At 69.9% G+C, this 57,671-nt stretch carries 46 protein-coding genes and 1 pseudogene (1 of these 47 running past the window's edge); 26 read left to right on the top strand and 21 right to left on the bottom strand.

Going from position 1 to position 57,671, the window contains the following annotated elements:
- A protein-coding gene (locus V6U77_RS17080; protein ID WP_334607321.1) for an ATP-binding protein crosses the window boundary here: on the top strand, positions 1 to 1,843 show its final stretch. Its footprint begins 3,617 nt before the window's first position; only the last 1,843 of its 5,460 coding nucleotides appear in the window; the start codon falls outside the window, past its left edge; the stop codon is at positions 1,841 to 1,843.
- Between the two features lie 95 nt (positions 1,844 to 1,938).
- On the opposite strand, the gene V6U77_RS17075 is transcribed toward V6U77_RS17080, so the two are convergent.
- From V6U77_RS17075 to V6U77_RS17060, 4 genes are all read right to left on the bottom strand, one after another.
- Positions 1,939 to 3,300: an outer membrane protein assembly factor BamB family protein gene (locus V6U77_RS17075; RefSeq protein ID WP_334607320.1), complete on the bottom strand. Its 1,362-nt coding sequence runs from the start codon at positions 3,298 to 3,300 to the stop codon at positions 1,939 to 1,941.
- A gap of 125 nt (positions 3,301 to 3,425) precedes the next feature.
- Positions 3,426 to 4,835 (bottom strand): ABC transporter substrate-binding protein, encoded by a 1,410-nt coding sequence (locus V6U77_RS17070; RefSeq protein ID WP_334607319.1) that lies wholly within the window; start codon positions 4,833 to 4,835, stop codon positions 3,426 to 3,428.
- Between the two features lie 20 nt (positions 4,836 to 4,855).
- Positions 4,856 to 5,686 (bottom strand): carbohydrate ABC transporter permease, encoded by an 831-nt coding sequence (locus V6U77_RS17065; protein ID WP_334607318.1) that lies wholly within the window; start codon positions 5,684 to 5,686, stop codon positions 4,856 to 4,858.
- Positions 5,683 to 6,648 carry a carbohydrate ABC transporter permease gene (locus V6U77_RS17060; protein WP_334607317.1) on the bottom strand — a complete coding sequence of 322 codons (966 nt, stop codon included), beginning with the start codon at positions 6,646 to 6,648 and terminating at the stop codon, positions 5,683 to 5,685. Before V6U77_RS17060 ends, V6U77_RS17065 begins: the two co-directional genes overlap by 4 nt.
- A 294-nt stretch (positions 6,649 to 6,942) precedes the next feature.
- Here V6U77_RS17060 and V6U77_RS17055 point away from each other — a divergent pair, with 294 nt between their 5' ends.
- The 3 genes from V6U77_RS17055 (at position 6,943) to V6U77_RS17045 (ending at position 9,190) form a co-directional block, all read left to right on the top strand.
- The gene (locus V6U77_RS17055) at positions 6,943 to 7,692 is read left to right on the top strand and encodes a hypothetical protein (protein WP_334607316.1); all 750 of its coding nucleotides are present in this window, start codon (positions 6,943 to 6,945) and stop codon (positions 7,690 to 7,692) included.
- 101 nt (positions 7,693 to 7,793) lie between these two features.
- On the top strand, positions 7,794 to 8,651 hold the full coding sequence (locus tag V6U77_RS17050; RefSeq protein WP_334607315.1) for an SDR family NAD(P)-dependent oxidoreductase: 858 nt from the start codon (positions 7,794 to 7,796) through the stop codon (positions 8,649 to 8,651).
- Positions 8,648 to 9,190: a carboxymuconolactone decarboxylase family protein gene (locus V6U77_RS17045; protein ID WP_334607314.1), complete on the top strand. Its 543-nt coding sequence runs from the start codon at positions 8,648 to 8,650 to the stop codon at positions 9,188 to 9,190. The genes V6U77_RS17050 and V6U77_RS17045 overlap by 4 nt, the downstream gene beginning before the upstream one ends.
- A 77-nt stretch (positions 9,191 to 9,267) precedes the next feature.
- Here V6U77_RS17045 and V6U77_RS17040 read toward each other — a convergent pair whose 3' ends face one another.
- The 4 genes from V6U77_RS17040 to V6U77_RS17025 all read right to left on the bottom strand — a co-directional run bounded on the left by V6U77_RS17040 (position 9,268) and on the right by V6U77_RS17025 (position 11,907).
- A complete protein-coding gene (locus V6U77_RS17040) occupies positions 9,268 to 9,957 on the bottom strand; it encodes a hypothetical protein (RefSeq protein ID WP_334607313.1) in 690 nt (229 codons plus the stop codon).
- Between the two features lie 724 nt (positions 9,958 to 10,681).
- Positions 10,682 to 11,341 carry a hypothetical protein gene (locus V6U77_RS17035; protein WP_334607312.1) on the bottom strand — a complete coding sequence of 220 codons (660 nt, stop codon included), beginning with the start codon at positions 11,339 to 11,341 and terminating at the stop codon, positions 10,682 to 10,684.
- Entirely contained in the window at positions 11,338 to 11,718 is a 381-nt protein-coding gene (locus tag V6U77_RS17030; protein ID WP_334607311.1) for a PadR family transcriptional regulator, read from the bottom strand. The genes V6U77_RS17035 and V6U77_RS17030 overlap by 4 nt, the downstream gene beginning before the upstream one ends.
- A 33-nt stretch (positions 11,719 to 11,751) precedes the next feature.
- Complete coding sequence (locus V6U77_RS17025; protein ID WP_334607310.1) at positions 11,752 to 11,907, bottom strand: hypothetical protein; 156 nt, start codon at positions 11,905 to 11,907, stop codon at positions 11,752 to 11,754.
- A 135-nt stretch (positions 11,908 to 12,042) separates the two neighbouring features.
- On the opposite strand from V6U77_RS17025, the gene V6U77_RS17020 reads away from it, so the two are divergent.
- From V6U77_RS17020 to V6U77_RS16995, 6 genes are all read left to right on the top strand, one after another.
- On the top strand, positions 12,043 to 12,798 hold the full coding sequence (locus tag V6U77_RS17020; RefSeq protein ID WP_334607309.1) for a formylglycine-generating enzyme family protein: 756 nt from the start codon (positions 12,043 to 12,045) through the stop codon (positions 12,796 to 12,798).
- A gap of 182 nt (positions 12,799 to 12,980) precedes the next feature.
- A complete protein-coding gene (locus V6U77_RS17015) occupies positions 12,981 to 13,376 on the top strand; it encodes a HEAT repeat domain-containing protein (RefSeq protein ID WP_334607308.1) in 396 nt (131 codons plus the stop codon).
- 260 nt (positions 13,377 to 13,636) lie between these two features.
- Positions 13,637 to 14,038, top strand: coding sequence for a YbaB/EbfC family nucleoid-associated protein (locus V6U77_RS17010; protein WP_334607307.1), 402 nt, complete (start codon positions 13,637 to 13,639; stop codon positions 14,036 to 14,038).
- A complete protein-coding gene (locus V6U77_RS17005; protein ID WP_334607306.1) occupies positions 14,025 to 14,345 on the top strand; it encodes a type VII secretion target in 321 nt (106 codons plus the stop codon). The genes V6U77_RS17010 and V6U77_RS17005 overlap by 14 nt, the downstream gene beginning before the upstream one ends.
- On the top strand, positions 14,342 to 15,649 hold the full coding sequence (locus tag V6U77_RS17000) for a WXG100-like domain-containing protein (RefSeq protein ID WP_334607305.1): 1,308 nt from the start codon (positions 14,342 to 14,344) through the stop codon (positions 15,647 to 15,649). The genes V6U77_RS17005 and V6U77_RS17000 overlap by 4 nt, the downstream gene beginning before the upstream one ends.
- The gene (locus V6U77_RS16995; RefSeq protein WP_334607304.1) at positions 15,649 to 16,065 is read left to right on the top strand and encodes a hypothetical protein; all 417 of its coding nucleotides are present in this window, start codon (positions 15,649 to 15,651) and stop codon (positions 16,063 to 16,065) included. Before V6U77_RS17000 ends, V6U77_RS16995 begins: the two co-directional genes overlap by 1 nt.
- Before the next feature lie 191 nt (positions 16,066 to 16,256).
- On the opposite strand, the gene V6U77_RS16990 is transcribed toward V6U77_RS16995, so the two are convergent.
- The 5 genes from V6U77_RS16990 to V6U77_RS16970 form a co-directional block, all read right to left on the bottom strand.
- Positions 16,257 to 16,508, bottom strand: coding sequence for a hypothetical protein (locus V6U77_RS16990; protein WP_334607303.1), 252 nt, complete (start codon positions 16,506 to 16,508; stop codon positions 16,257 to 16,259).
- The gene (locus V6U77_RS16985; RefSeq protein WP_334607302.1) at positions 16,505 to 16,807 is read right to left on the bottom strand and encodes a DivIVA domain-containing protein; all 303 of its coding nucleotides are present in this window, start codon (positions 16,805 to 16,807) and stop codon (positions 16,505 to 16,507) included. Before V6U77_RS16985 ends, V6U77_RS16990 begins: the two co-directional genes overlap by 4 nt.
- 259 nt (positions 16,808 to 17,066) lie before the next feature.
- Entirely contained in the window at positions 17,067 to 17,999 is a 933-nt protein-coding gene (locus V6U77_RS16980) for a serine/threonine-protein kinase (protein ID WP_334607301.1), read from the bottom strand.
- Positions 18,000 to 18,051: 52 nt separating this feature from the next.
- Positions 18,052 to 20,235: a UvrD-helicase domain-containing protein gene (locus V6U77_RS16975; protein ID WP_334607300.1), complete on the bottom strand. Its 2,184-nt coding sequence runs from the start codon at positions 20,233 to 20,235 to the stop codon at positions 18,052 to 18,054.
- Entirely contained in the window at positions 20,232 to 26,657 is a 6,426-nt protein-coding gene (locus V6U77_RS16970; RefSeq protein WP_334607299.1) for a DEAD/DEAH box helicase, read from the bottom strand. The genes V6U77_RS16975 and V6U77_RS16970 overlap by 4 nt, the downstream gene beginning before the upstream one ends.
- Before the next feature lie 161 nt (positions 26,658 to 26,818).
- Between V6U77_RS16970 and V6U77_RS16965 the strand changes: the two genes are divergently transcribed.
- From V6U77_RS16965 to V6U77_RS16955, 3 genes are read left to right on the top strand one after another with little or no spacing between them, the layout of a single operon-like run.
- Positions 26,819 to 29,104 carry a CBS domain-containing protein gene (locus V6U77_RS16965; protein ID WP_334607328.1) on the top strand — a complete coding sequence of 762 codons (2,286 nt, stop codon included), beginning with the start codon at positions 26,819 to 26,821 and terminating at the stop codon, positions 29,102 to 29,104.
- Positions 29,101 to 30,063, top strand: coding sequence for a hypothetical protein (locus V6U77_RS16960; protein ID WP_334607298.1), 963 nt, complete (start codon positions 29,101 to 29,103; stop codon positions 30,061 to 30,063). The genes V6U77_RS16965 and V6U77_RS16960 overlap by 4 nt, the downstream gene beginning before the upstream one ends.
- 55 nt (positions 30,064 to 30,118) lie before the next feature.
- Positions 30,119 to 31,039, top strand: coding sequence for a hypothetical protein (locus V6U77_RS16955; protein ID WP_334607297.1), 921 nt, complete (start codon positions 30,119 to 30,121; stop codon positions 31,037 to 31,039).
- A gap of 73 nt (positions 31,040 to 31,112) precedes the next feature.
- On the opposite strand, the gene V6U77_RS16950 is transcribed toward V6U77_RS16955, so the two are convergent.
- Positions 31,113 to 31,322, bottom strand: a complete 210-nt coding sequence (locus V6U77_RS16950; RefSeq protein WP_334607296.1) for a hypothetical protein — start codon at positions 31,320 to 31,322, stop codon at positions 31,113 to 31,115.
- Between the two features lie 572 nt (positions 31,323 to 31,894).
- Between V6U77_RS16950 and V6U77_RS16945 the strand changes: the two genes are divergently transcribed.
- On the top strand, positions 31,895 to 33,307 hold the full coding sequence (locus V6U77_RS16945; protein ID WP_334607295.1) for a hypothetical protein: 1,413 nt from the start codon (positions 31,895 to 31,897) through the stop codon (positions 33,305 to 33,307).
- A 169-nt stretch (positions 33,308 to 33,476) separates the two neighbouring features.
- Positions 33,477 to 34,292, top strand: a complete 816-nt coding sequence (locus V6U77_RS16940; protein ID WP_334607294.1) for a hypothetical protein — start codon at positions 33,477 to 33,479, stop codon at positions 34,290 to 34,292.
- Positions 34,293 to 34,371: 79 nt separating this feature from the next.
- Here V6U77_RS16940 and V6U77_RS16935 read toward each other — a convergent pair whose 3' ends face one another.
- Entirely contained in the window at positions 34,372 to 34,743 is a 372-nt protein-coding gene (locus V6U77_RS16935) for a hypothetical protein (protein ID WP_334607293.1), read from the bottom strand.
- A gap of 179 nt (positions 34,744 to 34,922) precedes the next feature.
- On the opposite strand from V6U77_RS16935, the gene V6U77_RS16930 reads away from it, so the two are divergent.
- From V6U77_RS16930 to V6U77_RS16910, 5 genes are all read left to right on the top strand, one after another.
- On the top strand, positions 34,923 to 35,204 hold the full coding sequence (locus tag V6U77_RS16930; RefSeq protein WP_334607292.1) for a hypothetical protein: 282 nt from the start codon (positions 34,923 to 34,925) through the stop codon (positions 35,202 to 35,204).
- Positions 35,205 to 35,364: 160 nt separating this feature from the next.
- Positions 35,365 to 36,459: a DUF6244 family protein gene (locus V6U77_RS16925; RefSeq protein ID WP_334607291.1), complete on the top strand. Its 1,095-nt coding sequence runs from the start codon at positions 35,365 to 35,367 to the stop codon at positions 36,457 to 36,459.
- The gene (locus tag V6U77_RS16920; protein ID WP_334607290.1) at positions 36,456 to 36,863 is read left to right on the top strand and encodes a hypothetical protein; all 408 of its coding nucleotides are present in this window, start codon (positions 36,456 to 36,458) and stop codon (positions 36,861 to 36,863) included. The genes V6U77_RS16925 and V6U77_RS16920 overlap by 4 nt, the downstream gene beginning before the upstream one ends.
- 254 nt (positions 36,864 to 37,117) lie before the next feature.
- Positions 37,118 to 37,999: a helix-turn-helix domain-containing protein gene (locus V6U77_RS16915; RefSeq protein WP_334607289.1), complete on the top strand. Its 882-nt coding sequence runs from the start codon at positions 37,118 to 37,120 to the stop codon at positions 37,997 to 37,999.
- Positions 37,992 to 38,186 (top strand): DUF397 domain-containing protein, encoded by a 195-nt coding sequence (locus V6U77_RS16910; RefSeq protein WP_334607288.1) that lies wholly within the window; start codon positions 37,992 to 37,994, stop codon positions 38,184 to 38,186. The genes V6U77_RS16915 and V6U77_RS16910 overlap by 8 nt, the downstream gene beginning before the upstream one ends.
- Positions 38,187 to 38,248: 62 nt before the next feature.
- Here V6U77_RS16910 and V6U77_RS16905 read toward each other — a convergent pair whose 3' ends face one another.
- A complete protein-coding gene (locus V6U77_RS16905; RefSeq protein WP_334607327.1) occupies positions 38,249 to 39,580 on the bottom strand; it encodes a PIN domain-containing protein in 1,332 nt (443 codons plus the stop codon).
- Positions 39,581 to 39,907: 327 nt separating this feature from the next.
- Here V6U77_RS16905 and V6U77_RS16900 point away from each other — a divergent pair, with 327 nt between their 5' ends.
- The gene (locus tag V6U77_RS16900; RefSeq protein ID WP_334607287.1) at positions 39,908 to 40,687 is read left to right on the top strand and encodes a transposase family protein; all 780 of its coding nucleotides are present in this window, start codon (positions 39,908 to 39,910) and stop codon (positions 40,685 to 40,687) included.
- Positions 40,688 to 40,749: 62 nt separating this feature from the next.
- Here the strand turns inward: V6U77_RS16900 and V6U77_RS16895 are convergent, their stop codons facing one another.
- From V6U77_RS16895 to V6U77_RS16880, 4 genes are all read right to left on the bottom strand, one after another.
- A complete protein-coding gene (locus V6U77_RS16895) occupies positions 40,750 to 45,636 on the bottom strand; it encodes a class I SAM-dependent DNA methyltransferase (protein WP_334607286.1) in 4,887 nt (1,628 codons plus the stop codon).
- 76 nt (positions 45,637 to 45,712) lie between these two features.
- Positions 45,713 to 48,514, bottom strand: a complete 2,802-nt coding sequence (locus V6U77_RS16890; RefSeq protein WP_334607285.1) for a helicase-related protein — start codon at positions 48,512 to 48,514, stop codon at positions 45,713 to 45,715.
- Between the two features lie 13 nt (positions 48,515 to 48,527).
- Positions 48,528 to 49,607 carry a serine/threonine-protein kinase gene (locus V6U77_RS16885; protein WP_334607284.1) on the bottom strand — a complete coding sequence of 360 codons (1,080 nt, stop codon included), beginning with the start codon at positions 49,605 to 49,607 and terminating at the stop codon, positions 48,528 to 48,530.
- Between the two features lie 119 nt (positions 49,608 to 49,726).
- The gene (locus V6U77_RS16880; protein ID WP_334607283.1) at positions 49,727 to 51,661 is read right to left on the bottom strand and encodes an N-6 DNA methylase; all 1,935 of its coding nucleotides are present in this window, start codon (positions 51,659 to 51,661) and stop codon (positions 49,727 to 49,729) included.
- Between the two features lie 102 nt (positions 51,662 to 51,763).
- On the opposite strand from V6U77_RS16880, the gene V6U77_RS16875 reads away from it, so the two are divergent.
- The 5 genes from V6U77_RS16875 (at position 51,764) to V6U77_RS16855 (ending at position 57,558) form a co-directional block, all read left to right on the top strand.
- Positions 51,764 to 52,297: a DUF4352 domain-containing protein gene (locus V6U77_RS16875; RefSeq protein ID WP_334607282.1), complete on the top strand. Its 534-nt coding sequence runs from the start codon at positions 51,764 to 51,766 to the stop codon at positions 52,295 to 52,297.
- Between the two features lie 94 nt (positions 52,298 to 52,391).
- Positions 52,392 to 53,330, top strand: a complete 939-nt coding sequence (locus V6U77_RS16870) for a hypothetical protein (RefSeq protein ID WP_334607281.1) — start codon at positions 52,392 to 52,394, stop codon at positions 53,328 to 53,330.
- Positions 53,331 to 53,423: 93 nt separating this feature from the next.
- Positions 53,424 to 54,242, top strand: coding sequence for a ribonuclease HI (locus tag V6U77_RS16865; protein WP_334607280.1), 819 nt, complete (start codon positions 53,424 to 53,426; stop codon positions 54,240 to 54,242).
- A gap of 332 nt (positions 54,243 to 54,574) precedes the next feature.
- Positions 54,575 to 57,157, top strand: a complete 2,583-nt coding sequence (locus V6U77_RS16860; RefSeq protein ID WP_334607279.1) for an AAA family ATPase — start codon at positions 54,575 to 54,577, stop codon at positions 57,155 to 57,157.
- Complete coding sequence (locus tag V6U77_RS16855) at positions 57,154 to 57,558, top strand: hypothetical protein (RefSeq protein ID WP_334607278.1); 405 nt, start codon at positions 57,154 to 57,156, stop codon at positions 57,556 to 57,558. Before V6U77_RS16860 ends, V6U77_RS16855 begins: the two co-directional genes overlap by 4 nt.
- A gap of 12 nt (positions 57,559 to 57,570) precedes the next feature.
- Here V6U77_RS16855 and V6U77_RS16850 read toward each other — a convergent pair.
- Positions 57,571 to 57,671 (bottom strand): annotated as a pseudogene (locus V6U77_RS16850) (RidA family protein); the annotation flags it as partial.

The following is a 57,671-nucleotide window of genomic DNA, read 5'->3' as shown; positions in this document are numbered from 1 at the left end:
CGCGGGCGCCGGGCTGGAGGAGATCCTGTTCATCGCGCGCCAGCGCGACCCGAGGACCGGCGAACTGGTCAAGATCGCCGTACGGATCTCATTCGACGCCACCGGCGGCACCAAGCTGACCGTCGGCGAGCCGTCGGACGAGCCGGTCGAGCCGCTGGACGACTACCGGCAGAAGGTGCTGCGCGCGAGCAGCCGCAACGCCGTGTACCCGTACGAGCTGACCGACCTGCTCGGCACCTTCGTCGAGCACGACCTCGACGACGCGCACGCGCTGGTGCCGGTCGACCGGCCGAAGGGGCGCAACCGGGCGGCGATCGTCGCGGGTGTGGTCACCACGCCGACCCGCCGGCACCCGCAGGGCGTCACCCGGGTCGTGCTGCTCGGCGACCCGACGAAGGCGCTCGGCGCGCTGTCGGAGCCGGAGTGCCGCCGGGTGATCGCCGCGCTGGACCTGGCCGAGCGGATGCAGGTGCCGCTGGAGTGGTACGCGCTGTCCGCGGGCGCCCGGATCTCCATGGAGTCGGGCACGGAGAACATGGACTGGGTGGCGGCGGCGCTCAAGCGCATCGTCGAGTTCACCCAGGACGGCGGTGAGATCAACATCGTGGTCGCGGGCATCACCGTCGGCGCGCAGCCGTACTGGAACGCCGAGGCGACGATGCTCATGCACACCAAGGGCATCCTGGTGATGACGCCCGACTCGGCGATGGTGCTGACCGGCAAGCAGTCGCTCGACTTCTCCGGCGGGGTGTCGGCCGAGGACAACTTCGGCATCGGCGGCTACGACCGGGTGATGGGCCCGAACGGGCAGGCGCAGTACTGGGCGCCGAACCTGGCCGCCGCGCGCGGCGTACTGATGGCGCACTACGAGCACACGTACGTCGCGCCCGGCGAGCAGCGGCCGCGGCGGGCGCGGACGACCGACCCCGTCGACCGCGACATCTCCGCGTTCCCGCACGTCGTGGTGGGCAGCGACTTCAGCACGGTCGGCGAGATCTTCTCCGCCGAGGCCAACCCGGACCGCAAGAAGCCGTTCGACATCCGCACCGTGATGCGGGCGCTGTCCGACCAGGACCGCCCGGTGCTGGAGCGGTGGGCGGGCATGGCCGACGCCGACACCGTCGCCGTGCAGGACGTACACCTCGGTGGCATGCCGGTGTGCCTGATCGGCATCGAGTCGCGGGCGGTGCCGCGGCGCGGCTTCCCGCCCACCGACGGCCCGGACACCTACACCGCGGGCACGCTGTTCCCGCGCTCGTCGAAGAAGGCCGCGCGGGCGATCAACGCGGCCAGCGGCAACCGTCCGCTGGTGGTGCTGGCGAACCTGTCGGGCTTCGACGGCTCGCCGGAGTCGATGCGCAACCTGCAGCTGGAGTACGGCGCCGAGATCGGCCGGGCGATCGTGAACTTCCGCGGTCCCATCGTGTTCTGCGTGATCTCGCGTTACCACGGGGGCGCGTTCGTGGTGTTCTCCAAGGCGCTGAACCCGAACATGACGGTGCTGGCGCTGGAAGGCTCGTTCGCCTCGGTGCTCGGGGGCGCCCCCGCCGCGGCGGTGGTGTTCTCCGGCGACGTCAACGCCCGTACGGCCGCCGACCCGCGGGTGCGGGAGCTGGAGGCCCGCGTCGCGGCCGCCTCCGGCACCGACCGCGCGGCCCTGACGGCGGAGCTCGACGAGCTGCGCTCGACGGTACGCGTGGAGAAGCTGGGCGAGGTGGCCGCCGAGTTCGACCGGGTGCACAACATCCAGCGCGCGGTCGAGGTCGGCTCCGTCGACGCCGTCATCCGCGCGGCGGAGCTGCGCCCGCGCGTCATCGAGGCCATCGAGGCCCGCCTGCGCTGAGGGTTCCACCTCGCAGAGCAGGACGCGCCGTGGTCCCCGGGCTGGCCGGGGACCACGGCGCCGGGCCGCCGCGGCGATCAGGGCGCGGGGCCGGTTCAGAACACGTGCAGGTCCAGGGTGCCCCCGTCCGGTCCCCCGGTGGTCCTGACCGCGACCCAGTCGTCCCCGGCGCCGGCGAGCGATCCGGGGTAACGGCCAAGCTCGCGGCCGGTCGACACGTCGTACACGAGCACGGCGGCTCGGCCGTCCGTCGCGCCGCCGACCACCGCGAGGCGTCCCGTCACGGTCGACGGCCAGTTCGCCGAGGTGCCGGACATCCCCGGGTCCGGCGCGCTCCACCGGGTCGCGCCCGTGGTCATGTCGAGCAGGGCCAGCTCGCCCGCGTCGGCGGTGCGTCGCACCAGCACCGACCGGGCGTCCCCGTCGATCGGCACGCCGGCTGCGGCGCCCTGCCACTGCACCTTGCCGGTGCGCAGGTCGATCAGCTGCGGCCGGCCGGCGGCGCTGACCGCGACGAGTCGGGTGCCGGACCCGATCAGGAACAGTCCGCTGCGGTGGTGCGCCAGTCGCTTGGCGCACTCGCCGTTCTCCCGACGCCCGCTGAAGACCGCGCCTGACCAGCCCTTGGCGCCGGTGGCAGCGTCGACGGTCGCGATGCTGACCGTGCACTGCGAGTCGCCCCGGGGCGGATCGTGGTCGGTGCTGACCAGCAGGTCACCGGCGACGAAGCCGTACCAGGCCCGACTGGGCAACTCCGCGCCCGACCTGCCGGTGGTGGACACGACGGCGGTGTAGGTGCCCACGTTCAGCCGCGCTGCCACGTACCGTCGGGCGGGGGTGGCATGGGGGTTGCGGTTGCCGAGCGCCTCGTCGCTCACCCGGGCGTGCCGGTCGGTGGACAGTTTCCACAGTTGGCGACCGTCGCCGACGTCCCGGGCGATGAGGACGCACTTCGCCGACCGCCCGGTGCCGACGCACTGCCGGTGGTGGACGGCCTGCTGGTGCACGACGACGTCCTCGGTGTCCGTGGCCCGCCAGCGGGTGGCGCCGGTGGCCGCGTCGAGCACCTCCAGGGGCCCTCCGTTGCGGGCGCTGACGACGATCAGGGCGCCGGCGACCGCGTACTGGTAGCTCATCGGGAACGGGCGACGCCACCGGTCGTGTCCCGTGTGCCGGTCCACCGCCCGCAGTTCCCGCCTGTCCGGCACGACGATCACCTGCCCGACCTGGGTCATCGGCTGGTCGAGGCGGTCAGCCCGCACCGACCAGGTCGGCGCGGGGCCCTCCCGCTCGGCGTGGGTCTCACCGCCGCGCAGGCTCTCCTGGGTCACCTCGACCCGCGGCGCAGGCCGCTCCGGCGGCTCCGCCCGGGGCCCGGTGCAGGCGGTGAGCCCGACGGCCAGACCCAGGGCTGCCCCTGCGAGGCTCCGACGGGTCGGGCGGTGCGACGGCGACAACGGTCTCTCCCTCGGTCGGCGGCAGTGCCCACCCTAGGATCCGCCCGCACCCATGCCGTACGAGCGGTAGCGAGGAAGGGCCAGCTCCGGCGGAGCTGGCCCTTCCTCGCTCGGTGCGGCTGCGGTCAGCTGACCGACTTGTTGTAGCTGTCGATGGCGCCCTGCACGCTCGCCGCGGCGTCCTTCATGGCCTGCTCGGCCGGCTTGCTACCGACGATCGCCGCCTCGAGGCCGTCCTCGGACGCCTTGCGGGCCTGCGGCATCACGCCCAGCAGGCAGCCGGCCGACGCGACCGACGGCGGCAGCGCGTGCAGCTGGTCGACGGCGGTGCGGAACTGGGGGAACTTCGCCATCCAGTCCTTGTCGATCTGCTCGTCGAGCGCCTTGGCGTTGATCGGCACGTACCCGGTGCTGGTGTGCCACTTGGCCTGCTCGACCGGGCCGGAGGCGAACTTCACGAACTCCCAGGCGGCCCGCTTCTCCTTGTCGCTGTGGCCGACACCGTTGACCCACAGCGAGGCGCCACCGATGATCGGGCCGCCCGTGGAGGAGGCGCTCACCTTCGGGTACGGGGCGGTGAGCACGGTGAACTTGCCCTTCGCGGCGTCGACGTAGCCACGCAGCACGCTGGTGGACTCCAGGTGCATGGCGACCGTGCCCGACTTGAAGGCGGCCTGGGCGTCGTCGGTCTTGCGGCCGGTGTTCGTCGCGTAGCCGCCCTTCACCAGGTCCGTCCACCACTGCGCGACGCGCACGGCCGTCTCCTGGTCGAACTGCACCTTCGTGGCCAGGCCGCTGCGCCCGTTGCCCTTGTCGCAGTACTCCTTGCCGTCGGTGGCGAGCAGCTGCTCCACCAGCCAGCCGTAGATGGCGGCGTTGAAGCCGTACTGGACGGTCTTGCCGCTGGCGTCCTTGACCGTGAGCTTCTTCGCCAGCTCGCCGATCTCGGTGAGGTCCTTCGGCGGCTTCGTCGGGTCGAGCCCGGCCCGCTCGAAGGCCTCCTTGTTGATGTAGAGCAGGGGCGTCGAGGAGTTGAACGGCATCGACCACAGCTTGCCGTCGACGGAGTAGTAGCTGGCGATGTTCGGCTCGATGTCGCCGGCGTTGAAGCCGTCCTTCTCGATGAACTTGTGCATCGGCACGACCTGCTTCGAGTCGACCATGAAGCGGCTGCCGATGTCGTAGATCTGCACCAGGGCCGGCGTGCTCTTCTGCTGCACCGACGCCTTGTACTTCGCGATCGTCTCGTCGTAGCTTCCCTGGAAGACCGCCTTGACCTCGACCTTGCCGCCGCTCTGGGCGTTGAAGTCCGCCACGAGCCGGTCGACGGCGGTGGCGTTGGCCCCCTTCATCGCGTGCCAGAACTCGATCGTGGTCTTGTCCGTGGCCTTCTCCAGCACCTCGGCGCCGGGCGCGTCGAGCGCGCCGCTGCCGCCGTCGGTGCCGGACCCGGAGTCGCCGCACGCCGTGAGCGCGGCGGCGGCCACGACGGCGACGAACGCCGCCGCGCTACGGCGGAGCCGAGGTCTTCTCATTGGTTCTCCTTCTCGATGGTTCAACGCAGCGCCCCGGCGGTCAGCCCGCGGACGATGTAGCGCTGGCCGAAGATGACGACGGCCAGCGTGGGAAGCAGGGACAGCGCGACGCCGGCGAGGACGAGACCCGGCTGTGCCGCCTCGGCGTCGTTGAGCTGGGAGATGCCGATCTGCAGCGTCTGGAACTCGGTGTCGCGGATCAGGATCAGCGGCCAGAAGTACTGGTTCCACGCCGAGAGGAAGACGTAGACCCCGACCGCCGCGATGGAGGGCTTCGACAGCGGCACGATGACCCGCCACAGCAGCCGCCAGTGGCCGCACCCGTCGATCACGGCGGCGTCGCGCAGCTCGGTCGGGAACTGCAGGAACGCCTGACGCAGCAGGAACGTGCCGAACGCCGAGGCGAGGAAGGGCAACACCAGGCCGAGGTACGTCAGCCCGCCCCGCGTCAGCCCCCAGTCCGAGATGGCCAGGTAGTTGGGGATGATGATCGCTTCCCACGGCACCATGAGGGTGGCGAGGAACAGGCTGAACGTCGCCGCCTTCGCCGGCAGGCGGAGGAACGCGAAGGCGTACGCGGCGAAGATGCTGGTCACCACCTGCGCCACCGTGATGATCCCGGCCTGCACCGCGGAGTTCGCGTAGAAGCGGCCGAGCGGCACCGAGCTGAACACGTCGGTGACGTTCTGCCAGTGCAGCGCGCTCGGCACCAGCGCGGGCGGGTAGGTCGCCAGGTCGCCGGGGCCCATCACGGCGCCGACGAAGCCGTAGTAGACCGGGAAGAGCACGGGGATCGCCGCCAGGCCGAGCACGACGTAGACGGCGACCCGCCCGAGGTTGAGCTTTTTCATCGGTAGTGGACCCGCCGTTCGAGGACGCCGAATTGGACGGCCGTGCAGCCGAGCATGATGACCAGCAGCACGACGGCCTGGGCGCTGGCCGCGCCGAAGTCGGAGGAGCCGAAGGCGAACGCCTTCTCGTAGATCGAGTAGACCAGGGTCGTGGTGGCCTGGTCCGGCCCGCCCTTGGTCAGGATGTGGATCTGCCCGAAGCTCTGCAGGGCGTGGATCGTGGAGACCACGACGAGGAAGAACAGCTGCGGGGAGAGCAGCGGCACGGTGATCCGCGTCGCCAGCCGCCACCCGGTCGCGCCGTCCAGCCGCGCCGCCTCGACCACCTCGGGCGAGATCGCCGAGACCCCGGCGGAGAGCACGAGGATGTTGTAGCCGAAGTTCATCCACACCGTCGCCGCGCAGACGGCGGGCAGCGCGATCGACGGGTCGGTGAGCCAGTTGACCCGGTCGAAGCCGAGGGAGCCGAGCAGGCCGTTCGCCACCCCGATCGCCGGGTTGTAGATGACGGCGAAGATGACCGAGGCGGTCGCCACCGAGAACGCGAACGGCAGCGCGAACGCGGTGCGCAGCGCCCGTACGCCGCGGATGCGCGCCTCCAGCAGCAGCACCACGAACAGCGCGCCCAGCACGGCCGGCACCACCGAGAAGAGCGTGATCAGCGCCGTCGTGGCGAGCACCTTGCCGAACTCACCGGACAGCATGTCCCGGTAGTGCGCCGCGCCCACGTACTCGGACGCGGCGCCGAAGATGTCGTTGCCGTGCACGGAGAGGTAGAGGGTCCGCCCGAGCGGCCAGAACACGAACAGGGCGAAGACCGCCACCGAGGGCAGCAGCATCAGCCACGCGAGACCGGATTCGCTGAAGCGGGCGCGCCGCACCTGTCGGGCGGTGGAGGGCGTGGATTCGGAGGTCAGGGAGCGTTCGCCCGGTGGCGCGCTGACGGTGGAAGGGGGAGGCACCGCAGCACCCTACCAACGGCATCGAGGGATAGACATCATTTGGGGTGCCGTGCCCGTCAGCGCGGGAGCGGCAGCTGCGGATGTGCCGGCACTTGACGCAAACGGGAGGTCAGGGCGTGTTCGAGCCCCTACGGTCGGTTGTCGACAGCGCGTCGCGACCACCGGCCCGAGGAGCCAGATCATGCGGACGATCGTGACCGGTGGGAGGCGAGGGTACGGTGCCCGCTGCCGACGGGACGCATCGCGGGCGCTCCGGCCCGCTCCCGCCGTCGCCGACCCCCACCGCTGTGGTGCGTGACCGTGCCGGCCGGGCACTCCGACGCAGACGGCGACCGCCCCCGGCGTGAGGGCGGACGTGCCGCCCGGGCACGCAACCGTCGACAGGACGGCTCCCGTCTCGACGATCTCACCGACCGGCTCGACAAGCCGATGGGGATCCTCGGCCTCCTGTTCCTGCTACTGGTGCTCGTGCAGGCATTCACCCACGAGAAGCCGCTGAGCACCATCCTCACGATCGCCAGTTGGATCCTGTGGGCCGTGTTCGTGGCGGAGTTCGCCCTGCGCGCCTGGCTGTCCCGCCACCGCGCCCGACAGTTCTGGCGGCGGAACTGGTGGCAGGTGATCTTCCTCGCCGTGCCCTTCCTGCGGTTCGCCCGCGCGGCCATCGCACTTCGCGCCGCCCGGGGAGCCGGAGTGGTCGCCGCCGCCGTGCGCGGCTCCCGCTCGGCGGGCCGACTGCTCACCGACCGGCTGGCCTGGCTCGCCGTCGTGACGGTGACGGTCATCCTGGCCGCCGGGCAGTTGCTGACGCTCACCGGCTCCTACCCGACCCACGGGCGGGCCCTGCACGCTGCCGCGCTCACCACCATCACCGGTGTGCCGCTCGACGCCACCGACACGTTCGCGCAGATCCTCGAACTGGTGCTGGCCGTCTATTCCGTGGTGGTGTTCGGCACCCTCGCCGGCGCCCTCGGGGCGTACTTCCTCAGCCATGGGCGCACCCCCGACGCGCCTGTGCGGCAGAACCCGGAGCCGGAGCGGTGAGCGGCACGGAGCCTTCGGTGGCGCGCATCGGTGCCGACGCCGCCGCGCGGGCAGTTCCGGCCTCGCGCGTCCATCCATCGGGACGTATCTATAATCCCGCCATGAGCGGTGGTTCCCGGTCGCTGGCCGGCAGGCGCGTCCTCGTCACCGGTGGCGCCCGCGGGATCGGCGCCGCGCTGGCCCGTCGGTTGCACCAGCGGGGCGCGAGGGTCGTCGTCGTCGGGTTGGAGCCCGAGCTGCTGGCCGACGTGTCGGCGACGTGCGGCGACGCCCCGTGGAGCAGCTGCGACGTCCGCTCCCGAGCCCAGGTCGACGCCGCGGTCGAGATGGCCGTGGACCGGCTCGGCGGGCTCGACGTCGTCGTGGCCAACGCCGGGATCGCCGCCCAACTGCCGCTGGTCGGCGGCGACCCGGACGTGTTCGAGCGCACGAACGCCGTCAACGTCCTCGGCACCTACTACACCCTGCGCGCCGCCGCCCCGCACCTCAGCCACCCCAACGGCTACGCGCTGGTGATCGCGTCACTCGCCGCGGCGGTGCACGCGCCGCTGCTCGGTGCCTACAGCGCCTCCAAGGCGGCGGTCGAGGCCCTGGGCAACACCCTGCGCGTCGAACTGCGGCCCTCCGGCGCGCGCGCCGGCGTCGCGTACTTCGCCGAGTTGGACACCGACATGACCTCGCGCGGGTTCGGCACCAGGGCCGCGACCGCACTGCTGCACGGCAGCCGGCTGCACCGCGTCGCCTCGTTGGAGGTCGGCGTCGCCGCGTTGGAACGCGGCATCGCCCGCCGGAGCCGGCGGATCGTCGCGCCCGGCTGGGTGTGGCCCGTGCTGCCGCTGCGCATGGCGGTCCAGCCGCTGCTCGACCGCAGGTTCCAACGCGGGCTGGTCGACGCGCTGCGCATCGCACGGACGGAGCGTCCGCCGCTGACCACGCCGCAGCCGGACGGCCAACCGTGACCGCGCCGCGCGTCAGCCCCGGCGGCCGGCGCGACGTCGGTACGTTCGGCTGGCTGTTCAGCCGGGCGGCCGGCCGGGTCACGGGCACCGGCCCACCGAACCTGTTCCTCACCCTCGGCCGTCACCGCCGGCTGTTTCGCGGCTGGCTGCGCTTCGCCCGCCGCCTGATGCCGGGCGGCCTGCTGCCACGCCGGGAGACCGAACTGGTCATCCTGCGGGTCGCGCACCTGTGCGCCTGCCGCTACGAGCACGACCACCACTGGAGGCTCGCCCGGCGGGCCGGCGTCACCGACGCGGAGATCGAGCGCGTCACCGGCGACGACGTCGGCTTCGGGTGGTCCGCCCGCGAGCACGCGGTGCTGGTCGCGGTCGACGGGCTGGTACGCCACCGCGACCTCGGCGACGAGGCGTGGACGGCGCTGCGCGCCCACCTGGACGAGCGCGAGTGCATCGAGCTGTGCATGCTGGTCGGGCACTACGTCATGCTCGCCACGACCATCACGACGCTGCGCATCCAGCCCGATCAACCGTCCGGATAGCGCTCCACCGAGGTCGGGAGGCTAGGGGTGCGTGCTCGTGCGGAGCGGATGCTGGGACGGTTGCGGTGTGCGGCGCGTCAGCATGGCCACGACGTCGGGGGTGGGCCGAATGCGCGACGCCCGGCCCGTACAGCCAGAGTGGCGAGGGCAGCGTTGGCGCCACCACCGATCACCGCGCCGATACCGAACGGTGCTGCTCGACCGAGAACGATGATCCCCTGCTTGCCCCCGTACTTCGTGATGAAGTGTCTCCCCAGGATCTTGTTGATCTGACGTAGTGTCTCGGCGGGCACCTTGGCGACCACCTGACGTCCCCAGTGTTGCCCCGTACGCTCGGCGACCTTGGTGATGGTGGCGGAGCCGGACCCGCCGAGCATGATTCCCATCACGATCGTTCGACGGCGCTCGATCTCGTCGATGGGCACTCCGTGGACTTCGGCGATCGAGAGCGCGAAGAGGGCGCTCAGCTGAAGCGATGAAAGTGCCTCGCCGGCCGACAGCGCCAGCGCGACGCCCGTGCCGACGCCGGGCGCCGCTGCGGCTCCGCCAACCGCAGCACCCGTGCCGGTCAGGGCGCCCACGTACATCCGCTCCAGATTGCGGATCACCTCTGCTGGTGTCGCCTCTGGGTTCCGCTGGCGGGCCCGGGCGATGTTCTTGCGTACCAGTGGGCCCTGGAGGTCGATTGCCTTGTCCAAGAGGTCGAGGACCCGCTGCCCACGTACGGCTGCTTCCGGAACCGGTCCGTCGTGGGCATCCGTCGCCATGCGTTGAGCTCCTTGCGTCGTCACGTCCGAAAATGAGTCCCCGCTCGACCAGCCGAGCGGAGCTTGCGCCAGATCGGCGAACGGTGGACGCCGCACTGGGGGCGACGTCGTCGATTGAGGCGCCTGCGGAATGAGCGGTTCGATCAACGTCCACCTGGTCGCGGTCGATGAGGTTACGCTGTGGCACCTCGCCCCCGCCAGATCTGGAATCCGTCCAGATCGAACGACGATTGCCGCGTGGTCGGGCCACGCCAACCCGCTCTCACCAGCGCGATCTCGGCCGACCACCGCCGCACGGGGCCGTCTACTGATTGGAGCCGCACCACCGGAATGGCGGGTTTCCGACAGTCAGCGAGCGTCAACGACGCAGGCGACGGGAGCGCCCGCCGTCGCGGCCGGCGAGGAGCACGCAGCGCCGGCCACCGGGCAGCCGAACACCGCGGTAGACGCGGTGGCGGAGGCGCTGCTGGCCCTCCTCGGAAACAGGAGTTCCCCCGGATGGTCATTGGCAGCACGGACATGCACCGGCCGACGACCTGCCCCGGCGCTGCGCGGCGGGCAGGCCGGCGACGGCAATGGGAGTGGCTCACGTACCGCCGGGTCATCGGGCTCGGTCCCGGCCGCGGTCGGTGCCGGCCTGGGGTCCGTGTCGAAGTCGCTCCCGGCACTTCTCGTGGGGCCACGCGTAGGTTCGGCTCAGGCTATGGCCGTTGGGCCGGCTGGATCACCGCGCCGCCGTCACAGACCAGTGGCGGGCCAGTGCCGTTGCGGCGAGGAAGGTAGCGAGGACGATCGCCGCCTCGGCCGCGATCGCCGGTGGGGTGAGCGGGTAGTCGAGCGACCAGGCGAATGCGGTCGCAGCGGCGATCGCGGCTGCGACAGCGGGTGGCAGCAGTAGTGTCATCCGCGCCGCGGTGTGTCGGATGTGGGGCGTGTCTCGTAGGGCGATGCGTACGGCGAGGACGGCGCCGGCGACGACAACCGCTGCGATGCCGCCGTAGAAGACACCAGCGGCGAGCCACAACGGCACCCGCACGCTTCGCGGCAGGTCGAATGCCGCCACGAATGCCTGGTGCAGGCTGACGACCACGATGTAGCCCACGACGAGTGAGAGCATCGCGCCCGCGGTCGCGACGCCGAGTACCCGGCCGTACCGCGGCGGGGTGCGCTCCACGCCGGCTTCCTCGGCGATACGCAGGGCGAACCCGGAGGGGTCAGCGTCGAGAAGCTCTGCGGGATCGAGCCCGTCGGCGGCTGCTGCCTCGAGCTCGGCGCGCAGGTCGGCCTTGAGAGACACTCGGTCTCGGCGGTGGATGCCGAGAGCGCGCCACTTGCGGTCTGCGGCGGCGAGGAGGTTGTCAACGGCCGGCGTCGACGTGCTCATGGTCGTTCTCCTGGACTCGGTGGACGGGCGGCGATGGTGGCGTTCACGACGCTGGCGAACTGAATCCACTGCTCGCGCCAAGCGCGCAGCCGATCGTGGCCGGTGTCGGTGAGCCGATAGACCTTGCGGGGTGGGCCGTTGGGGCTGGGCTGCAGCGCGTTGGCGATGAGCCCCGAGCGGTGCAATCGGGTGATCAACGGATAGACGGTGCCGTAGCTCACCGTTCCGAATCCGGCGCTGTCGAGCCGGCGGACGAGTTCGTAGCCGTGCGCCGGCTCGCCGGCAAGCAGCGCAAGCAGGCACATGTCCAGGCAGCCACGCAGTAGCTGGGCCTGCCGCTCGGAAGCGGCATCCGACCCACCTGCTGCAGCTATCATGCGCCACATAATACGGTCGGTACTATGCGTCGTCTAGTAGGTCTTCGTGAGAAGCCGGTTGATGCCGCACTCCACGGCGTGACGTTGCTGGTAGACGTGCTGCTCGGCCCGGCGCCGGTCCGCGTACGCGTACGCGTACGCGACGACGGCACCTGACGGGCTTCGGACGACGAATGCCTTGCGGATCAAGGGGTGCGTTGATCGGGAAGCGAGAAGCGGGGTTCCGGTATCAAGGTGTGCCACTCCAGGACGACCCAAACCAGGAACGCCGCTCGGTGGATCAGACCGCCATAACCAGATTCTCGGCTGCTAGCGTTCGGCGCCATGTGGATCGAGGAGATCGTGGCCGGGCGTCCGGCCTGGCGCCACACGGCGTCAGGTGTGGTGTTCCGGGAGGTGCCGGGCGGCACGTTCCGCATGGGTCTGTCCGAGGCGGAACTGGAGGCCGTACGTGCCATCGAGCGCAGCGGAGGAGCCGAGGACACCCTCGATCCCTTCTTCGCCGCCGCCGCGGACGCCCAGCCCGTACGCGAGGTGCGGGTCGAACCGTTCCTGATCGCCCGACACCCGCTGACGGTCGCGCAGGTCCGGCACTGGCTGCCCGACTACACCGACGACTACGCCGACGAGGACACCACCACGGCCCGCCTCGAGGGCGACCTGGACGACCTGCTCGACGCCCTGCCGTTCCGGCTGCCCAGCGAAGCCGAGTGGGAGTATGCGGCCCGCGCCGGCACCACCACGCTGACGTTCCGCGGTGACGACAAACCCGACGAGGACCAGATCCTCGACGACTTCGGCGACGAGGAGCGCACGGCCGCCGGCGAGAACGCCTTCGGCCTGGCGGCGATGGGCTCGGCCGGCGAGATCTGCGCCGACGTGTGGATCCCCGGCTTCGCGGGCGCGCCAGCGGACGCCCGGCCACGCACCGGCGACGGGCCCCGCACCGTACGCGGCGGCGCCGCCGACCTCTACCCCTGGCAGGGCTGCGACGAGTGGCTGCTGCTGCTCTCCGCCACCCGGTACGAGCACTCCCAGTTCACCGCGGTCCGCCCGGCCGCGCCGTTGCCGTCCCGGTAGGCGACGTCCTGGCTGGTCGACGGAATCGCGGAGAAGACGCGATGGCAGAGGTGCCGCTGGTTCGCCTCGCAGACGGCGGTCTCCCCCCGGCCGGCCGTCGGCAGCGTGGGCAACCAGCGGCCGATGACTCTGGCCACACGCTGTGCGGCCGGAGACGCCTCTGACATCGGTAGCCTGAATCGATGGACTACGAGCGGGCACGCGCGCAAGCTCTGCGCAGTGCCACCGGAAACTTCAGACGCTCCCTGGCCATGATGCGAAGCCGTGATCCGCAGGCGATGGAGGACGGGTTCGGGCTACTGCTGGACATCGCTCGACAGCATGTCCAGGAGTTACTCGATACGTACGGCCAGGAGCCTGACTATCGGACCCGGTTCCTGCTTCTGGAGCTCATCGGAGAGGCCCGGTCCGCTCTGGCGTTCGAGGTGCTGTCGACGGAGCTGTGGAACGAAGACGAGGTGTTCAGCTACCGGGCGGAACGTGGGCTGCGCCTTCTGGACACCAAGGAGGCTCGACGACTGCTGTGGCAGCACCGGAGCAACCAAGCGCGACTGCCAGGATCTGATCCGACGCGCTGATCCGGGTGAACGCCATCGACAGTGGCCTCGCTCCCCGCCTGTCGGCCGTGGTTCGGACGGCCGGCTCGCCGGAGCACTGCCGCGAGCAGGTGCGCCGCCACACTGGGAGCCCGTCGGTGACCCGGCCACCGCAGGTCCGTCGAGCACCCGGCAGCCCAGCCGCCGTGGCCGACACCAGCGACACACCACGCAGCGCCACCGGTTGGTAACGTGACGGCGACACCGACCGGTCGGCGTCGATGCCCTGGGGAGGGTCAGGCATGTGGGCGGACGAGGCCGCGCTGGACGAGGCAACGCGCCGACTCGACGGCTGGGAAGCGTCCATCGCGAACCGGGCGGCCCAGGCCAAGGAGCTGGCTTCGCGGGTGCAGGCGATGAGGGGCACGGCGACCAGCGCCGATCGGACGATCCAGGTCACCGTCGACGCGTCGGGCCTGCTGGTCGACCTGCGGCTGGACGAACGCACCCGACAACACTCCGCGACGCACACCGCCCGACAGATCCTGGACACCACCCGAGCTGCGCACGCCGACCTGCTGAACAGGATCACCGAGGCGACCACGGCCATCCTCGATGACGAGGATCCGACCGCGGCGGCGCTGGTCGAGTCGTACCGCCGCCGGCTGGATCCCGACCGGGACACACCGGATGCCCGGCGCTGACGGCATCCAGGTCGACCCCGACGACCTGACCCGCCACGCCGCACGCCTCGACCGCCGCGCCGACAGCCTCGACACCGCCCGCCAGGCCGGCCAGCACGTCCGGTTAAGTGCCGAGGCGTACGGGCGGCTCTGCGCGATCATGCCGGTGGTGCTCGACGGCCTCCAGCAGACCCTGGTCCAGGGCATCGGCACCGCGGCCGGCTCGGTGCGCGACACCGCCGACAGACTGCGGACCGGCGCCGAGCGCTACCGCGCCTCCGACGCCCGGGCCGAGCAGGCCTTGCAACGGATACGGGACAACCGGTGACCACCAACCCGCTGGTCGCCTCGGCCGTCCACACCCCGCCCAGCGCCTGGGCCGGCATCTGGATCTGCGAGGACATCGAGCTCATCGCCCAGGGCGTCCGCAACGGCAGCTGGATCGACGGCACCCTCGGCGTGGTCAGCGCCGGCCTGGACGCCCTCGCCTTCGTCTCCGATCCGGTCGGCGCGCTGCTCCAGTACGGCATCGCCTGGCTGATCGAGCACGTCAAGCCGCTCAGCGAGGCACTCGACTGGCTCGCGGGCGACCCGGCACAGATCACCGCCCACGCCCAGACCTGGCGCAACGTCGCCGCATCGCTGCGCAGGGAGGCCGCCGAACTGGCCGCCGCCGTCCGCACCGACGTCGCAGGTTGGGGTGGCGGCGCCGGCCCCGCCTACCGGGCCTGGGCCGCCGAGCAGCAGCAGGCCATCGGCGGGCTGGCCCAGGGCGCCGACACCCTCGCCGCCATCACCGAAGGAGCCGCCGGCCTGGTGGCCGCCGTCCGGCTACTGGTCCGCGACGCCATCGCCACCTGCGTCTCCCGGCTCATCGTGTACGCCGGCGAACTGGTCGTCACCGGCGGGCTCGCCGCGCCGCTAGTGGTGGAGCAGGTGACGACGTTGGTGGCGTCGTGGGCGGCGCGGATCGCACGGCTGCTGCGGGGGCTGCTGGCGAGCCTGCGGCGGCTGATGCCGGAGATCCGGCGGCTCGGCGACCTGATCGAAAAACTGAAGCAGGCGCTCAACCGGATCGCCGGGATAGGCCCCTCCGATCGCATGGGGAGACGCCGGGACTGGGCGAACCCGGAGGACCGACCGATCGCACCGCAGCGACCACCAGACTCGCTCCTGCCCGCGGGCGACCCGGTGTATCACACGAACCATTCCACGGTAATTGGGTACGACGCGAGAACGATGCGCAACATGGAGAAGGTTCTCCCCCTTGAAGGCCACCATGATGTCGTCGTACATGGCACCGACAAGGGGTTCTTCGTCCCCGGTAAGGTCTCTGCCGCAGGCGATGACATGAACGGGGTTCCGACCAGTGCGGCACAGATCGTCATGGCGCTCAAGGAGAACCCTGCCTACGGCGGAGGGCCCGTCCGGCTCGTTTCCTGCAACTCCGGGGCGATCGACCCGAAGGCGCTCAACTCCGTGCCGCTCGCCCAACAGGTCGCCGACGAACTCGGCGTCAGCGTGGTGGCCCCAACAGAAAGGGTGGGCACGAACCGGTGGGCGGCGGAACCGGAGCGCCCCACCGTGGCCGACGGGGGCACATGGGTGACCTTCGAACCGAGGAGACAATGATGAAGACTGTCGGCTTCTTCCGCGAACTCGGACCGAACCCGGTTGAGGTCTACGCGGAGAGCATCCACGACCATCTGGACGGCACGCCACTACCGGACGCCGCTCTGGTGATCCAGTATCTGCGCGCCGGCCACGACCTGATCGACGTGATGGGGGCCGAGTCAGACGTTCTAGGCAGTGAGAAATTCATCATCGGTGGGGCGTCGGTGATGACCGACGGCGAATGGATCTGGCGCGAGGACCTGCGGTTCTACGTGGCCACCTACCATGTGGGTCTTCCCGAGGATTTCCTAGCCTCCGTGCGGGCCAACAACTATCGGGTTCCCACCCTTCAGATCGAGGAACTCCGTGCGGCCAGCATAGAGGCGATGCGCATCCTCGGATTCCACCAGGCCCCGTTCCCTCCGCTCGCGTGAGAGCGAACCGGCGCCGTCCCGGCTTCCCGTCACTCGTCGGCGCCACGCGCACGGGTGCGGGTCATGGCGGACGTATGGCCACCGAGCTTTCAGGCCGGTACACCGTTGAGTACTTCGACGGGCGGGCCGGAAGCCTGGTTTTCGCTGGGTTGCAGGACGGACAAGCAACCGCAGCCAGCGCTCGTCCGCCCTCACCGACGCAAGCTGCGGGAGCACTCGCCGTCGTGGCCGTCGCGGAGCACGCAGCGCCGACCACCCGGCAGCCGCACGTCGCAGAAGACCCGGTGCCGGAGGAACTGCCGGTCCTCCTCGGAGACGGTGGTCTCCCCCGGGTCGGTCGTCGGCAGCACGGACATCCACCGGCCGACGACCCGGGCCAGGCGCTGCGCGGCGGGCAGGTCGGCGGCGACGACCGGCAGGTGGATCACGTACCGCCGGGTCATCGGGTTCGGACCCGGTCGGTGCCGGCCTGGTCGGACTGCCAGGCACGCAGCGCCAGCTTGATCCGTGCGGTCTCGCGGCGGCTCTCGGCGAGGGCGTCGTGCAGCGCGGCCATGTCGACGGCGACCCGGTCGAGAAAGGCGTAGACGTCGTCGGGATCCAGGCCACGGCGTCCGAACCGGGTCAGCGGAAAGTGGCGCTCGCGCACCTGCCACGGCAACAGGCTGAGGTATGCCCGAGAGCGGTAGGTCGTTCCGCCGTTTTCCGGAAACGGCCTCTGATTGCGAATGCTCATCTCCATTTACCTTCCTGTCGTGGAAGGGGTGGGTCCGCCCGTCCTCCCCGTACGGGCGGACCCACCCCGCCCGAACACCGCAGCTTCACTCAGCGGTACGGCATCCGGGCTGCTCAGCGAGGGTGCGGTGGGGAAGCACGGTGGCCGGTCCGGGAGGACTGGTCCCGGCCGCCGTGCTGTCGTCATCCTGTGACGCTTCGCAGGGCAGCGCAACGTCTGGCAACGCGATTGATCGGAGCCGAACCGCTTTTCTTCTCCGGACCGCTCAGCAGTTACAGGAACGCGTCGCACCATGTTGCGAGCTGGAATTCGACGTGGCGGAGATGAGTTTTGTGAGCCACTCTCCAACCCGTTTCCCTCCGTCGTCGACGAAGGGCACCAGGATCTGCTCGACCTCGACGGCCGACGCCGGCCGCTCCGTAGGCTCCTTGGCGAGGAGGCAGAACAGGAGGTGGGCCAGGTCGTCCGGCACGTCCGAGCGGTGCTCGGTGACGATCGGGATCGGCGAGTGCAGGTGCCGGCGCAGCATGTCGAGGGTGTTCGCGGCCTCGTACGGCGGTTTTCCGGCGAGCATCTCGAAAAGGATGCAGCCCAGTGCGTAGAGGTCGGCGGCCGGTCCGACCGGATCGCCTGCGGCCTGCTCGGGCGCAAGGTAGGCCGGTGTGCCAAGTGTGCGGCCGGTGGCGGTGAGGCGGGAGGTATCGGCCGTGCCGAGCAGCGCGGCCACCCCGAAGTCCAGAACCTTCACCACGCCCGACGGCGCGATCATGACGTTCTGGGGCTTGAGGTCGCGGTGCACGAGCGATGCCGCGTGGGCGGCCGAGAGCACGCCACAGATCTGCGCGGCGACCGACGCCGCCTCGGCCACGGAGAGCTGTCCCTGCTCCGCGATGTGGTCGGCGAGGACGATCCCACGGACCAACTGCATGACGAGGTAGAGATCTTCGCCGTGCTCACCGAGGTCGTGCACGGCGGGCACGCCAGGGTGCTCGAGGCGGGCCGTCGCTTTCGCCTCGCGCCGGAACCGCTTGACGGCAGTCTCCCGCTCGTCCTGCGGTATCTCCAGCTTCCGGAGGAACTTGATGGCCACCGGCCGGTCGAGTCGCTCGTCGAGGCCGGCCCAGACCTGCCCCATCCCGCCGCGCCCGATTGGGTAGGTCAGCTCGTAGCGGCCCCCGATGCGGTCCCCCACCTGCACGAACGCCTCCCCGTAGTCACCTGCTCCGTCCCCGCCTCAACGAACCCGATGATCACGGTAGTCGTCGCTGTACGAGCCGGCTGGTGAGGAACGGGCTAGGCGTACCGTGCCAGAACACCGCCAACTGGTCGCGGGGACGGGTGGCGGCGACGAAGAGCAAAGAACGGTCCCGCTGGCGCTCACGCTGGTAGCGCTTCGGGTCGGTGTCCCGGTACCGGCTGATCATCTGCCGGGGCACGAGGCCGTCGCTGACCCCGGCAATGATCATGCGCTGGTATTCGAGCCCCTTGAACCGGTGCATGGTGCCGACGTGGACGCCATCGCTCCGCTTCGGGCCGTCGGGCCCGATCTCCACCGCCGGCACCCCGTCGGCCTCCAGCCGACTGATGACGTCCACAGCGAATTCCCTCGTTGGCACGCAGATCGCCACGGAGCCGTCGGTCGGGCCGCCCCAGTCGCGCAGTTGCTCGGCGATGAGGTCCCTTTCCTGCGACCAGGTCGGTGCGCCGCGAAAGACCGGGTGTGCTCCGCGCAGCAGCGAGCGGTAGCCGGCCAGGTCCTCCTCACCGCCGTCCAGGTCGTCGTACACCTCGCCCGTCATGATCTGAAGGGCGTCGGCCAGGATCTGCCGGGTGGTGCGGTAGCTCAGGGTCAGTCGGGACGATCGGCCGCGGATGTTGACGCCCAGGCTGCTCAGCGTCACATGGTTCTCGTAGATCCGCTGGTGCGTGTCGCCGGTGAGGAACATGTCGTCCGGGCCGGGAACGACCATGGCGCGCAACATCTTCCAGTGCGCGGCACCGAGGTCCTGCGCCTCGTCGACGACGATGTGCCGGTAACGCGGACGATGGAATCCGCCGGAGGATCCGCCGCCGGGGGCGCTGTCGCCGGACGCGGCCCGGTCCATCTCGAGGCGGGCAGCCCGCTGGGCCACCTGGTGCCAGGTCCAGACGCCCTGTCCCTCGAGCCAGGTGGTGAAGCGCTCGGTCAGCTGCCAGATCTGGTCGCGTTCAACGCGGGTCAGGCTGCGACCGCGGTTGGGGCGACGGGCCTTGAAGTAGTCGGTGCGCGAGTTGAGCACCTGGCCGAGGATCACCTGGGTCCACTCGGCGGCGAGGAACTCCGCGTCCCAGCCGGACGCTCCGGTCTCGATCAGGAACTCGCTCCACAGATCGGGGACCCGGTTGTCGTCGACGACCCGCCGGCTGCCGCCCGCCTTCGCCTCGGTCACCACGCGGCTTGCCAGCCGGTCGATGTTGACGATGTCGACCCGGGCCACCAGTTCCTGCCCGCCGAGGGCGAGCAGCCGGGTACGCAGGTCGGCGGCGAGGTTGCGGTTGAAGGTGGTGAGCAGGATCGGTCGGTCCGTCCCGGGCGGCAACTGCCGGGCGAGGTGCGCCACCCGGTGCAGCGCGACGATCGTCTTCCCGGTGCCGGGTCCGCCACCGACCCGGGCAGGGCCCTTGTACTGCTTTTCCACCAGCTTGCGCTGCGTGGGGTGCAGGAAGATCTGCCACCGCTCGAAGGCCTCGCCGATGATCGCCTGCAACGCCTCGTCGTCCGAGGTGACCTGCGTGGCGGGACGTTGCACCGCCGCCTCGAAGTCGTCCGGGTCGACCGGGTCGTCGGCTCGTACCGGGTCGGTGACCTGCTTGAGCACCTCGTCGTAGGGCGTGCCGTCGAAGAGGGCGAAGAGCACGTCGGTGGTGAGCTGGGGTGCCCGGTCGAGCAGCTCCAGCAGTTCGGTCTCGCCGGTGAGTTCGCGGATCTGCGGCAGCAGTGGCTCGGAGACGCCCAACTCCAGCAACTGTGCGTCGGTGTAGGCGTCGAAGAGGGGCTTCCGCGTGGGCTCCGGCTCAACCTCGGGGGGCACGACCCGGCCGACGATGCTGTCGCCGACCGGTGCCAGGTCGACGACCTCGATGCCGCCGGTCACCCGGTTGATCCGGTACGCGTAGCGCGACAGGTCGTCGTACACCTCGCCACGGTGCTTGACCGCGACGAGCAGGTAGTCCCGCTCGGCGATGTGCAGGAGCAGCGCGCGGTAGTCCCTGTTGACGCGGGCGGACATCAGCCGGGAGTCGCCGTTGAGCGACTTGAGGCTGAGGCCGGGGTTGTCCGGGTTGTGCCGGAACTTGTGCATGAATTCGTAGACCGCGCCGATGTCGGCGCGGGTGAGCTTCATGACCTCCTTGTCGGCGCGGTCCAGCATCCGCAGCGTGGCTCCGGTGTTCATCGGCTCTCTCCCCCGTTCGCGGCAAGCTGCGCCACCAACTCCTCGACCGACCATTCCCGCGCGGTCCGCGCGTGCCAACCCGCCTCGGCGTACGCCCGGTCCCGGTCTGCTGCCTCCGGGTCGCCGGGCGGACCGGTGAGGACGACGGCGATGCGTCGATCTGGCCAGGCGAGCTCGGCGGGCCACGCCTGGTCGCCCAGTTCGTAACCGACGATCGGCGCAGGGAGGTTCTGTTGCGCGAGCTGCCGCACGAGAAGCTCCAGCGTGGTCTCGTCGCGGTCCATGTACTGCACCACCTCGCGCCAGGGCGACTCGTCGTCGACCGGGTCGGATCGGGTCGTCGCCGGTTGGGACGCGACGCCGAGCCAGGTGGCCGTCTCCTCGTCGAGCGGCAACGCGCGCCGCGTCAGGGCGAGTCCGGTGCCTTCGGTGACGGCCATGGAGGCGGGATCGAAGGCGTCCAGGGCGGAGAGCGCGAGCTGGCCGGCGTCGCCGCCGCCCCCGGTGAGGAACTGGATGACGTTGCCCCAGGTCAGCCACGCGGCCCAGCGCTTCTTGTGCCCGTCGCCGGCGACCGCCGCGGGCCGGTCGTCGATCACGGTGAGCGCCGAGAAGGTCGGCAACGGCCTGCTGCGCCCGTCGACGACGACGGTCATCGGGCAGTCCGCGTTGTCCCGGGAACGGGCGACCATGATGTGGCGCGCGGTGGTCGCCGGCATCGGCTCTCCGCGCAACGCGGCCAGCAGCCGCTGCGCCACTCCGCTGGAATCGGTGCCGCTGTTCTGCTCGGCCTGCTTCAGCATGCCCCAGACCGCCGCTTCCGCCCGCCGCTGCCAGCGGGTCAGGTCCGGATCGGCGAGGAAGCGCATCAGCTGGTCGACGGGGTTGACCCAGACGGTGTCCTCGAGCTCGTCCGGGTCGGCACCGGGAAGGAACCTCCGGTAGTTGTCACGGGCTGCCTGCTTGCAGACACCGCCGTACGGCACCCACCGGCCGTGTCCCTCCGTGCTTCCCCAGGTCTTGACGTCATCCCAGGTGGCAGCGAAGACCAGGTAACCGTGCGCCCGCAGCCGGGCCCGCTTCTCGGCGTCGTCGGCGAGCCGGTTGTGTTGGGCGGTGGCGTGGTATTTGAACCCGTCGAGGTAGACCGCCACCTCGGGCGACGGCGCGTCGAGGCGGGTGAAATGCACGTCGGGTCGCGTGCCCCGCACCGTGTTCTGCAGCTTCATCTGCCAGTGCGTGAGTTTCCGCCCGCCGTCGCTGACGAAGCGCAGGTCGGCGATCCGGGCGCCGTCGTGATCCCGGCGCCGGTCGATGCGCAGCCCGGAGCCCGGCGTCTCGCCGAGGGCCAGTAGCTTGGTCAGGAACTGCAACTCCAGCTCGCTCTCCACCTGGTGGATCAGCGAGATCTCGTCGGTGCGGGTGCCTTCCTCGACGTCCCACGTGTCGAGGAGCTTGTCGAGCATGCCCAGCGCCTCGTCCCGGCTCATCAGGGCGAAGTGTTCGTTGCGGGCGTAGCGCAGCAGGCAGCGGTGACACACCGGCTTCGCCTCGTGCCGGCAGTCGCAGTCGGCGATCCGTTGTCGGGCCAGCTCCAGCACGGTACGGAACTCCTGCGACCTGGCGAGGCGGTGCAGGTATCCCGTGCCCTGCGGCTGGGTGTCGTAGACGACCACGAAGTTGCGGGTGCCGTCGCTCTGCCCGTCGGGCATCGTGGCCGCGACGGTCTCCAGGTGGGCGGGCTCGCCGCCGTACTTCGCGGCGATGCCGAGGCGGACGGCGGCGGCGAAGGACAGCAGCCGCTCCTGCACCAGGGCGGTGGCGGCGGGGATCAGGATGCGCAGCGCCTCGGTCTCCAACTCGTGGGCCAGGATCAGGTCCACGTGGGTGTCCGGCGTCGCCGCCGAGCGCCGGTACGCACACCAGGGCCGGTGATGCTCGGCGCCTGGCCCGACGGTCGCGCCGGAGGCCTGGGCGGCGAGCTGCTGGCCCGCCGTCGGGAGACCGTCCACGGTGGTGCCCCCGCACGAGGTGCAGGTGTGGAACCGGTTGATCCGCACCTCGGCACCGGCGAACAGTTCCGCCGCCCGGTCGTAACGCTGGGCGCCGAGGTTGAAGTGGCGGATCATGGCATGCCGGGTGTAGTCCACGCCGAAGGTGTCGTGGGCGTGCCGCCAGGACGAGTCGACCCTGGCCGGGTCGATGTCGACCGCGATGGTGCTGGCGTAGAAGCGGCGGTTCCGGTCGTCGCTGTCGTCGCGGATCCGCGCGTCGTCGCGCTTGTCCCGGCTGTAGACCCTGGTCGGCCGGAGCACCTGGAACAAGCGGCCGTGGTCGGCGATGCCCCGGTCGTCGCAGCGCGGACAGGGGCTGGTGTCCTCCTTGGCGAGGTGGGTGCGGACGTGACCGCACTGGGCGCAGACCCGCCACTGCTCGTACGCGGGCCGGTCGACCGGGCCCACGTCGAGTCCGGAGATCTCGTGTTGGTAGCCGCGCACGTAGTAGCTGTTGCCGGGGGCGATCTCGACGAGGGCCTGGCGGGCGGGGCGGGCGTACTCCCGCAACTCGCTGTGGAAGCGGCGATCCCCGTCGATCTGCTCCTCCCAGGTGAGGGTGGCCTCGAGATCGGTGCGGGTGTCGATGAGGGCGTAGTTGGGCAGCAGACCGAACTCGACGAGGGTGCCGTGTGCGGCGGCGCCACCGACCTCCCGCAGCCGCCGGCGGACGGCGAACTCCTCCGCCTTCAGCATCCTGATCTCACGGGCGTGGTCCGGGTCGCTGGCCACCAGGGTGCCCCGTGCCGCCGCGATCTCCCGCAGCCGGCGCCGCAGGTCGGACAGATGGGCCTCCCATGCCTCACTGGCTTCCTTGGCCCGGTGCACGATTCCGTCGGCCGCGAACTGGCGAAGCTGCTCGGCGGCCTCGGGCAGGATCTTGTCGCCGAAGAGCGCCAGGAAGTCCGCCACCAGTCGGACGCCGTCGCGACGGCCGGCATCGACGAGGGTGGCCAGCCAGCCGCTCGGGCCGAACAGGACGTGCGCCCGGCGGGGCATCGGCAGCACCCCGGCCAGCCGGCCCCGGGCGGCCACGTCGATCAGGTGGGCGAGGTACTGGCGGCGCAGGATCTCCACGGCGGACAGAAAGCAGCCGGGCGGGACGATCTGCCCGGCGATCATGTCCCTCGGCTCGGTCAGGTAGTAGCGGTCGCGGTCGGAGCGGCCGACCAGGGTGAGCACGAGCGCGTTGCCGCTGCGGCGGCCGGCGCGGCCGGCCCGCTGCACGTAGTTGGCCGGCCCGTGCGGCAGCGACGCCAGCACCACGGCGGAGAGCGCCCCGATGTCGATACCCATCTCCAGGGTGGGCGTGCACGAGAGCACGTTCGGGTCCTTGTAGCTGCGTCCCTCGCGGAACTGCCGCTCCACGGTCTCCCGCTGGGCGCGGGTGAGCATGCCGGTGTGTTCGCCGGTGACCACCCGGAAGACCCGGCTCTCCAGGTACAAGCGCCGGTAGTAGTCGTCGGGCGCGGTGTCGTCGTGCACGGCGCGCAGCCGACCCCGACAGCGGTACTGCCGGCACGGCTGGCCGATCCAGTCGCCCACCCGGTCCGGGTGCTCGGTCTGCTGCCAGTGGCAGGTGTCGCAGCCGACACCGGCGCGTACGGCGTCGGCGTCGGAGAGCCGGGTGACCCGCAGGTGGCCGGGGAGCACCCCGTACACCGTGTTGCCGTCGTCGGTGTCGGCGGCGGCGACGATGCCGGCGGCCGCCAGGGCCGGCAGCAACCGGGAGAGGTAGCCGGCGGTGTCGCCGGGGTCGAGGCCGAGGCAGCGCGAAGTCCAGTCCTGGTACCAGTTTCCCCGTGCGGTGAGCACGTCGAACTCCGAGCGGGTCTTCGGCGTCGCCAGCAGGAAGGCGGGCGCGGACAGCCCCTTCGGGAACGCCGGCATGCCGGCGGGCCGGCCACCCCAGACCTGCCACCGGGTGCCGCCACGCCGCAGGTACGGCACCAGCCACTCGTGGTAGACGGCCCCCCGGGCTCGCAACCGCTCCAGCAGGCCCCGCAGGAACGCGAGGTAGCGAGCGGCGTCGGGTGGTGTTACCCCGAGCTGACCGGCGCCCGTGAGGTGCACGTCCCGGCAGATCGCGGCCGCGGCGGCCGGGTCGTCGAGGGTGACCTGGACGGCCATGCTACGGGTCAGCTCCAGGGTGCGGCCCTGACGGGAGCGCAGGCCGGTTTCCATCACGGTGGCGAAGACGAGGCGCTCGGCGATCAGCGTCCAGGTCTCCCGGCTGCCGTTGTGTTCCCCGGCGAGCAGGCTGTCGACACCCGGCTGGTCGTGCAGGTCGGGCGGCACGACTGTGGAAAGGACGGCCGGCTCGGCCGCCGCCTCGATCATCCGTACGACGAGGTCGTCCAGCCCGATCGTCTCCCCCGGGCTGAGCTGGTCGGCGAGCAGGGACCGCAGGCTGAACGCGTACGACCGGTTGGCGACGAAGCCGGCGCGGTGCGCGGCGTCCTGTACGGAGTCGTTGAACAGCAGGGTCTTCTTCTCGGCCTCGTCGAGTTCGCCGCCGGTGAAGAGCTGGGTGATCGCCACCGAGGCGAGGGTGGCGAGGCCGGCGCCGAGGAAGCGGATGCCGTGGTCCAGCTCGCAGGACGGGCAGCGGTCCTTCTCCGCCGCGTCGACGGCGGTGAGGTCGCCGAGCACCACGATCGCGTCGTCGCTGTGCTCCCGGTCCTTCTGCGGGTCGAAGGGGCGCACGCGGCGGCCGTACTCCAGCACCAGCAGGCCGGCCGAACGCTGTCGTACCTCGTCGTCGGTGGCCGCGATCAGCGCGCGGACGCGGCGCTTGTCGCGGCCCACGCTGGCCCGGTAGATCTTGTCGGGGTCGGTCTCCAGTTCCTGCGGGTCCTTTTCGGGCGACAGCGCCATCCAGCCGGACCGGCCGCAGTGCCGGCAGTAGACGGCCGGCAGCCGAGGGTGGCGGGTGTCGGCCACCACGAGGTCGGCTTCGGCGGCGTACGGGTCCAGCTCGCGGGGTGCCTCGCCGTACCAGCCGAAGGCCGCCTGGTGGGAGGCGCCGCGCAGCAGCCGGGAGACGGCCCGGACCCACAGGTGGGTCTCGATGTTGAGCAGCGGCCGGTCGGGGTCGTCCGGGTTACGGGCCACCGACAGCAGGCCGACGAAGCGGGCGAGGGCCCGTGCGGTGATCTCGGGGCGGGTCTTCATGGCGCTGCCCCACCCGGTGGCGTTCTTGCGGGGCAGCACCTCGATGATCTCGTCGAGGGTGCGCGGCGCCGAGCCGAGGGAGTCGAGCACCGCCTTGGTCAGGGGATGGCGCCGCAGCAGCCCGCCGAGGCGGGCCGGGTCGAACAGGCACGCCTCGCCGAGCACCAACTCGGCCACCTCGGCCATCATCCGCTGCGGGTCGCGGCCGTCGACGGCGACGATCTGCTCGGGGGTGGGCAGCGGCAGGCTGAAGTCCTGGTGGCTGATGAACTCGCCCGAGGCGTAGCGGTCCTCCCCGACCAGGGACGCGGCGTCGAAGGCGACACCGAAGACCTGCTCGGCGACCTCGCGGATCGCGGCCCGGCCGTCCCGTCCGCCGCCCTCGCCGAGGGTCGCGGAGGTGGCCACCGGGCAAATCGGCCCGAGCGGGCGGCCCGGCTCGTCGAGCCCGAGCGCGGCGGCGAGGCGGCGCAGCAGCATCGCCACGTCGGTGCCCTGCGCGCCGTCGTAGGTGTGGAACTCGTCGAGCACCACGTACGCCGGTGCGGCGTCCTGCCACAGCGGCAGGTCGTCGGCGCGCTGGAGCAGCAGGTCCAGCATCTTGTAGTTGGTGATCAGGATGTCCGGCGGGGTGCGCCGCATCTCGGAGCGCTTGGTGAACACGTGCCGGTACTCGATCTTCGCGACGTCGCCGATGTAGAGGCCGGCGGTGACGCCGGCGAGCGCCGGATCGGTGAGCAGTTCGTTGATGCGCTGCGTCTGGTCGGTCGCGAGGGCGTTCATCGGATAGAGCAGGATCGCCTTGATCCCTGCCCTGCCCTGCTGCCGCTGGCGGCGGCAGTGGTCCAGCACCGGGATCAGGAACGACTCGGTCTTGCCGGAACCGGTGCCGGTGGTGATCAACGTCGGCTCGGCCGCCCTACCCCTCGTCGACAGCCGGGCGAACGCGCGCGCCTGGTGCGACCAGGGGGTGAAATCGGCCGGCGCCCAGTCCAGGCCCGCCCGCCAGCCGCCCTCCGCCGTGCGGAAGGGGGTGCGGATCCGCAGGTACGGCCCGCGGAAGATGCCCTGCTCCGGATGGGAGAGGAAGCCCTCCAGCCCTTGGCGTACGCCTTCGTCGGTTAGGCCGAAGGTGGTGGTGAGGTACTGGGTGAGGGTCCGGCGCAGGGTGTCGGCGGCGATGGTCGGCCTCATGAGCGGATCACCCGGGGCATGCTACGTCAGCATCCACTGTGGTGCGCCGACGACAATCCTTAGGGGATCACGAGTCGGGTTCGCGACAGACGGGCTTGCCCAGCACCGCCTAGGCTGCGACGACTTGAGACCAATGGACGGGCGAATCATCCGTGACCAATATGAACAGCACGGGTCAGCATATTTGCCGCAACTGCGGCGTGATCTGCGTCCGAGATGCCGGCGGTTGGGTACACCCGGAGCCGTGGTGCACGCTCAAGGCAGGACGAGTCTGTGATCAGGCGCAGCCCCTGCGCGAGGCCACGTCCCAGGAAGCCAAGCGCGGCGCCATGCAGCTCATCAGACGCGACCGATGGATGAGGGAGGAGCAGCTCCAACAGCTTGCGGTGCCGGCGGGCAGCGACGTCGAGGTAGCGATCGTCGGGTGCTACCAGCTCCACCCGACCGCTCACGAGCATCCACGTGGCTGGGGCTACCTGGCCAGCGACGGCCACTACGGCTTTGGCGCTACCACTACCCGCCGTCGTTTCGACGGCGACGGAGAACTGGCGGCGGAGGCGCGGAGTCTCTTCTGGGCCCTTCGGAAACTGGTGCCCTCGTACCATGTGACGGTCGTAACGGACTATTCAGAGATCGCCGACATGGTCAACGCCTGGCGGGCCGGCGACGTGACCGCAGCCCCCCGGGGCTACGACCGGTCCGACCGCCCTTCGGGCCGGGAGGCCAAGCTCATGTACATCGCTGCGCGCGTGCACCGGTACGCCGATGCCATCCACGTCCGACTCGTGGACGACTACACCGACACGAACCTCGGCCGAGGTGCGGACCAGCTTTCTCTCATCGGGTGGCAGTGGTGCGCCGGCGAAATGACGAAGACCATGGCCCATGAGCTGGCCCTCGCGAATGCCAGTACGACCCTCAACGTCGATCCCCTCATCGTGCCGCGGCAGGTGGCGACGCCGGATGAGGAGGAACACGAGCCCGGCCAGCAAGAAGAGCCAGATTCAGCGGATTTCCAGCCCCTTACGTCGCCGCAGAGCGGGAGCGCGAGTATGTCAGCCAGTTCGTCCCGGAGCCGTCGGGAACTTCTTATCAACGGCCGTAGGGTCCGCATCGCCGACCTGATAGACGCCAGGCTTCTCGCGCCAGGCACCGAGCTGACCTACCAGCAGCGCATTGGCGAGACACCCCACCGGGCAACAGTCACGGCGCGCGGGCAACTGCGGCTTCGTGACGGCCGGGAGTTCGACACCCCATCCCGGGCCGCCGCCACGGTTGCCGGTGTCCGTGCAGTTCCGGGTTGGGCTGTCTGGCACGTCCAGCCCGGCGGCCAGACGCTGCACCAGCTCCGGCTCAAGCTACTCAAGGACGTCACCGAGGAGGTGACTTCGGACCAGACGCAGGAGGAAGCAGAGGCGGTGCGGCGCCGCTTCAGCGCTCTCGAGGAGGCCCGCACTGAAGCTGAGGCTGGCAAGCCTCGGACCCTCACCGTGCGCGAGTTCATCAAGTACTGGAGCCTGCATGACCGCGATCGGGCGGCCAACGTGCAGATCGACGCGGACCTCGCGAACCACGGCCTCACGACGGTGCCCGACTTCCGCGCAGTCAGCCTGGACAAGACGATCCGGATCGTAGCGCTACCGGATGACGGGACAGCCGACACGGAGGCGCCAACCGACGGAGGCAAACCGACGCCCTCAGACATCAACGAGGAGAGCGTCGACATCGGCCTCACCCTGGGCAACCTGCTGCCGGGCGACATGTCCCTGGTCTCGGTTCCGCCCACGGCGTCGTTCGAGAGGGCCATCACCGCCATGCAGGTGGACGACTTCTCCCAGCTCGCCGTGCTGGCCGACCCACACACCCTGGATGGCGCCGTGACCTGGGAGTCAATCGCTGCGGCGAGACACCGGGACCGGGCCGCCACCTTCAGCGACGCCATCGACCGCCGGGCACGGGAGCGGGTGTTCGACTACGACACCCGGCTACTCGACGTGTTGGAGACGCTGCAACAGGACGGCTTCATCTTCGTCCGCGATGATCAGAAGAAGATCAGCGGAATCATCACGGCCGCAGACGTCGTCCGCAAGTACGACGACACGGCCACGCCGTTCTTTCTAATCGGCGAGATCGACCAGGAGCTACGGCATCTTCTTCAGAACACGTTCGACGAAGAGACGGTCCGCCAGGCGTGCGTGTCGGCCAAGCTCAACTTCAAGTCGTTCGACTCGATGTCCATCGGTCAGTACCAGGCCGTACTCGACAATCCGGAATGCTGGAAGCAGCTCGACTGGCCGCTCGATCGCAAGACTTTCATCGCACGCCTCGACGAACTGCGTAAGGTGCGGAACAACGTCATGCACTTCAACCCGGATCCGGTCAGGCCCACCGAAGTGCGGAAGCTACGTAACTTCCTCCGTCTCATCCGCCAGTACGGCGGCCGATGACCCACACGTTCCAGCTCGACGGTGAGACGTACCGGCTTGACGCCGACGCGGTCCGTGCCGGGCTGAAGTACCAGGTTCGCGAGGACGTCCGTGACCACTGGGTGGAGGTCGACGGTGAGCGGTGGCCCGTGAAGCAGGTGTTCGGGGCTGCCCTCGGTCTTCGCCGGAGCGCGTTCACCTCGCACATCGCTCTCCGGCAACTCCGAGCCGTCGGCTTCACCACCAGCAGACTTCCCGCCAAAGGTGCGCACGGTGACGCCGGCCGGACGACGTCCGTTCCTTCAGATGCCGGGGCAGACCCCACGGAGGCGTTCGCGACGCTGCTCGCCTTCATCGCCTCGGCCGATCTGACCGGACGCATCGCCGCCCTCGAAGCTGACATGGACGGCGCCGATCGCTCGGCCGCGGCGGACCTTGCCAAGGATTCCGGCTTGGATCTGGATCTCCTGCTCGCCGCACTGCTCGTGCGCAAACACGCCGGCCGACTCAGCGACATCATCCACGCTGCCGTGATCACGCAGGTCGTACCGCTGATCCTTGAGAACGGCGAGCGGGTGCTGCGCCGGCCGTCTCTGGCGGCTGGGAATGACCCGAGCAGGCCTTACGACCTGGAGACCGATCGCCGGGTCGCCGAGTTCAAGATGTCGGTCTGGAAGGGCGCCGACGCGATGCGCCAACGCGGCGCCTTCGCTGACCTGGTGCATCTCGCCCTGGACCAGTCCGGCCGGCGGGCCCAACTCTACGTTGCCGGGCCCCCGGCGATCCGCTTTTTGCGTTCCGCAAAAGGCTCCGCTGCTTGGGGTTTGAACCGGTCCTCGCCCGTGCTTCGGCAGCGGTTCGAAGAGCGGTTCGGTTCCTTGGACGTCCCGATCCGTGACTTCACCGCCGGGCCGGCGAAGCACGTCGAACTATTCGACCTGGCCAGCCTGCTGCCGGCGATCACCCCGGCCATCTCGTGACGACCGCGAGCCGAAGCGGTGCCAAAACACCGTCCCGACGATCCGAGGTGGGGCCATGCCGGCGCTGACCAATGAGGTGAAGAACACCAAGAGCCCGGTGGCACGGTGGCTTCGCACGACGTTTCCGCATCACCGGGACGTGCAGGCCGCCTACCGGGAAGCCGCCGGTCCTGCCCTGGTGCTGCCGTCCTCGGCGGTCGCGCTCGGGACGCAGGGTGCGGCCATCGACTGGTGGCTGCGGTTCCTGATCGACCCGGCACCCTCAGTCGGTCTTACAGCAGCGGGGCTTCGCTCGGGTCGCGCCCCCTGCGAACGGGCCGGCCTCGAACTGCTGCGCGACCTGGGTACTATCGACAACGGCGACTCGCTTGGACCAGTACGCCCGGCCCAGCTCACCGACCGTTCCGACGAGTGGTGGGCGCGGGTGTCGTACGCGCTGGCGCTGCTGGTGGAGTTGTACCGGGCACCCATGGTCGACGGCTCCCGGCTGATGCGGCTCGGCCCGGCCAGCCGGGCGGCGGACCTTCTGGCGTTGGCCAACGCCGAGGAGGTCGCCGACCTGATCGCGATGAGGGATCTCGCAGTCGAGCGACTGCTGCCTGCGCTGCCCTCCGGAGCGGTGACGACGGGGGCGACGTTCGACGGCAGCGCCGACATCCACGCCGACGCGGACCTCATCGTCGGCGGGATGCTGGTGGACTTCAAAGCCGGACAGGGCGGCCGGCCGCGCGCGAATGGCAGCCGGGCCACCGTGCTGCGCCGGGAGGATCTGGACCAGTTGCTGGGGTACGCGCTCCTGGACTACTCCGACGCGTTCGGGCTGCGCGCCGTGGGCGTCTACGCGGCGCGCTTCGGGCACTTCGTGTCGTGGCCGCTCGCGGAGCTCTGTACCCGCCTGGCGGGTCGGCCGGTCGACCTCGGTGCGCTGCGGCGGGAGTTCGCCCAGGTCGTACGGCTCGAACTGCCGGCTCATTGAAGCAAGTCAATCACGGCCCGGCTGCACAGCCGGACGTGGCTCGCCCAAACACCGCCAACCACCTCCTGAACCGTCAGAAGCGGCTGCCGCCGAAGGAGATGTCGCCGTGCACGTCACGCGCCTGCACGACGGACCCGCTGACGTCTTCGGACACCGTGTTCGTCACATTGCCCTGGTTGGCCGCGACGGTGGCCTCGACCTGGGCGAAGCGGGCACGAAACTCGGCGCCGAAGGCGGGATCGCTCAATGCCTCCTGTTCGAGAAGTGCGGCCGGGCGCCGCACCGTGTCCGGGGTGGGTTGACGGAGCGCGAGTTCGACGGCCTCCCGGCTGCCGCCTCCCGACGGAACCGCTGCTGAAGGTACCCGGCCAGTCCTGACACGGCCGACCGGACATTCGCCGCGAGTTCGGTGGTCGCCCAGGTGACCAGGGTCGTCGCCGCTGCGAGCATCAACAGGTCGTCCAACACCTCACCCTCAGCAGTGTCAACGCTCGGTTTCCGGGCACAAGCCCACTTTAATCCAGCCTCCTCGATGGTTACCATCGGTGTCCGCCCTCGGGGACGCCTGGCAGCTCGCCTGACGCTGGACCATCTCGCGAGGGCGCTGGTCGCGCCGGGCGCCCCGAGGAGGCGCGCCAATGGGGGCGTGAGGCGGTCGCGCTGCTGGCCACGTTCCCCGACCCCCGTGCCGCGAGCCTCCGCACGCGCGTCGAGCAGTTTCTCCCGACGGAGTTCCGTTGACGAGATGCGCTGTGGCATGAACGTCACCCTGCCAGAGAACATTGACACTCTGGCACTTCTCGATGACCCTGTGTGTTCGGACCCGTACGGGTGATCGGCATCGGGGGTGGCCGGGTGGATCTCGACTCGCTCGTACGATCGCTCGGGCGCAAGTCGACGCTCACGGTCCAGTCCTCGGAGGAACTCGTCGCGGAGGTACGCCGGCAGGCCGAGAAGGTTGAGGACCGCGAGGCGTACCGGTATGCCAAGACGTTGTCCCCGGTGCCGATCGGCCCGGGGGTGCGTGCCAGCCCGGCGCAGGTGCTGCACGAGCTGGGCGTGGCCACGACGTTCCTGACCGCCTCGCCCCTGGCGCAGGTGGCCCGGCACTGGGCGCATGTGCGCTACTGCGCAACGCTGACCTCACGCAGCGGCTGCCTCGCACTGTCCCCGCACGCTGGCAACGTGGTCTACCACCACAAGGTGGCGCAGTCCGAGCAGTTGGGCATCGGGCTGGCGCTTACGGTCGCGAAGACGGTGCTGCGGCGGCAGCACCCGCACTGGGACTTCCACGCCGTCGACGCGGAGGTGGCGTTGAAGGCCGGCTTCCTTGACGGCGTCGGCGAGGTCGACACCGCGTCAAAGACCAAGAGGCGGCCGGACTACATCCTGCTTGGGCATCACAGCTCCGGCCGGCGCAGCGGCGTGAAGATCGTGATCCTGGAGTGCAAGGGCACCCACAAGTCGCCTACCTTCGCGTACGAGCAGTTGGCGCGTGCCGCCGCGCAGGTCGACGCGCTGCGGGTAGCCGGGCACCGACAGCCGTCGCTGATGGTGGCGTCGTACCTGAGCGGAAGCCGAATCACGTCGTATGTCCTCGATCCGCCAGGTGACGGCGAGCTGTGGTCCGGCGCGGACGACGACCTGGACGAGCTGCTGCGCGCGGCCCCCGACGACCAGGACTGGCGGGCCCGGCCCGCGGTCCCCGACGACGCGCTCGCCGTGCCGGTTCCCATCGACGGCGCTCCCTCGCCGGCCGACACGCAGGTGCCGCCCACCGGGGAGCCGCCGCCCGGAGCGCCCGACGTGTTCGACATCCCCGCCGAGCAACGCGGCTGGTTCACCCAGATCCTGACCCGGACGGCGGCGGCGACCACGCTGCTCTTCGCGGGTGACAACGCGACGGCCCGCGGCTATGCCACGCCCCGGCAGCGCGGGGAGCCGGCGGCGCCGGCGCAGGATGCCCTGTTTGAGCCGGAGCTGCCGTGGACGTCGAGCACCGCCCAGACGCTGCCGCTGCGCGACGGCCTGCGCGCCGAGGGCACCCGCTACCTCGCTCCGCTGCCCGGCGGCCGGACCCTCGAGGTGTTTCGGGGCGTGGAGAGCGGGCTGTACCGGCATCTCGCGGAGGGCCGGATCGGTGCGTACCTGCGGGCGGCTCCGCGCGTCTTCGACAGGTGGTCGGCGTCGCGCCGGCAGGGCGAGGTCTTCTCGCTGGGCCGCGACGGCACCGTCCTCGTCGTGCGCCCCGCCGACAAACAGCGTTGACACCTGCACGAAGCTGCCCGGCGCTGTCAACCGTTCGTTTCCCGGATGCGACGAATGGCCCTGTCGGAACGAGTCGGCTGCCGCCTAACATCGAATTTCCTGCATGCCGCGTAAGCCCACGCGAGACGTTTCGCGGCTGGTTCCTTGCGCAACAGAAGCGGAGGGCAGCGTGGTAACCAAGCGCACCATCAACGACTGGTACGCCAATGCGGAGGGGCGAGGTTCGAGCGATTTCCGGCACGACTGGGAGAACGACGACCTGCCCGACCGGACGCCCGATGTCTGGCTCGACCGACTTCAGTCCAAGGGTCGCGCCGCCACCACCAGTCCGGCGCGTCAACGCGCGCCCAGACCCGCCGCGGCGGGGGCCAGCCCGAATCGTCAGAGCAGCCTCAGGCAGCAGAACTTGGCGGATGCCGCCCGCGCGCTGAAGGCGCGAATGCGCGGTGTCAAGGACACGACAATCGCCCGGCACCTTGCGCAGAACGGCTGGCCCGCAGTCTCCGCCGCCCAGATCCGAGAGGCGCTGCGCGCCTACCCCGCACAGACCCGGAAACAGCTGACACCGAAAGGTCAATCGGCGCCGCGAGGAATCGAACCCGCCAAGAAGAAGCAGCAGTCCTACGGCACCATCACCATAATCAGTCCACCCACCGCGACCCGGAAGCCGACGGGCAACGACGGGGCCGTCCCTGTGCCACAGGCGCTCGTCAAGGCGGCTCACGCCGCCCATGCCTGGCATCCGCAGCTCGGCATCAAGCAGCTGACCAGGGAGGTACGCAAACTCGGCTGGCACGGAGTGACCCAGGAGCAGGTGCAAGCAGCGCTCCTCAAGCGCCCTCTTCCGCCGCAGAGCGGCCCCTCACTTCGCAGCGTGCCGGTTCCGGTCCCGGTGCCGCGTCCGGTCGAGCGCGCACCCCATCCGGATGCCTGCTTCGCGTGCGGGGTGGTCCCGTCGCTGCTGGGGATGTGCCGCTGCTCCTGAACCAGCGGCTGGCAGGCCCGCCCGACGTCGGCTCTCGACAGGCACGGCGCTGCGAGGCGCCTGCCAATCCTCGGGGTGCCTATTCGACGACGAAGGCACCGGCCAGGCCGACAACCGCGAGGGTGACGGCAGCGGCGAGCAAAAAGCGGTAGGGCCGCGGGTTCCGCACGGCGTAGGTGGACACCCCGAGCGCCCCGCCGACGATCGAGGCCGCGTACCACGGCAACCGCGTGGGAGTGACCTCACCGATGAAGATCATGTTGATGGCAACCACAGCGAAGAAGATGACCGCGTTGGCGATGGCCTGGCGCAGATTGCGGTAGGCCGAGCGTTGAAGCCTGCCGACCGACCGCTGGTAGGCCGTCATCGCCTCGGCGCGTTCCGCAGCCGATCCCGGCCGGCAAAGGGTGCGGCCGCCGGGCTTGCGCCCCCGACTCATGCCCGCGAACATACCAGCGAGGCGACGGTGCCACTGCCCTGCGTGACGCCACCGATCGTCTGGTTCGGACATATGATCCGGCACCGAGACGAGGGGACGGCGCGGCACCGAGTACGACGCGCAAAGCGGGAGTTACGCGACGCCGGCAGTGCCGACGGCCACGACGTCGACGGCCAACGGGAGGGACGGCGATGGACGTTGCGCTTCGGTGGAAGCTCGCCACACCGCTGATCGGGTTGACCCTGCTCATGGTCGTCCCGGCGGTGTTCGGCACCATCGCCTGGTGGTCGTTGGAGGGAACCGGCTACCGGGTGCTGAGCGTCGTCATCTGCCTCGTGCTCACCGCGCAGCTGGTCCTGGCGGTCTCCATCGGCGTCCGGCCGCGCAGCGACGTGCTGTGGATCAGGGTAGGACTGGTCATCCTCGGCATGCTGCTCGCCTGCGGGCTGGCCCGGCTCCGTAGCGAACTGTGACCCACCCGAATGGCACAAGCCCCAGCCGTACGCACCGCGGGTGCGCGGGCCGAAGCCGATTCCTCGGCGTCTGAGGCGCGGATCGTGGTTGGTCGAGCCCGATCTGTCGGCTGCCACTGTTCCTTGGGAAACAGATGCCATCAGGACGAGAGATGAACGGATGTCGCTGACCGACAGCATCAGTGACGACCTGCGCGCGATGGCCGCCGGTGTCGATACAGCGCAGCAGCAGGCTGCTGCGGCCGAACATGCTGTCGCGCAGATCGCAGCCCGGGCCGTTGCAGCGGGCTTCACGGGCGTCGCGGTGAGGCTGACTCAGGTACGCGAGTTGGTCGGACACGTCCGCGCACGCCTGACGACGGTCGGTGGAGTCCTGGACGAGGCCCCGCGCGTGGCCACCGCCATTGCGCAGCAGCCGTCTCCACAGGACACCGTCAGTGCACTCACTCGCTTGGCGGCGACCGTCTCAACGGTTGACGCCGCAGTGGTGGCGGCGGCAGCCGGCGTCGAGCAAGGAAGGCGACTCACCGCCGCGACGCTGCACGGAGGCCAACCCGGCCCCACACTGGCCCACCTACAGCGACTCGGCCAGAGTCTCACCACCATCAAGGCTCGAACCGGCGAGGCACGGCAACATGTCGAGGCGGCTCTGACGCAGGCCCGCCACATCGGTGGCCTGGGGACGATGACCCCGAGCGACGGCAGGGGCCGACCACCCGTACCCGATGTCACCGGGTCGCAGGGCACCGCGTCGCGGGGCGAGCAGACGCCTTCGCAGCTCGCCGACATCCCGGTCCCAGCCGACCCCACCTGGGCCCGGGTCGATCCCGCTGCCGTGCCCGAGACGGTCCGCCCCACCATCGACCATTTCGAGCCGCGGCCCGCCGGCAGCACCCGCCCCACTGCCGGCCTGCTCGACGGTGAGCCCGTCACATCCGGAGGAGGCGACCGGTCATTGGCTGCTGACCTCCAGCACGATCCACTACGCGGACCCCCGGTCACCTTCTACGACCACGTGGAATCGAAGGCCGCCGCGTACATGCGCCGCACCGGCGCGACCGAGGCCGACCTTGCCATCGACAACACGGTCTGCGGCACCAACGATCGCGACCGGAGCTATTCGTGGACCTGCGACAGGATCCTGCCCGCCATACTTCCCCCGGAAAGTCGCCTACGGGTGTGGGTCACCCGAGACGGCGGCCACACCTGGTGGCACCGTATCTACACGGGCACCGGAGAGAGGATCACACGTTGACGCTGCTGCTTCGTGACTACCACGGCCATCCGTACCCCTTGGCCAGCGCGGATGAGGCCGGCCGCCGCTTCGACGAGCAGATCGAGGCGATCATGCCGCATGGTGGCTGCGGCCAGACCATGACGATCGGACCCGCCGACCAACCCGCGCTACGCATCGACATCGACATCGACGCCGACCGCGCGGCGGTGCGCTGGCTACCCGACGGCACCTACGCCGTCGGGCTGGACCCGGACACCCCAATCACCGTCTACGAGTCACCCGACGCAGGTCTGGTGGACATCTCCGCCGACCTCGCCCGCATGACCGTGGCGGCAGCCCGGGATGCAGTCATGGAGTACGTGGCCACCGAGCAACGTCCTGCCAGCCTGTCATGGGAGCACGAGAAGCATGCTGCTTCGTAGACCGCGTGGTGATTGAGCGGATTACTCGGAACATTCGCGGACTGTCCGCAGCCCTGGGCATTCCCTTGATCGTCAATAGCCCCCGAATGGGAATAGCGCGGTCATGGCCGGCGTCGGGGCCGTCTTGTATGGTCAGACGCGTAATCCATTTGTGCGAACGAGGCGCGAGACACCCAATTTGCCGGGCGATCGTCCCACGTTTCACCAATGGCGTCCGGATGTAACAAAATACAACGCGGAGAGGGCGGGGGCGGATGGCCGACGACATGGGATCCACAGTCCCGAGGCGGCAGCTCGGGCGGGCACTGCGCGAGCTGCGCACCGAGGCGCGCATGACGCTCGACGGCGCGGCCGAGGCGATGCACTGCAGCCGACAGAAGATGTGGCGCATCGAGACCGGCCTCGGCCCGGTCCGCGCCCTCGACGTCAAGGCCATGTGCGAGCTGTACGGCGCGACGCCCGAGCTGGCCGGCGCGCTCACCGCCCTGGCGGCCGAGACCAAGGCCAAGGGCTGGTGGCACTCGTACGGCGACGCCATCCCCGACTGGTTCGAACTCTACGTCGGCCTCGAATCCGCTGCCTCCCGCCTACGGGAGTACGACGACACCCTGATTCCCGGCCTGCTACAGACGAGGGGTTATGCCCGTGGTGTCTACCAGCACCGCTCACGCATCTCCGAAGGCGATCGGGAGCGGCTGGTCGAGGTTCGGCTGCAACGTCAAGCGCTCCTGGAGCGCCGCCTTCCGCCCCCACCGCAGTTCGAGGTCGTCCTCTCCGAGGCGGTCCTCCTGCGGGTCGTCGGCAACCCAGCCACCATGGCCGAACAGCTACGACACCTGCTCAACATGGGCAGGTTTCCGCACGTCTCGGTCCGGGTGCTTCCGCTCAGCGCCGGGCTCCACTTCGGCGCAGTCGCCGGCCCTTTCGTCATGCTGGACTTCCCGCTCCGCAACAGGGTCGAGCCCGACCCTCCGGTCGTCTACAGCGAGTCGCTGACCGGGGCGCTCTACCTCGATCGCAAGGATGAACTCGCCGTCTACGAAGAGGTGTGGGCGAGCCTCACATCACTGGCCCTTGATGAGCAACAATCAAGGCAACTGATCAACAAGATCATCGGAGAGGTTCATCATGGCTGAGTTGTCTGGCGCCCACTGGCGCAAGAGCACCCGCAGCGGCGACAACGGCGGCAACTGCGTAGAGGTCGCCGACAACCTGCCCGGCCTCGTCGCCGTACGCGACAGCAAGGACCTAGCAGGGCCTGCCCTCATCTTCTCCCCCACCGCTTGGACCAACTTCGTCCGTGCTCACCGCTCCGCTCGCTGAACGACGACTGATCGCCAGCGCACCCGGCACGCCTGCCTGGTGCGCTGGCATAACGGTTCAGTTTATTCGTGGTCCTCGGCCGCGGACTCACGCTCCCGGATCCGCGAAATGAACAGCGGCAGAACATCATCGTGAATCTGGAATCCGGCGGCAACGCCAAAAGCCGGCGAGTCGTCGTTGTAGACAGCCCAGAAAAGGTCGACCGCCTGGTCGGGAAGAAGTCCCTGCTCACGCATAAGCTGGACAATTCGGTTGAACGGGCGGGTAAAGCCGCGTAAACTACGGTCTTCGGGGTAGCGGGCGACCTCGTACACCTGACTCCTGGCAACATACCCGCCCTGATTGGCTGCCTGCACAAGCACGAGCGCCTGGCTGGGCGCCTCGTCGGTCAGACGGTTAAGCAGGTAGTTAAGCGCCTCTTGGCTCCAGCCGCCGTGCTCCAACTCTGGCCCCGGGTCGGACAGGAATGTATCCACCCGATCCGCGTCCTGAACGGAGTCCTCGCGGACGGTGACGGAGAGAACGGCGCGCCCGTAGCTGAGCAGCTGCGCAGGGCGGACCATGAATAGCCGCACGCCAGCCCGGTCACGCAACTCGTCCACGAGCTCGACGCGGGGGCCACGCCTCTCGCCGCCCACCTCCCGCCACCAGTCTTCCTTCACATCTCCCGTTACGAATATGACGTCACTTCTGCGTTTCTCCGCTTCCCTGAGAAACTGCTCCCATACCAGGTAGTCCCCGGCACCTTCGGCGTTGTCCTTCTTGCGATCCATATAGCCCGGTGGGACCTTTTCATCGAGCCGTCGCTGCGCCTCGACTAAAGCAACGTTCATATCCTTCTCGTTCAGCGGCTCACCGACTCGGCCCCGCAAAATCGAGTTCAGCGAGCGCAGCACAACATCCGTGTTCGTATCGCGGGCTGCATCGATCGCGGCGGTGTCCTTGAACTCGTCTACGTTAAGCAGGACTTTGTCGAATCCGGCGGTAAGCTGCTCGATGATAGCCGAGGCCCGTTCAGGCGTCAGCGAAACCCGGTTCACCCATGTCCGCACGGCGCGGACCGCTTCCCCACGGGCCTTCTGCAATTCTTCGGCGGTCTTGGCGGTGTCCCGTGGATCTCGCAGCACCCGGTCTCGATTGCGCCAGAACTCCCTCAACACCTGATGCGGAACCCAAAGCCTGTCCGACAGCTTGGTAAGAACGGCGAGTAGGTCATCGCGAGCATCGGCCGTGTAGCGGTAGAGGTTGAGCAGGACGTTGGCGTCCAGCACTACCATACCAGTCCGTAACACCTGCGCATACTCGTCGGTCGTAGGCGTCACGTAGCCCTCGAAGCCGTCGATCATCCCCCTTTCGGAGCCGCAGGGCAGCGCGTTCAATCCAGTGTCAGACATCTTCACCGCAGCAGAATATCCCCAAATCATTCACATCGCTGTCTCCTAGAAGACACTAAGGGAAGACTCCCTCATTGCTCACCGTTGCACAGACAGACAAGCTGGTCACGCAGGACTTCGATACCTAACCCCGTGAAGTCCCAGTCACACTACCGATTTATATCGCAACACGGCTCCAAATTGAGTCAGCCTCGGTAGAACATCCGTGGGGACACCTCGCGCCGACGAGGAGCCCAACAAGCCACGAGATGACCCTTTAGCCCAAGCTAAGGGACGTCTCGTAACCCTGGCATCTGTCTGTTGAGGACGGTGCGGCAGTATGCCCGGGTGCAGGTGATCACGGCAGCCCGCCCGGAGTGGATCTTCCCGTTCACCGGGTTGCAGCCCGCCCAGTTCCGCACGCTGGTCCGGCTGGTCGCCGAGCGCGGCGGTGACAGCATCGCCGACGGCCGGCCGGGCCGGCAGTGGGCCCTCGACCTGCCGGATCGGGTGTTGCTGGTCGCCGCGTACTGGCGGACGAACCTGACGATGCGGCAGATCGGCCCGCTGTTCGGGGTGTCGCATTCCGCGGCGCACCGGGTCATCGACACCCTCGCGCCGCTGCTGGCCCTGGCGCCGGTCCGCAAGCGGCCGGTCGCGCAGATCGCGATCGTCGACGGGACTCTGGTCCCGACCCGTGATCACCGGCTGGCCGCCCGGAGCAAGAACTACCGGTACTCAACAAACGTGCAGGTCGCCATCGACGCCAGCACCCGCCTGGTCATCGCCGTCGGTGATCCGCAGCCGGGCAACCGCAACGACACGATCGTCTACCGCACCTCAGGCATCCAGGAGAAGCTCGACGGGCGGCCGGTGATGGCCGACGGCGGCTACCGAGGCAACCCCGAGGTGATCATGCCGTACCGCAAGCCCGCCGACGGCAGTGACCTTGCGGACTGGAAGGAAGCCCTCAACGTCGAACACCGCACCGTCCGAGCAGGGATCGAACACGCCCTGGCCAGGATGAAGTGCTTCAAGATCCTGCGCGACTACCGCCGCGCCGCCCACACATTGGCCGACGCCGCTTCCGGCATCGCCAACCTCCACAACATCATCCTTACCGGCTGACCACCGACCCCGCCCCAGGCAACACCTTCACCCAGTTACGAGACGCCCCTTAGGAGTCGACGTTACGACGATTGCCAACCAGCCCTGACAGAATCTTGAAGGCGCTTACTGAAGGCCGCATGCGCCTGCCTGTATTCGTTCTCACGATCGACCTTATAGAACGGCGGGGTATAGCCTTCAGGCAACAAGTTATCCGTGGGGTTCTCCAAGTACTTTATTAGCTCCGCGTAGTGCACCTTTGACTGCCCCCAGCCCCACTGATTATAGTTCTTAGATAGTCGCCGGCCCCGAGCATCAAACCACATTTCGGCCTCATAGTCAGCCAGTTGCGGGAATCGAGCAAGGTACATCGATACCAAAGAATCTGCGCTCAATCCGAGCCAGACAGACACGATCGCATCTATCTCCAGTAGAGCGGCACGACGATCCGCCTCCACCCGCAGAGGAGTACGCTGGTCCCAAACCGGCTGAATTTCACCTAGGGCAGCAACTGCAGGCTGGGACGTTACCCAAGATTCTTTTAACCATGAGGAGTCATACGTCTCTTGCCACAATTTTTCATACGCGCTAGTCAGCGCATTCATACGCAAGACCCGAAGAGCTAGTGGCGCAGCAAGCGGATGCCCTTCAACGGGCGCGGGAAGTCGCCGGACATCGGATTCCTTCACATGCTCCCTGCCCGCTAAACGGATAGCATAGTCCAGCGGGATCGAACTCCAAAAACCTACGGAAAGAATGGTCAGGAGAGCAGAGGAAAGGATCGTAGAACGAACAGAAGATAAATGAGCCGGGCCTGGAGGGATCAAAGCGGCAATCAAGCTTCGCTCCGACGAGGCTGGCGCCATTTCTCGCCAAGCCAGCCTGAAGTAGGACGTAGAAGGTTGCCCCGCCCACTGGACCTGCAAATCATCCATTTTGTCCGGCTCAACCATAAAGCGGAAAGCTGAAACAGCGACTGCGCCTGAAGGCAGCTCGCGCAGGTCCAGCGTCTTGTCTACATTGGAGGTTTTAGGCGGCTCTTTGGCGAATGGTGTAGAAATCCCGAATTGGGCTCCGCGAAGCAAGACTTCCCGCCAAGAGCCCGGACGGACCACCCGCTCCTCAAGATATCCATCCCGAACCAAACCCTTATCGACAAGACCGAGGTTGATGCGCCCAAACTCGCCAGTTCTTGGCCGAAAGATCGATAGCGTCTCAATCGCCGCTTGCTCCGACACGTTCAGCGGGTAAAGCAACCTCGTATGCTCAATAGGCGAATCGGATTCGTTGGAGAATTCTCGCCAAACACGCAGAATACCCTCGTCCACTACGACAATCCGACTGCGATGGGGGCGCACGTCCCAGTTGCCCCCGATCTTGATCCTCGGCATATCGCCGCTGCCGTCATGAATGAGTGAAGCTGGCAGGGTATTTGCATCGAACAGCCAACTAAGGTGAACGAACCTGATGTCACCAGGGTGGCCATAAATATTGAGGGAGAACTGCTTGTTCCAGTTAACTTCAGGGAACAGTAGCCGTCGATTATGGAAGTGGGCATGAAGCCGCATATGTTTATAGGTGGCCGCACGGAATTCGGCTTCGCGAATTCCGGCCATGTGTGTGTCGTAATGAATCAAGCCGGATATTCCGCCGCGTGCTGCGCTTGCCCAAACCTTGATCATGAAACAACGATAGAGGTTGGGCTGGGTGCCACCAAGCTCCGGATAGTTAATCCGAGATCCCAAGTAGTTCCCGATGGCGTTCGTCACAAGGAATTCCTGAACGTACGACACCCAGTTGCCCGCAACAGCTTGAGACTTTCTCTCGGCCCATAGATCGACGAACCCGTGCAAGGCAAACCATGGATCGTAGTCCGCAAGTACGGCTGTTTCGTTCCACTCCGGCCTTACCCAGGGCGGGTTTCCGACTTGGAGGTCGAAGCCGCCCTGTCCGAACGCTTGCGAGAACGTAAGTTCCCAGTGGAAGAAGCCCTGCTGCTCGGAGATCTGGTCGGCGGTGAGGAGCCATGGGAAGCGGTCCGAGAGCGTCCACGGTGAGTCGACGCCGATGACGCCGTCGAGCTTCCGCTCGTACTCGCTCATCGCGTCCAGGCTCGTCAGCTCGCGACCGTAGAACCTGGCGGTGTGCTCGTCCGCGTCGCTTCGGCCGATGAGCGCTTCTGCGAAGGTGAGCCAGTCGTCCAGGTTGGTCAGGGGCACCTGCTGGCGGAGTTGTTCCGCCACGGTCATCCGCCGCGTGCCGCCGGTCGCCTTCGTCGGCAGCTTCATCTGCTGCGCCTGCACGTTGCCGAAGATGTCCTGCGTCTCGTAGACCGGCTCCTCGTACACCGGAACGTCCTTGACGTGCGACACCTGGACGGGTGCGGCCGGGTACGCGGGGTCGGAGCCGTCGAGCAGGCCGACCTTGTCGAGCGGCCAGAACCACAGCGCGCACCACACGTCCATCAGCGTCTTGAGTCGCCAGTACGGCGTGCCGGGCGCGGTCAGGTCCTCAAGGATCTTCTCCCGGGCCACCGCACCGGTCACCGGCGGCAGGTCGTCCGCGCCCCACACCTTGATGTCTCGGCGGATCTCCCGCTCGGAGATGGCGAGACGCTGCTGCACCAGCCCCCACAGGAACTCGACCCGCCGGCCCAGCGCCTGCAAGCGCTTGACCTGAGAGTTTTTTCCCTTGGCCGACGGCACGCGCTTCATCGCCGTACGCCATGCCTTGAGTTTGGCGGTCTCGGCCGGCGCCAGCTCGCGGGCCTCCTTCTCCCCCGCGACCGCGCCCCAGCCATCGGCGGGGAGCAGGAAGTGGTGGATGGTGCCCTCGTCGATCGGCCCGTCTCGGAACGGCTTCTCGGCCGGGGCGGTGGTCAGCCACGACTTGTCGGCGAGCTGCTTCGGGTCGTAGAGCTTGCGCCCGCAGCCGATGAGGGAGTTGCCGCGTTGCAGGTGCAGGCCGAACCAGGGGGCTTGGAGGCCGGTGTGCATGACGTTGAGCCAGAGGGAGACCTCGGCCAGCTCGACAGCGGTGCGGTTGAGGTCGACGCCGTAGCAGTTGTGCAGCGCGATGTAGGCCTTCGCCCGCTGGAGTTCGAGGTGGTATGCCTCCGGGTCGAGGGTGACGTCGAGTTCGGTCTGCCGGCGGCGCAGGTATTCGGCGGCTACCTGGTTGATGGCCTCGTTGAGGAACGCCCCGGAGCCGAGCGCCGGCTCGCAGATCGTCCAGTCCAGCAGCTCGCGCGCCGGCGTGGTGGTGCCGTCCTGGTCGAGGCGGTACTTGAGGGCGAGCTGGACGGTGACCTCGGTCAGCGACTGCGGGGTGTAGTAAGAGGCGCTGGTCTGCCGGTCGCGGCCGGCGAGCCGGTAGACGAACTCGCCCGGCTGGTAGCTGACCCGGCTGCGCACGCCCGTGTACGGGTCTTCCTTCTCCACGAAGACGTTGTCGGCGTAGTCGTCGGTCTTCGACGCCGGGATCATCCACGAGCCGTCCTTCGGGTCGCCGTTCTTGGCGACCTCGTAGAGCTGCTCGGTGGCGACGAAACCGGTGTACGACATCAGGCCCTCGTAGACGGCGCCGAGCTGGTTGATGCCGAGCTGGGCGTACGAGATGAAGCCGCCGCGGCGCCTCCTGCCGCCCTTGGTCAGCATGAGGCGGCGCAGCACCTCGTAGAGCACCTTGTTGCGCAGCCGGGTGTCGATCTTCGGGCCGTCCGGGTCGTCGGGGTCGCTGCCCGGCTCGGCGATCAGCCGGCCGATGAGCTTCGTCTTCTCCGGCAGGAACAGGTCCGAGCGCATCGGCTCGAAGCGCAGGCCCTCGCCCTCGCTGGCCTGTTGCTCGACCTCCGCGCCGCCGCGCGGGCGGTGGCCCTCGTTGACCATGCGGCACAGCAGGTCCAGCGACTCGTAGAGGTGGGTGCCGTCCTCGGCGGACGGCGGGAGGCGGCGGGAGACCAGGTCGCCGATGCGGGCGAGGCTGTAGCCCTCGACGTACTGGGGGTCGTTGACCGGCAGCACGCCCAGCTCGGGGCGGGCCTCGGCATAGAGGAGGAACAGGATCCGGTAGAGGTAGCGCAGCGCCTCGCGGCCGAGTTCCTTGGCCAGCTCGTCGAGGTCCATGACGTGCTGCGGCTGGTGGCCGGCCTGGCGGATGCGGTCGAGGACCTCGTTGGCGATCAGCTCCACGGAGACCTTCAGGCCCTCGCGGAGCTCGCTGGAGACGCCGACTGCGTGCTGGCGGGAGCCGGCGACCAGGTCGGCGAGGGGTTCCGTGCCGCCCTCGGCGGGTGGGCGCAGCGAGTCGGCGCCGAAGAGGGCGGCGACGACGTCGTACTCCTTGTCGTCGTTGCGGGCGTAGAGGGTGTCGAGGCTGACGGCCAGGTAGCGGCCTTCGCCCCAGGCGGCCCGGTCGGCGAGGGTGAGCACGCCGCCGCTGAGGATCAGCACGTAGCGGGGCTTCGGGTTGTCGGCGGCGAGCAGGAAGGAGGCGAGCTTCGCGCCGGTGTTGATGGTCTCGTTGCCGGGCAGCGCGACCGCGTCGAGCAGCCGTCCGGCGCCGTCCGGGTCCTGGGCGGCCTCCGTGTCGACGGCCCAGCCGCAGTCGAGGGCGAGGATGCCGTGGGCGGTGCCCAGCTCGGCGTGGGCGACGTGGATCTCGTGCTCGTGGCCGTTGCGCTCGACGGTGACGGCCCGCGGCTGCGGCTCGAAGCCGAGCGCCCGCAGCACGTCCTGGTGCAGCTTGCGCAGCCGCTCCGGGTCGAAGAACTCGTCGTCGGCCAGCTCGGTCTTGGCGTCGAAGTACGAGCGGCGCATCCCGCGCAGGCCGGTGCGCGGCGTCTGCTGGCCGCCCTTCTCCCGCTCGGCCCACTGCTTGACCAGGCCGCCCTTGAGCGTGGTGGGCAGAATCTCGGCCAGGTAGTGCGCGGAGAGGTACTCGCCGCGGTTGGTCAGCGACTCGAAACTCATGCCGGCACTCCGCTGCGCCGCGTGCCGTCGTGAGGCACTACCACTCTGAGCCTGATGATTCGCTCACTACGTTCGCTCATGCGGCACGCTCCGGGGACGGTACGAGGACGGCGAGGACGCGCAGCAGCGGCTCGCCGTCGGTTTCCAGGCGGTCGAGCAGGTCGTGCTGCTCGCTGACGGTGGTGTGCACCCGCTGGCGGCGCTTCTCGCGCTGCGGGCCGGGCAGCTCGTCGAGAAGGCTGGCCTGCTGGAACGTCGCCAGTCGGTCACGGTGGCGGCGCAGCGGCTCGGCGTTGGCCGCGTCGAACTCGGCGCGCTTGACCTTCAGGTGCTCGCGGGCGGCGGCGACGGCCTGCGGCAGCAGCCAGGTCAGCGGTTCTGTGTCGACGGCCTCGGCCCGGTTGACCATGTCGGGGCCGACGTTGGCGGCGCGCAGCGCCTCGTCCATCGGTTGGATGCTCGGCCGGTCGGGCAGGCCGGCGACGGCCATCCACTGCACGACGGTGGGCTGGCCGAGGCGGTTGGCGTAGACGCCCTGGACGAGGAAGACGGGCCCGGCGACGTCGGCGGTGAGCACCGGCGCCTGCTGGCGGCCCAGCCGGATCAGCACCTTGTCGACCAGCCAGTCGACCATCGGATGCACGTCGCTGAGGAACGCGATCTCCGGCCACGTCGGCGTCCTGCTCTGCCGGGCCTGGTCGAGCTTGCGCTGCGCCAGGTCCCGGTCGAAGGTGACCTTCAGCCGCAGCGCCTCGCCCTCGCGGTGGGCGCGCAGGTAGGAGCGGGGCAGGTCGGTGAGCCGATGCACCAGGTCGCCGGGGGCCAGAAACGTCAGCAGCTCGTCCTCGCGGCGCAGGTCCACGTGGTCCTCGGGCCGGTCGTCGTAGACCTCGTGCAGGGCGGCGTCGACGAAGTCGCGGGTCGAGTCGAAGAGTTTCGGCACCCGGGCGCGCGGCACCTCCGCCGCGACGGGGGCGGTGCCGACCTCGCCGAACAGGTCGGCCATCACGTCGATCTCGGCGTGCGCGGCCTCGTAGGACTCCTCGACGGTGCGGCCGGCGAGCAGGTCACGCACCAGCCGATCCTCCTCGGCCTTCGCGTCGAACTGGCCGGTGGCGGCCTCCACGCTGCCGAGGCTGCGGTGGGCGGTCTCCTCCCGGCCGAGCAGCTTCTCGGCGACGGTGCGGTCGTCCTTGGCGTCCGGGCGCGCGGAGGTGAGGACGAGCGCGCGGAACTGCGGGCGGTGGCGCTGGCCGTAGCGGTCGATCCGGCCGTTGCGCTGTTCGATGCGGATCAGGCTCCACGGGATGTCGAAGTGGATGAGGTGGTGGCACTGCTGGTGCAGGTTGACGCCCTCCGAGGCGACATCGCCGGTGAACAGCAGCCGTACCTCGCTGCCGGCCAGCTCGAACTCCTGGAGAATGCGCTGCTCGTCGGTGTCGGCGACACCGCCGTGCAGCACCCGCACGGCGGCCGACTTCAGGCCGAGCATGCCGGGCACGACCTCGGCGAGCCACTTGATCGTGGGCACACGCTCGGAGAAGACCACGGCGCGGGTGTCACTGCCCCGGCCGACGCCGATCTCCCTCAGCTGCGCCACGAGGTGCGTCAGCTTGCTGGAGTCGGCATCGGTCATCGCCGAGGTCAGCTCCGCGAGCCGGTCCAGCGCCACGCGTTCGGCGCCGGTGGCCTTCCTGCGCCGGTTGGTCACCGTCTCGTGCAGCGCACGGTGCGACGACAGGAAGGACTTCAACAAGGTGTACGGGAAGAGCCGGTGCTGCCCGGTGATCGTCTCGTCGCTCCACTTGCCGGCCAGCCAGACGTCGGTCAGCTCGTCGAAGACCTGCTCCTCGATCGGCGTCGCCGGGCAGTGCACCGCCTGGGAGGGGCCACGGTCGGCCCAGCGGTCGCCCATCTGGTCGCGTACCTCGGGGCTGATCTTCGTGCGGCGCAGGTAGAGGTGGGCGATGTCGTCGGCCCGATAGTCCTTCGGGTTGGCGATGGCGGCCGGGTCGAGCAGCGAGATCAACTGGGCGAAGGACTCCTTGTCGCCGTTGTGCGGGGTGGCGCTGGCCAGCAGCAGCGCGTCGGTCTTCGCGGCGAGGCGGCGGGCCAGCTCGTTGCGCTGGGTCCCCTTGTTGATCAGGTTGTGTGACTCGTCGATGACGACGGCGTCCCAGACGGTGGCGTCGAGGTGGTGGCCGAACTGGCCGGCGTCCTTGAGCGTGTCGACGGAGATGATGGCCCGCTTGAAGTACGTGAACGGGTTGCGCCCGGCGGGGATCTCCTGCTGGATGCGCTGGATGCCGACCGAGTCCAGCCGCACCAGCGGGATCGCGAAGCGGGTCCACAGCTCCCGCTGGAACTGCTCCAGCACCTGCTGCGGGGACACCACCAGGATGCGGTCGCCCCGACCCCGGCGGATCAGCTCGGCGAGGATCAGCCCGATCTCCAGGGTCTTGCCCAGGCCCACCACGTCGGCCAGCAGCACGCGCGGGCGCAGCCCCGACAGGGCCAGCTCCACCGGGCGCTGCTGGTAGGGCAGCGGGTCGAGCAGGAAACGGTCGGCCAGCGCCAGGCCGCGCTCGGTGCGCGGCAGCGGCGTACGCCGGAAGACGGCCTCCAGGAAGAGCCGGCTCTGCCGGAACCTCGACGACGTGTCGCGGACGAGGACGGTCTCCTCGGGGCGCATCGCCTGGATGGCGTCCAGCTCGGTGAAGAAGGTCGCCTCGACGTCCTGCACGAACTCGGAGACCCCGACCGCCTTGATCATGGTGCCGTCGGCGGTGCCGGTCTTGACGCTGCGCACCAGCCACTCCTCGTCGCGTACGACGATGCGGGAGCCCGGGGCGAACGTCGCCTCCTGGGTGGTTGTCATCGAAAGGGCCTTCCTACAGGGACGAGCGGCGGGCGTACTGGCGGCGCAGCTTGTCGACCAGCCAGTTCACGTCGGGGTGCGGGTTCGCCGGCCGGTCGGGGTCGACCCTCGTCGGCGTCGTCCCGGGCACCTCGGCGGTGCTCTCCTCGCCGCCGTCGGGCAGGTCCTCCGGCTCCTGTTCCGGATCCTGAAGATCCGGCGGGACGAGCAACTCCGTGTTGTCGTCGTAGGTGAGGGCGCAGACCTCCTGCCGAAGGTCGAGCACGCTCTTGCCGGCGCTGGCGGAGGCGACCGCCAGCAACCGCGTACGGACGACGTCCAACCCCGGCCGGGCGGTCGGGTCGTGGGCCAACATGGCGCCGATCAACGGCACCAGCTCGGTCGGCACACCGGAGAGATCCGGCAGGTCGCCCGGCTCCGTGATGCGCAGCAGCAGGTTCCAGGAGTTCGTCGGCGGATAGAGGCCGTGTCCGGTGAGCGCGAAGACCAGCAGCGCGCCGAGGCCGTAGATGTCGACGGCGGCGGTCAGCTCGCGCTCCCCCCGGACCTGCTCCGGCGACATGTAGGCGGGCGTGCCCACCAGGGCGCCCGCCTCTGTCACGTACTGCTCGCGGTCGATCAGCACCGCCAGCCCGAAGTCGATGAGCTTCGGGCCGTCCGGGCCGAGGATGATGTTCTGTGGCTTGAGGTCGCGGTGCAGCAGCCCGACCTGGTGCACCTTGGTCAGGCCGTCGGCGAGCATTGCACCGACCATCGCGGCCACCGGCAGGGCAAGCGGGCCCCCGGCGTCGACGTGCTGGCGCAGCGTGGCTCCCGGCACGTACTCGACGGCCAGCCACGCCGGGTCACCCGTGGTGTCGGCGTCCTCCAGGCGCGCCACCCGCGACCCGAACACCAGCTTGAGACTCTCCACCTCGGCGGCGAAGCGCTCCCGCATCGTCGGCGTCTCGAGCAGCTCCTGCTTGATCACCTTCAGCGCTACCCGCTCGGCCGTGGGCGAGACCGCGAAGTACACGACTCCCATGCCACCCGAGCCCAGCGGCCGGAGCACCTGGTATCCACCGACCTTGTCCAGCGCCACCAGACCCCCCACGCGATGACACCCGTCCCGCACACCCCGCACCGGCCCCACGCCCGGCGGACGCATGACCGTACAACGTGGACGATTGTGGTGTCAGCAGCCGGATGGTGCTTCCCGGGCACCCTGCGGGTCTATCGGTCGCGGTCCTTCGGGCGCAAGCTGCCCTGGGCCAGGCCATCCGCGGTGAGCCGCACCAGCTCCGCCCCCAGTTCCGCGGCCTGTCTGATTGCCGACTCAAATTTCGCGAGGCGCCGGAACGCCTCCCCGTGCACCCGCTGCTCGTCCAGCGGCAGCCGGCGCACCTGCGCCCGGCGGACGTCGAAGCGCAGGGTTCCCGACAGGCTCGACGCCTGCTTCTCGTTGGCGGAGGTGCGCAGTTGCCCGGCGAGGAACCATGGGTCGAGCGCCGCCGGGTTGGGGCGCAGCAGGTAGAGGTTGCGGCCGAGCAGCGCCCCTTCGGCGGTGATCACCCGGGCGGTGAGCGTACTGGCGACCATGGGCACCACCACGTCGCCGACCGCGAGCGGGATCTCCTGACCGAGCCGCTCGTCGACCTGACCGGAGGCGTCGACGCCGGCCAGCACGTCGGGCACGGTCAGCACGGGTGGGCCGCTCTCCGTCGCGGGCACGTCGACGGGCGGCTGGCCGGCTGCGGATGAGGCACGTACCGGCCCGAGTAGTTGCAGCGCGCCGCCGCGGATCAGGTCCGCGACCGAGGTGGCCGGCGACGCTGATCCCTCGCTCGCGTGACTGATCCGGGGCATCAGCGCGGGCAGGTCGCCGACGATCGCGGCCAGCCGTTCCCTGGTGCCTACCAGATGCTCGCCGGTCTGCTCGACCCCGGCGGCGGGTTGGCGGCGCGCGGGGGTGAGGTCGACCTCCTCGTCGAGCAGCTCGATGACGGGCACGGCGCGGGCGAAGCCGGCCTGCTCGACATCGGCGTCAGGTGCGGCGGTGAAGGCCCGCCAGGAGGCGAGGACCCGAGCGGACAGCTCGGCGACGTCGCCCTCGGCCGCGTCGACGAGCAGCGCCCGCGCCGGGGCGGGCACGTCGGGCGCGGGGCGTCGCAGCACCCACAGGTGCAGCGGTACGCCGTGCGGCGCGGCCACCCCGCTGGGCAGCGCGACGACGGCACGCAGCGCCCCGCGCCGCAGCAGCTCGGCACGGATGCGCCGGCCGGCCCGGCGACCGGCTGCCGCAGGCGGCATCAGCAGCACCGCATACGCGCCGGGGCGCAGGTGGGCAAGCGCGTGCTGCACCCAGGCCAGCTCCGGTTCGGTGCGGGGCGGGACGCCGTACTCCCAGCGGGGGTCGTAGCCGAGTTCCTCGTTGCCCCAGTTCGAAACGCCGAACGGCGGGTGGCAGACCACCGCGTCGACCGTACGGCCCTCGAAGGCGTCGGCGCGCAGCGAATCGCCGGCGCGGACCTCGCCCGGCACGTCGCGCAGGGCGAGCCAGAGCCCGGCGAGCGTGGCGAGGTCAGAGTCGAGTTCCTGCCCGTACGCCGTGGTGCAGCCGGCGCGGACGGCGGCGCGCAGGGTGGCGCCGGAGCCGGCGGCGGGGTCCAGGACCGAGCCCTCACCGACGTCGGCGAGGGCGACCATCAGGTCGGCGAGCTCGTCGGGGGTGGCGAAGAGGCGGCCCGGGCCGGGGGCGGAGAAGCGCTGCCACAACTCGTCGAAGGCGGTCTGGGGGCCGAGTTCGTCGGCGAGGGCGTCGACGTCAGGCAGCAGGGTCGACAGGTCGTCGTCGGCCCTGCTGGGGGTGGGGCGTTCGCCGCGATGGCGGGCGAGCAGCAGGGCGCCGACGCTCGCGAGCGCGGACGCCGGCGTCTGCGTCGGTGCGGCCAGGTGTCGCCAGAGCCGGTCGGCGCGGGACAGCTCGGGGAGCTTGCCCTGACCGCGTAGCCACTGCTCGACCTCGATGAGGTCGAACTCCGGGCTGGCCGTGGTGCCGCCCACCGGGGCCGGGAAGTCGGGGTGCCGCTTGCGCCAGTTGCTGACGGCAGCACGACCGACTCCGGCGAGCCGGGCGATCTCCGCCGCCGTGACGGTCGGTGTCTTCACGTCCGAAGTCTCCCACGCCTGTCAAGGTTCACAATCTCTGTTGACAGTGTTGTCGAGCGATGCTCTCATTGACCCCGCAACGTTCACAGTTGGAGGACAACGATGCGCAAGACCACGACCTTCGCCCTGCTCGCCACCGCCGTTGTCGCGCTGGGCTGCGGCGCTGGCGGCACCGACGCCGCGAGCAGCTCGGGCGACAGCGGCCGGGCGGCTAAGGGCGAGGAGAAGGCGGCGAAGACCGCGAAGATCGGCCAGCCGGCCCGGGACGGGAAGTTCGAGTTCACGGTGAAGTCGTCCAAGTGCGGCGTCGCCAAGGTCGGCGACAGCGTGCTCGGCGAGAAGGCGCAGGGCCAGTTCTGCCTGGTCACGATCAACGTCAAGAACATCGGCAAGGAGTCGCAGATGTTCGACGGCAGCAGCCAGAAGGCGTACGCGGCCGACGGCACCGAGTACTCCGCCGACACCGGCGCCGCCGTCTACGCCAACCAGAATGCCGAGACGTTCCTCAACGACATCAACCCCGGCAACCAGGTGACCGGCGTGGTCGTCTTCGACATCCCCAAGAAGGTCAAGCTCACCAAGCTCGAGCTGCACGACTCGCCGTTCTCCGGCGGCGTCACCGTCGCCCTGAGCTGACCTCCGCCGTCCCCTCGGGGCGGGCGAGACCGCCCGCCCCGTTGCCTCCCGGGCGTCAGCCCACCACCGCGTCAGTTCACAGAGGAGCACTGTCGTGACCGATCCGAGCACCCCGATGCCCGCCGAGCAGCCCGCCGTCCCGCCGGTGTCCGCCGTGCCGCCACACCCGACCGCGCAGCTTCCGACGCCCCCGACCGGCGCGGCGGTATCACCGCCCGGTTCGTCGGGCTACACCATCGCCGGGATGCCCGCCCCACCCAAGCGCTCTAACGCCCGAGCCTGGGCCGTCGGTGGCGTGGCCCTCGTCGTCGCGCTGTGCTGCGGTGGTGCGGTCATCGGTGCGGTCGCTGGCGACGAGGACGAGCCGGCCACCAGCGCCAGCAGCCTCCCGTCAACCACTCCGAGCAGCGTCGCGCCGAGCACGGCCGCTCCCACCACCGCCGCCCCGACCACGGTGGTTCCGACCACGGCCGCTCCCACCACCACCGCCCCCGAGCCGACCACGGCCCCGCCGGCCCCCAAGCCCAAGGTGGTCAGGGGGCGCGGCGACGACATCGTGCGGGTAGGCGAGCTGACCGACCTCTCGGTCGTCAAGTTCACCTGCAAGTGCTCCAGCAACACGGTCCTCAAGAGCGACGGGGACGGGCTGCTGGTCAACGAGATCGGCTCCTACAGCGGCAAACGTTGGATCAATCTCGAGGACGGCTCGCTGACCACCCAGTTCGAGGTGGAGGCGTCCGGGTCGTGGACGTTGACGATTGGCAGCGTTGCCCAGCTGGCCACGAAGGCAACCACCGGCAAGGCCGCAGGCAAGGGTGACGACGTGCTGATGCTCGGCGGTGCCGGCACCGCCGCGAAGATCACCCACACCAGGGGCAGCGGCAACTTCGTCATCCACGCCTACTCGATCGAGACCGGGGAGGGCGGTCTGCTGGTCAACGAGATCGGCGGCTACTCGGGTGTCCGTCCGCTGGAAGCGCCCGCCCTCGTCCAGGTGACGGCGGACGGCAACTGGACCATCACGCCCGCCTGATCCGTCTACGACATCAGCTCCACAGCGCCGACGGCGAACAGACCGCCCCGCCCGGCGCCCCTCCCTCACCACTACGAGACGTCAGGAGGCGTCGTGCGTCCCGATGAGTTCCTGCGCGCCCTGGACCTGCTCCCCACTGGCCTGCACGAGCGCGCCGTCGCGCTGCGCGCCTACGCCCGTGTCACCCGCTGCGACGACTGCCAGCGCATCGGCGACGCCGTGCGGCTGGCCCTCACCGCCGCGCACTACGACGAGATCGCCTCGGCCGGGCAGCTGCTCGACACGGCGGAGCAGCAGGCCGCCCGGCACGGGTGGACCTGCCGCCCGCAGCCGGACCAGCAGCGTGGTCGCGGCCGGGTCGGTCGCTGGGCGGGGACGTCCGCGCCGCTCGTCGCCGCGACCGACGCCAGCTGGAAGGGACGCGCCGGCGGCATCGGGTACGTCGTCAGCGACGGCCACTGGGGCCTGCGCAGCCGGGGCACCGACCGGCTCGACCCGACGGGCGCGTCGCGCGTGCTGATCAACGAGCTGCGGGCGGTCGACTTCCTGCTGTCCGCGTACGACGAGGCGCCGGCCGGCATGACCGTACTGCTGGACAGTCTGTCCGCCCTGCGGTACCTGCACCGCTGGCAGGCCGGCGAGGCCGACGCCATACCGGCCGGCTACAGCCTGCGCCCGCGCAGGTCGTCGGACCAGCCGACCCTGGTCCGGCTCGCCGAACTGGTGGGCCGGCGGCCGGATCTGTCCTTCGCGCACGTCAAGGGGCACAGCGGTCACGCCCTCAACGAGGCCGCCGACGGCCTGTCCCACATGGCCCGCCGCCGGCTCGGCGAGTCCTTCGACGTACGCCCCCGCGCGCACGCCCTGGTCGACGCGTTCCTCCGCGACTGGCACACCACCGTCGCCAGCTGACCGCACCGCTGACTTCTCACCCCGGGAGATGATCGTGGTTCTCGCTGCCCGCCACACCGCCGCACCGTCCACCGGCCCGTCGACCCCAGCCTGGGTCGGTCCCGGCCTGATCCTCCGGCAGCCCAGCAAGCCGGTGACCTACCGCCTGCCGGAACACGCCCCCACCTCTCCTGCCTGCTGACGCAGCCAGGCCGCGCAGCTCGACAGCGACACGCAGCGCTCCGATCCGTCCACCGGATCAGCTCCACACCATCCGGAACCACCTCCCCCCGCTCCCCGCAGCGGGCCGGCACCTCCGCCGGCCCGTGGGGAGCACGCGCCTGGAGACGACCATGCCCATCCCCCGCCACACCTCTCCCACGACGCCGACCCTGCCCGCCCGCCGTACCGAGCCGCTGGTCGAGCTGATCTTCGAGCGGCTCACCGCCGACGACGTGCCCGACCACACCGCCGAACTGGTGCTCGCCGCGCTCAGCGGCCAGGACGACCTGGCCGCCGCGCTCGATGGCGGGAAGACCAGCCTGGAGCTGGCCGTACCGACCGACGAGGCGCCGGCGGGGCGGATCTGGCTCTCCTCGGTCACCGTCGCCGGGTTCCGGGGCGTCGGACCGGAACGCACCCTCCAGCTCGACCCCGGCCCGGGCCTCACCCTCGTGGTCGGGCGCAACGGCTCCGGCAAGTCGAGCTTCGCCGAGGCCGTCGAGCTGGCGCTCACCGGCGACAGCGCCCGCTGGGCGGAGCGCAACAGCGTCTGGCGTACGGGCTGGCGCAACCTGCACTCCCCCGACCCGTGCTGGATCGTGGCGCAGCTCCACGTCGACGGGGTCGCGAAGCCGGTGACGGTGACCCGGTCGTGGCCGCTCGGCGCGACGCTGGCCGACGCGGAGGTCACCGTCACCAGCGGGCACGGTCGGCACGCGAGCCTGGCGGAGCTGGGGCTGGCCCGCCCGCTGGAGCTGTACCGGCCGTTCCTCACCGCCGCCGAGCTGGGCCGGCTCACCGCCGGCACGCAGAGCCAGCTCTTCGACGCGATCTCCGCGATCCTCGGGCTGGAGGCGATCACCGACGCCGACCAGCGGCTGATGGCCGCCGCCCGGCCCGTCGACGCGGCCGTCAAGGAGGTACGCGCCCGGCGCGCCGCGCTCGCCGAGGAGCTGACCGGCGTCGCCGACGACCGGGCCCGACGGGCGGCCGTACTACTGAAGGGACGCGGCGCGGTCGACCTGACGGCGCTGGGCGCTGTCCTCGACGAACCGGAGGAACTCGCCGCCGACGGGCCGCTGCTGCTGTGCCGGCGACTGGTCGAGCTACGCGTGCCGGCGGTGGCGGAGATGACGCGGCTGGCGGAGCAGCTGCGCGAGGCGTCCGCCGAGGTGCAACGGCACGACGGCGGGCGGAACCGGGCGGCGCTGCGCAGCGCGGAGCTGCTCCGCCTCGCCATCGAGCACCACGAGGACACCGGCGACGGGCCGTGTCCGGTCTGCGCCACGGGCAGCCTCGACGGGGACTGGCGCAGCGCCGCTGGCGAGTCGCTGGAGCGGCTGCGGGCCCGTAGTCTCGCCGCCCAGTCGGCGGCGGCGCGGCTGACCGCTCTGCTGCGACAGGCGCACCACCTGATCGACGACCTCACCGTGCCGGAGGTCGACCCGACGGATTCGCCGCTCAATGAGCCGCGTGACGCGACGGAGTCGCCGCTGGACGGCCCCCGTGACGTGGCGAAGGTGCCGCTGGACGGGCATGTCGGTGCGGTGGAGGCGCCGCTGGACGGGCTGCGCGAGGCGGTGGCGGCGCTGCGGCGCGTACCCGCGGAGCCGGTCGAACTGGCGGCGCACCTGGACGCGCGGTATCCGGCGGTCGTGGCCGCGGCGGGGGCGGCCCGCGCGCACGCGGAAGGGGTCCTGCGGCAGCGCGACAGCGGGTGGCGGCGGGCGGCGGCCGAGCTGCGAGGCTGGGGCGACGCCGCGGCCCGGCTGCCCGAGCGGGAGGCGACGTTAGCCCGGGTGAAGGCGGCGCGGGCCTGGCTGAAGTCCACCGCCGCGCGGCTGCGCAACGAGCGGGTGGCGCCGTTCGCGGAGCACTCGCAGCGGATCTGGGCGCAGCTGCGCCAGGAGAGCAACGTCGAGCTGGGCGCGATGACCCTGGAGGGAACGAACACCCGGCGGCGGGTGGCGTTCCCGGTCAGCGTGGACGGCGCCGACAACGGCACCGCGCTCGGCGTCATGAGCCAGGGTGAGATGCACGCACTCGGGTTGGCGACGTTCCTGCCGCGCGGGTGCGCGCCGGAGAGCCCGTTCCGGTTCATCGTCGTCGACGACCCGGTGCAGAGCATGGACCCGGCCAAGGTCGACGGCCTGGCCCGGGTGCTCGCCGCGCTGGCCGAGCAGCGGCAGGTGGTGGTCTTCACCCACGACACCCGGCTGCCGGACGCGGTGCGCCGGCTCGAGGTGGGCAGGGCCCGGATCGTCGAGGTGATCCGTGCGGAGCGGTCCGTGGTCACGTTGCGGCCCGCCTCCGATCCGGTGACGCGCTACCTCGACGACGCGTACGCGCTGGCGCGCAACGAGGAGATCGCCGCCGAGGTGCGCGGGCCGGTGGTGGCGGAGCTGTGCCGCTCGGCGGTGGAGGCGGCCTGCCACCGCATGGTGTGGCGGCAGCGGGTAGCGCGCGGGGTGCCGCACGACGACATCGAGGCGGCCATCGTGGACGCCTCCCGGAGGTTGACCACCACGCTCGCGTTGGCCCTGTTCGACGACGCCGACCGGGGCGGGGACGTGCTCGGCTGCCTGAGTCGCCGGTACGGGTCGCGGGCGGTGGCCGCGTACAAGGCGTGTCGGGAGGGCGTGCACGGGTCGTACCTGGCGGACCTGCCGGGCCTGGTCGCGGACGCCCGCCTGCTGACGGAGGCGCTGCGGTGACCGCGCCGACGCCACAGCGCTGCCTGGCGGCGGCCGAGGAGTTGCTGCATGGTGCCGGCGCGTTCGGCGGGGCCGCCGTCGCCGGCGGCTGGTGGCCCCGGGCGTGTGCCTGCCTGATCCGGCTCGCGCTCGAAGGTGGCATCGACGCCTACTGGCGGCGGACCAGGCCGGCGGTGGCCGGGTGCCGGCAGGGCCGGGCGAAGCAGCTGATGCTGCGCGGCCGGCTCGGCCCCGGCGTCGTCGTCGCCCGCCGCGTCGCGTTCGCCTGGGCGACCCTGTCGGCCGCCGCCCACCATCACTGCTACGAGCTGGCGCCGACGGCCGCGGAGCTGCGTCGCCTGCACACCGAGGTGGGTGCCCTGCTCGCCCGGCTCGACGGAGCGGCGGAACGTGAAGGATGACGTGCCGTTAGATCAGGGCAGTACGGCCACGGCCTGGATCTCGATCAACAGGTGCGGGTGGGGCAGTTGGTGTACGGCGACGGTGGTGCGGGTGGGGCCGGTGGCGTCGAAGT

Source organism: Micromonospora sp. CPCC 205546 (assembly GCF_036902715.1).
In the GTDB taxonomy this organism is placed as follows: Bacteria; Actinomycetota; Actinomycetes; order Mycobacteriales; family Micromonosporaceae; genus Micromonospora.
This window is presented reverse-complemented; position numbering and strand designations above follow the sequence as displayed.

Bases quoted from the DNA above. Each gene is read 5' to 3' on its own strand.
- V6U77_RS16875 (WP_334607282.1), top strand. From the start codon at position 51,764: ATGCGCAAGACCACGACCTTCGCCCTGCTCGCCACCGCCGTTGTCGCG.
- V6U77_RS16925 (WP_334607291.1), top strand. From the start codon at position 35,365: ATGTCGCTGACCGACAGCATCAGTGACGACCTGCGCGCGATGGCCGCC.
- V6U77_RS16960 (WP_334607298.1), top strand. From the start codon at position 29,101: ATGACCCACACGTTCCAGCTCGACGGTGAGACGTACCGGCTTGACGCC.
- V6U77_RS16915 (WP_334607289.1), top strand. From the start codon at position 37,118: ATGGCCGACGACATGGGATCCACAGTCCCGAGGCGGCAGCTCGGGCGG.
- V6U77_RS16910 (WP_334607288.1), top strand. From the start codon at position 37,992: ATGGCTGAGTTGTCTGGCGCCCACTGGCGCAAGAGCACCCGCAGCGGC.
- V6U77_RS17065 (WP_334607318.1), bottom strand. From the start codon at position 5,686: ATGAAAAAGCTCAACCTCGGGCGGGTCGCCGTCTACGTCGTGCTCGGC.
- V6U77_RS16860 (WP_334607279.1), top strand. From the start codon at position 54,575: ATGCCCATCCCCCGCCACACCTCTCCCACGACGCCGACCCTGCCCGCC.
- V6U77_RS16905 (WP_334607327.1), bottom strand. From the start codon at position 39,580: ATGTCTGACACTGGATTGAACGCGCTGCCCTGCGGCTCCGAAAGGGGG.
- V6U77_RS17030 (WP_334607311.1), bottom strand. From the start codon at position 11,718: ATGATAGCTGCAGCAGGTGGGTCGGATGCCGCTTCCGAGCGGCAGGCC.
- V6U77_RS17050 (WP_334607315.1), top strand. From the start codon at position 7,794: ATGAGCGGTGGTTCCCGGTCGCTGGCCGGCAGGCGCGTCCTCGTCACC.
- V6U77_RS16930 (WP_334607292.1), top strand. From the start codon at position 34,923: ATGGACGTTGCGCTTCGGTGGAAGCTCGCCACACCGCTGATCGGGTTG.
- V6U77_RS16965 (WP_334607328.1), top strand. From the start codon at position 26,819: ATGAACAGCACGGGTCAGCATATTTGCCGCAACTGCGGCGTGATCTGC.
- V6U77_RS16890 (WP_334607285.1), bottom strand. From the start codon at position 48,514: ATGACAACCACCCAGGAGGCGACGTTCGCCCCGGGCTCCCGCATCGTC.
- V6U77_RS16970 (WP_334607299.1), bottom strand. From the start codon at position 26,657: ATGAGGCCGACCATCGCCGCCGACACCCTGCGCCGGACCCTCACCCAG.
- V6U77_RS16985 (WP_334607302.1), bottom strand. From the start codon at position 16,807: ATGGAGATGAGCATTCGCAATCAGAGGCCGTTTCCGGAAAACGGCGGA.
- V6U77_RS16995 (WP_334607304.1), top strand. From the start codon at position 15,649: ATGAAGACTGTCGGCTTCTTCCGCGAACTCGGACCGAACCCGGTTGAG.
- V6U77_RS16935 (WP_334607293.1), bottom strand. From the start codon at position 34,743: ATGTTCGCGGGCATGAGTCGGGGGCGCAAGCCCGGCGGCCGCACCCTT.
- V6U77_RS17070 (WP_334607319.1), bottom strand. From the start codon at position 4,835: ATGAGAAGACCTCGGCTCCGCCGTAGCGCGGCGGCGTTCGTCGCCGTC.
- V6U77_RS16990 (WP_334607303.1), bottom strand. From the start codon at position 16,508: ATGACCCGGCGGTACGTGATCCACCTGCCGGTCGTCGCCGCCGACCTG.
- V6U77_RS16895 (WP_334607286.1), bottom strand. From the start codon at position 45,636: ATGAGTTTCGAGTCGCTGACCAACCGCGGCGAGTACCTCTCCGCGCAC.
- V6U77_RS17010 (WP_334607307.1), top strand. From the start codon at position 13,637: ATGTGGGCGGACGAGGCCGCGCTGGACGAGGCAACGCGCCGACTCGAC.
- V6U77_RS17020 (WP_334607309.1), top strand. From the start codon at position 12,043: ATGTGGATCGAGGAGATCGTGGCCGGGCGTCCGGCCTGGCGCCACACG.
- V6U77_RS17005 (WP_334607306.1), top strand. From the start codon at position 14,025: ATGCCCGGCGCTGACGGCATCCAGGTCGACCCCGACGACCTGACCCGC.
- V6U77_RS17040 (WP_334607313.1), bottom strand. From the start codon at position 9,957: ATGGCGACGGATGCCCACGACGGACCGGTTCCGGAAGCAGCCGTACGT.
- V6U77_RS17015 (WP_334607308.1), top strand. From the start codon at position 12,981: ATGGACTACGAGCGGGCACGCGCGCAAGCTCTGCGCAGTGCCACCGGA.
- V6U77_RS16955 (WP_334607297.1), top strand. From the start codon at position 30,119: ATGCCGGCGCTGACCAATGAGGTGAAGAACACCAAGAGCCCGGTGGCA.
- V6U77_RS17035 (WP_334607312.1), bottom strand. From the start codon at position 11,341: ATGAGCACGTCGACGCCGGCCGTTGACAACCTCCTCGCCGCCGCAGAC.
- V6U77_RS16975 (WP_334607300.1), bottom strand. From the start codon at position 20,235: ATGAACACCGGAGCCACGCTGCGGATGCTGGACCGCGCCGACAAGGAG.